Raw genomic sequence first — 57,147 nt, 5'->3', positions numbered from 1 at the left:
TACCACACGCGAAACCCAAAACGCGAACTTGACGCCCGAAAATATGCGAGTAATGTGCTCGACATTTGGCGTTCACTCCAGCGACTGAAGTAAGGTCTTTGAAATGCGAGTTAAGATCAACTCCTCGATGATTCAAATGGGCTTGCGCTGGCTTATCTCAGATTTGCGCGAGTTCAATGCCATTATGTCTGAGCAGAGGCTCACGCAAGGTGACGTGCTGTGGCTGTCGAAGCTGATTTCAAATCCGAAGCATCTCAAGGCGGTCGATGCGCTTCCTGTGTCTTTGTACCGGGTTCACTACGACACCCTGAAGGTCGGACGCGGCTATCTAGATGACGACGAGTTCCGCGAGATCGGGAACAAGATGGTCATGTTCATGGAGTTCTGCCACTTCGCTCGGGTAAATGAGATCGCCCCGATTCTCTCAACTGGTTTCGATGATGTCGGCTACCGGGTCTTCGAGGCTGGATCTTTCGATGCTCGGATGATGCTGGTAAGCCGTGGTGGTTTTTCAATTGGTACGCGGTGCAACCTCCGCCGGCTGCGCACGAACATCAACAGCCCAGAAGACCAGCTCAGCGATGTAACGACTGTTCTTCTGGGCGACCTGAAGCACTTTGATAAGCCTGGCGTGGTTGGCATTGGTCGAATCAAGGACTACCCGTCGACCATGCCTCCTGACGTGATTGCATCCGAGATGCTACATAACAAGATCCAGCCCAAGCTGGTTGCGACCTGGACGGGGCTCGACCCGGAAGAGGTTGTGAGGATGAAACGTTCTCTCATGCGCGACACCCCACTTGTCCAGTCTCAAAGTGGGCGAATCCAGTTACCTAATAAGACGCTGAAAGAAAGTCCGCTGCACAGCCTTCTGTACCTCACCGTCTACCGTCTACTAGCTGATGAACCGCTGAAAAGGACAAATGCACGAGCAATCATTGCGGCCCATAAGGAGTACACGCAGCTTTGTAAGGCCGTTGGTATCACGCAAAACGACATGATCTTGCCCTCGAACGCCTACCAACTCAGCAACAGTCTGAGGTCTGGCGACATCACGCTTACTTCCTGCTCCAAGTGCAAGGAGATTTATGCCCGCTACACGCTGAAGCCGGGGAAATGCTACTGGTGTGGAAAGTGACAACACACTGCCTGAAACAAGCCCTGGCCCCTGGTTGGGGCTTTTTCTTTCAGGTGGATATAGAGCATCCCTGCCAGGAAAAACTGATGGCTGCTGCGGTCGGATTTGAAGGGATTTGGGTTTTCCAAGATGAGTGAGATTATTTAGGTAAGACATGAGTGAGGTGAGTGAGATGGGACGCGATAAGGTTGAGTGCCAGTGCTGCAAGAAGATGATGGTTCCGAAGGTGATCACCAGCGCACCGTTCTACGTTGGCGGGATTCCGGTTGGTGGTCGAGATCCTGAGGGATCTGTATGCCCGTTCTGCCTGTCGCCGAAGTGGATGCTGACTGAGGAGCAGGTTCTGACTGGGGCCAAGGCTAATGCCGAGTTCTACGGAATAATGGTTCTGGTTATGGTGAACATCGTTGTGTTCAGTCGCCTGGGAGCTGTTGCCGGTGGTTTCAGCGTTGGTGCATCTGTTCTGGTGTTCTTGCATCGTGCGGAGATCGGCAAGCTGATCAAGGCGAAGTGGAGTTTGATGCGGGGTAACTGAGCATGCTCACGAGCAAAAAAAGGCCGGGTCTGATGCCCGGCCTTCTTGTTTCTGCTTATCAGACAGTTAGTCTGCGTTAATTCCCGTTGGCCGCTGTGGTTTCATGTCTGGCACTTGAGGAACGTCCTCGCTGGAGCGGGTTGGGCGCGAGGCATATTGGACTTGTGACTTGGAGTCAGCCAGCGCCCCGAGGGTAGCGAATGAACCACTGTCAGGGGCTTTCGCTGCGTCATCGATTGTGGTGATGGCCCCGGCAATATAGCTTTCGTCGCTGATGCCCTGGCTGCGGTAGAAACCTGCAAGCTCTTGGTACGCAGCACCCTGAGCCTCACCGAATTCCCCGGTCGCTTTGGCTGCGAAGTATTTGGCTTCTTCAGGTTGCAACCCTTCTTTCATGCCAATGTCGTAGTACCGGCCTGCGCGTGCGCTGTCATCCCCGCCTCTTAAAGCCGCTTCAATGGTGTTGATGCCGGCGAAGATCGAGTTTGCTCCGACTGCGACCTCGGTACCGAGGTTTGTCCCTTGCCGCGCCGCTGCACCACGATCACGGATCTCGTCGTAGCTAGCTTTGCTCGCGGCTGTGTCAATCTGCGCGTTGTGAGCCGAGCTGTCTTCCATGACAGGGTTCAGGTTAGCCGCATTGCGCTGCTCGATGGCTGCCGGGCCGGATTCCTTGGTGGCGTCGTAACCGCTTTGGTTCATGTCATTCGTACTCGCATAACTCCCACTGTTTGAGCCCCATTTCGAGTTGAACTGACCGGCAAGGTTGCTGACGCCAGCAGTAGCGCTCGCCGCATCACCCTCCAGCTTGGCGTTAGCGTTTGCATCGCCCTGGTTCACGTTGAAATCGAACGGGTTGTACTGGCTCATCAGCAAATCACCGAGCCTGCCATCTTGGTTCATGGTTCGGATTGCGGCCATTGCGCGGCGCTCGGACATATCCTGGGACATATCTTGGACGCTCTGGCTGTTGAAAGCCTGCTTGTAAAGTTCCTTCCCGGACGCCGTTTCCCCCGCCATTCTCTCAAGCGCCAAGCCGCTTTCCTCGCGTCCCATGCCTCGGGTAAGAGCATTGACGCCCGCGTCCCTGAGGTTGAGGGACTGGCCTGCTTTGATTGTGTCCTGCTCAGACGATGCCTTGTTGTAGGTCTGTTGAGCCTGAAGTGCATTGGTTCGGTTCTTCGCAATCTCATCCGTGTTTGAGGCGCTCGATTGAGCCAGGTCGCTGCGCGAGAATGCGTCTCCAGTTGCGTAGGTGAGCTGATTGGAGTCGGTCGCCTGGACGGACTGGGTGAGTTGAGCCAGTGCCTTTTCAGCCTTAGCCCGGCCCTCCTGAGTCATGCTGTCTGCGGACGTGTTATCAGTGCGCTTCAGCCCGCCTAGCGGGGTAGAAACGCCAAGCGAGGCATTGGCTGTTGCTTGATTCAGTGACGAATCGGAGAAGCCCAGGCTGCGGAGCGTTTCCTTGGACTGGTTGTACGAGGAGTTCGAGGTGAGAGCCGAACTTGCCGAAAGGTTCTCACCGATCTGAGCCATGGCCTGTCGCCCGGTAGAGGTAGAGCTGAGCTGTTGCCCTGCCGCCTTCAGGCTTTCCTGGTACTGCGCTGACGCGGTTTGCGAGGCCGTGCTAGCGCTTTGCACCACGGCACTTGCTGCCTGCTCCCCGCTGATTGTTTCGGCGAGTTGCAGTGACCCGGTTTTGGAGACGCCAGCACCTACCTGATCAGAGGTAAATGCCGCATTTGAGGCCAGCACAGGCGCGCTCTGCTGAGTACGGGGAAGTACGTCTTCGGACTTGAATTTATCGCCTGCGGTCATTTGGCCCATGATGCCGTTCGCAACCATGGCTGAGCCGGAGACGATGAACAGGGCTAGCGGCGGTACCGATGCGGCCAGAAGGCCACCAACACCCAAAGCTTTGCCAATGGCGCGGTCGATGTCCTGAAGTTGCAGCATTGCAAAGCCAGCGGATGTAGCGCCGCCATAGGCGTCGAATGCAGCGGTCAACTCAGCCTCGGCGTACCAGAGGGTGAATGCGTTGACGAAGCTCAGCAATGGCATCCAAAGACCAACAGCGAGAGGCAGAACGAGGTATTTGCCAAGCACACTGAGGCCCGGCCCTCCAAGCAGCAGGGCGAATGCCATGAACGGCGTCATGGCATAAAGCAGGCCCTCGAAGAAGGCGATCATCGGGCGCATGTAGTGCTTGAAGCTGTCGCCCTTGCCTGCCCATGCGATTTCTTGCTGATTGATAGACTCTTGCAAGGCCATTGCAGCTCGCTGCTCTTGCCAATGATTGAGCGCGTCGACTCGGGATGTGTTGAAAATCGGCGCAATCAGCGAGGTTAGAACATAGTCTTGGGCGGACTTACCGGAGAGAGCGACGGATTGAATAGACTGATTTAGGGCCGCTTCAACCTGCGTTCCGTTGTTCATCCGGCCTGACTTTACCTCTTCACTGAACCCCTTCTGGAGGATGTCATTAAGCACTGAGGTGTAAGCGTTCTTGATGTGCGCAGTGAGGAAAGTCTTCGCGTCACTACAACTCTTGAGCGAACCTCCAGCGGTTCCATCGTAGACGTAGATGAATTGTCCGGTGCTCGTGTTGGTGACGACGCTCTCCCAACCAGGAGCGCGGTACAGCTCAGCAAGCGTCTTGTCCTCTCGAAGCGCTACCGGACTCAGCGAGCAAAAGGTCATGTACTCGTTGATGGTCTTTGGGAGGTCGTAGCCACTAGCTTTCTGGTAGTTCTGGAAGCCATCCAGTGCCATGGGATTTCTGAGGGCATCCCGGACTTTCGACATCGTGCTCAGGCTTGAGAAAAGCCCGTATTCGGTCATGCCTGGAGAGGAAAACGCCTGCTCAGATGTTTTGGCAATGCTGTACGCGACGGTCGAGATGGTTGAGCCGACGAAGGCTGGCCCGAGCGGCACATTGTCGACTACTCGGACGTTGCTGCTCACTGTGTCCTGAATAAGGACGGTCGAAGTTGGCCCGTAGAACATCATGTAAAGGACGAGCACGAGCCCCGCCTTTTGGAATGTGATGGCCTGGTTATTGAACGCAGCCTGGAACGCCAAGAGAAGAATGCCCAGGAGCGCGCCAACCCTGGCAAGATCCTCGGCAGAACCGCTGCCGGTGATCATTGCGCAAGCGTTCAGCATGATCTCAAGTAGTTCTGCGCTGCCTGTCGTGTAGATAGTAAGAGTCGTCATGAGCGTATCCTTTAATTGCCAGTGCTTTGGCTCGACGAGCTTTGTGGCAGGCTGCCGTTGTCGAACGAAGGTGCCATCTGGAGCATTTTCGCCGCCTGATCGTCAGCATCCTTGCCCTGCATCGCTTCCTGAACGTAGACCGTGTATTCGTTCATGACTTGGCCCTTGGTTTCCCGCAACTCTTCAAGCACTTTGGGGGCGTCGACCATGCTCAGGCTGGTCAATCCCTTCTCTGTGTGGCCGATTAGCTGAAGGATCACGGAGAGCGCGGCATCTGCTGCGATTTTCTTAGCGAACAGGTCGAGATAGTCGTAGCCGGCTTGAGCGCCTGCTTTCTGGGTGATCTTTATGAGGTTGATGCCTACTCGGCTCGAAGCGAGGTAGGCGATACGGTTTCCGTCTACCGGAGAGGCCTGACCCTTTGCGAACTTCTCAAGAACACCATTGGTCTTGAGGTCTTCTATGATTCGCTTTTCAAGGCCTTTGAACGAGCCAAGGTCTCTCGGCTCAGGCTTGAGGCAGTCCGGCTCGCCGGAGCTGTCGCAGTCGTAGACCTGGAAGTCAGCGTCCTCGGAACCCTCGATAAAGACCTTCAGGCCTTTGTCCTTGATGAGGCTGGCAATTGGCGTCGCGCCGAAGGTTTTGCCGCCCTTGTCATCGCTCAGCAGGGAGACCGAGTAGGAACCGACGAGCGACAGGATGTACTCAGCGTTTTCGTCACTACCGAAAAGGATCTGGGACTTCAGGCCGGATTTCTCCATTGCACACCAGAGGACGTTACCCACGTTGTTGCACATTTCGGCCTTGCCTGCGGAAGCAAGCCTATTGGCTGGAGAGTCCTCTTTAGTGGACTTGGCACCGAAGAAGTCGTCGGAGACGTTAGACCCAAAGGAGGTCATTGCGGACTTGAAGTCGCTGGTCTCCTCGAACGCCTTTTTGGCATTGGTCACCAGGCCGCTCGCAAGCTGGCAGGAGTTCGAGAACATCTGATTCAACGACTGGATCTTGTTCGCCAGGTTGCGGATTACGCCTCCTGTTTGCGCATCCATAGCATCGAGGGCGAGCTCAAACGCGAAGCCGGAGACGATACCTGCTGCGTTGGAGGCGACGTTGCGCATCAGCGCCACAAATTCTTCGCCGTTGATAAAGCTAAACGAGCCCGAGTAGAGGTTGATCCCGCCGCAGCCGCCCTTCGCGCTCGGCGGTGTAATGCTGATCATGGTGGTAGTGGTGATCCTGTTTCGCAGAACCACGCCCCCACCCGTGATCACACCCCGCGTTGCCGTCTGGTATGCGCCAGGGCTGGTCACGTTGATCATGCCGGAGAACATCTCGTTCACCTGCTGCGAGATATTTGCCGAAGCCCCGGTCGGGACGGCAAGTAGTGCGACCACAATGGCCAGCAGTTTCAGTTTCATTTGCCACCTCCGTTATCTTTCAGGAATGCACGCCGGGCCTCTTTGCGCATTCTGGCTACGAATTCGTCTGGTTTGCTGGTTGCGTCAGGCGGGGCATCGGAGAGCTTGGTAGCGTCGATAAGCCCCATGGTGTTCAAGCGGGAAGTCGATTGGTATTCCTGGTCAGAGATCAAACCAGCGTCTTTTGCGGCGATCAGAATTCTGCTTGTCGCGGTCTCCATCGAGATCGTGCTGAAGCTCACGATCTGAACGTCATTCGGTGGGATGGCGATGGCCAGGGCCGGTGCGGCGATGATCCCGAGCTGCTTGGCGAGACCAGTGTCGTACTGGGTGTTTGGGTATTTGCCACTAGGCAATGGCGCCCCGTCCATGGAAACGGGCAGCACAGGGAAGCCGTACTTGAACTCAAGGGCTGAGAGGGCAGAGATAGCCTGTTCGCAGAGAATGCAGTCGTTGCCGTTGTAGAAAAACACCAGGGAAGAGTTGCCCGCGATCAGTTTCATGAGGGCTTCTTTCTGCTTTCCTGCTGCTGTCGCCAGTGCATCGGAGGCGGCGTTGGAAGCCGGGTAGCGCATGTCCTCGTCGAGATACGGGTCGTTGCGGATAGCCTCGACGGAGTGGCGGGAGAAGCGCTCGGCCTTGTCCAGCATGATTCGTTGGGCGTAGTAGTAAGCCTCGACGTTTTCTCTGGTTGGGTTGTCCATGGCTTTGTCGCGGAGCTTGGGCAGCATCTCCCTGATCCAGGCCACGCTGCCGGTCGGTGGTAGATCAGGCTCGGCAGGCGCTGGTTCGGGAGATTTGTTCTCCTCGGGAGCCTTGGCCTCCGGCGGCTGTGCTTTCTTTTCAAGCTCCGGCTCGGGTTCCGGCTCTTCGTACCAAAACCAGCCACGTTCCTTGTCTGAATAGAAGGACTTGCCCGCGACCTGGGGAGTGTTCGACTCGGCTTTATCCGTGTCGGCAGCAAGCGCGTGCCCGCTGATAGCGGCAGCGAGCACTAGAGTTGCGAAGTTGGTAGGGGTCATATTTCCGACTGGCCACAGTTTTGGATGCTCGGATTGTGAGCGTTAGCCAGAAGCATTTGGCGCGTTTTCAGGCGCTTTTATGGTCGGAAAAAGAGGGTTTTAGTTGGGGTGGTCAGAGACCTACCGCTGAGCGCGGTAAGTCTCGTGACCGATGAAGCCAATGGAACCACGTTGAAGAAGAACGTCATTCCAATCGACCCCTTTGGAGCCGTCCGGGACAGGCATGTCAGGCAGCATGATTTGCGCCTTGATACCCATTTCCCATAGACGTTTTTTCAATGCCATTGCAGCATTTTGACCACCTTCCTTGCGATCCTTGTCAGCCCAGATACGGACTGCCTTGGTGCAGGCTGGCGGGGTAAAGCACTCCAGCAGATACGAGTTCACTAGGGGCCACACGGGGAAGCCCATAGCTGTCTCTACCGAAAGAGCGGTCTCCAGCCCTTCGCACACGTTGAGGATCTCTCCTGGGCGTGATGTTTGAACCGCACAGCCTGGGAGCTTGCGGTCGCTGGGGATGGGGAACATCTTCTTCGGCTCCGGCAGTTTCGCTTTCTCTCCCTTGGCGGTCAGGTAGTGACGGTTGATGGTCACAGCCTGCCCTTCCGGGTCAGTCAGCAAGCAGACGATTCCTGGATGCCGCGAGCGCTTGCCCTTCTCATCCTTGTAAGTCAGAGATGGGTGGAAGCGAACGTAGCGGCTCAGCTCTTTACGATCCCACGCGAGAATGCCTCGTGAGCGTAGATAGAGCCTTGCGGGCTCAGCGGTTGGATCTGTGAGAGGAACAGAGTTCTTCCACAGCTTGCGCATAGCTTCACGCAACCAGTCATCTGATGCTTTATCAACGACTACCGGCGCTTCACGAACCACTTTGATTGGCTCGATCCGACCGATAGCTGTTCGACCGTAGGGGTCTTTCACCCCAAGCAGCGAACCAACCTCTTGCAAGGCCGTGTGGAAGTCCCAATTGCGAACCCACATGATCAGTGCAAGGCCGTCAGGCTTGATACCGCAGGTCTGGCAGAACCCACCATTGCTGGTGGAGATGGTTTTCTTGAAGATCCGGAAGCCGTCTTTCCCCCCGTGAACGGGGCAAGGACGGGCAGAACCTTTAGCTTGTTGTGCATCGACCAGCTCTGGAGCCAGTTGCTGATAGATGCTCAGCCAGCAGCCTTCAGCGGCTACCAGCACATCTTTTTTCTCGGGGGCGTAACCGCCTTTTGAGGGGTTTGACATGGGGTAACTCCTGTTGGTTGGGGAATGCGCCCGGATGGGCGCACTTTGCTGGCTTATTTCACGACTTTGATCTCCCAGGAATTGCGGTAGGTATCCACCCAATCCTGCTCGATATTGCCGTCGACGGTGATGTCCTTGAGCACTTTCACCGGCTTTTTGCCGAGGAATGTCACGGAGATAACGTCGCCTTTTTCTGCGCCAGAGTTGCGGAGTTGAGACTTAAGCTCGACTCCCCATATCAGGTGCTTGCCAATCCGCAGGTAGAACGATTTCCCGTTCTTCTTGCTGAATCGGTATGGAGCGAAACCCGAACCGGCGTAGGCGCCAGTTACAGACTTGCCCGCAACACCTTGGAAGCTGATCTCTGTTGCTTGCTCAGCGGAATCGTTGTGGTCATTGGCCTCATCGAATGCTGGCATTAGTTCATGGTGATCAGATTCGGCATCTCGGGGGATAAACTCGCCCTTGATTTCATCCAGATCGTTTTCTACGGGTACCACTGCCACTGCGGCTTTGCGAGGGTTGTAGAGTCGGTTGATGACAACTGGCTCTAGCGGTTCGTTGTACTCAACAGGCGCTGTCGGCTCAGGGAGCTTGTGTGCCAGGCGAGATGAAACGATGCAAAGACCTTTTTCCAGGCGGAGGTAACTCGGCACATCGAAATCAACGCGAACCATTACGCTTCCTCCCCACGACGAAGGTAGGTGGGAATGTAGTAATTCTCGTAGTCAATGTGATCGCACCAACTGGTAGTGGGTGCTTCGGGGCGGGCTTTTGACGCTTGAATGCTCAAGCGTTTGGGGCGGTTGCGAAGTTGATCAACGATGGTCTTGAAGATCACATCGGCGTTCATCAGTACAACAGCGAGAGCTACGCAAAACACGAACGGCAGGAGCGCCGTCATGACGTGCGGGACGTACAAAGCTCCCAGTGTTGCCACGAGGAAGCCATACGCAGAGAGCACTTTCACCTTGAGGGTTTCGGATGCCATTTTTTCAGTTCTCCATTTTTTAAAGACGGAGAACCCCCTAACGGGTAGTTCCCGTCAGGGTTTTTTGAGACAAAAAAAGGAAGCCGAGGCTTCCTTTTATGTTCGGCCACACGCTGAGGCGTGGCTAGGTTTATAAGCTGACAAGCTCAGCTTGGCTTTGCTACCAAGGCCAAAGGCGCTTGGGTTACCAGTGTCAGCAGCATGCTGGCACTTAGGTTCATAGCCTCAGTGAGGCAAGTTCATGATCGACTTACGCCGATGGGTGGACGAATTCTCGCTGCGGTATGGATGGCGAGTCAACTGCAAAATGCAACCCTTCTATTTCAGACGCTAAAACGGTTAGAAAGCGAGCCCTGATGTCTCGTGAAGCTGTTGGAATAGCTTTGCCACCAACAGCAATAGGAGACATCTCTATGGCAGCCACTAAACCCGCAGCGGTCAAGTACCAATACTCGAAGCCCTCGCTCAAAGGGGTCATGAACCTCAATACCGAGCAGGCAAAATTCTTTGCGGGCAACCGCTTCGACAGCCTGATGACCGCACTGTTCATCGTCGACGTGACATCCCGTAACCTGGCAAAACGCCTGAAAACCTTCAACCACAAAGCCGTGGTCGATGCCGTGTCGTCGAAGATTGAAGCCATGGAAACCTCGATCAACGACGAGATCGTGCGGCTTGAAACCATGCTCACCAGCCTCGGTGTAACCGAGCGCGCAGGGTACAGCTCCCCGCTCGTCCGTGAGTTCCAGGTCACCAGCCCTGAAATCAAACGTATGAGCAAGGTGCTCCAGTCTTTCGACACCCTCATCACTTTGGTCGATACCGCCTGGTTGGGCGAAAAGATCGAGTCCAGCGAGGCCGAAGAATTCCGCGTCGCAAAGAGCGACAAGATGGCCAAGCTGATCCGTTCCCTGGTTGGGCTTGGTCAGAGCGCCCGCGTCAAGGCCTACTCTAGTAAGTCGGCTGAACTTAAGGCTGAGATCGAGAAGGTCGAAGCGGCTGTTCTGACTGAAAAGGCAGCTCGTGAGGCCTCTGGCTTCATTGAGCAAGAGGTGCCGGCAGACCAACTCGATTCCCTCGAAGAGGCAGCGGCGTAGACAAAAGTCGAAGGCCCCGGAAACGGGGCCTTTTGGTGAAGGGACAGAAGATGCTAGAAGACGACCTCAATTCTTTATTTGACTCTCCGGTACAGTTGACGCGCCGAACTCGGCGGGCTTCCCGTGAGCCAACTCCTCAACGTGAAGTTAGCCAGGTGTGGAACGAGTTGTACTCTGATAAGCCCCTTCCTGCCGAGAAAGATGAACCTTTCTGGGACAAAGAGGCCATTTTTGCTCTGATCATATCGGCCATTATTGGCGCGATGATTGGGATTCCTCTGGGGTTCTATCTGCACGGCTGAGGCCGTCATTCCTTGCGGTTCGTGCCTTGAGCTTTTCAACGTGCCTTCTGGCAGCCCAGTACCCCCCTTTGATGCGCCTCCGCTGTAACGCCCCCTCAATCGAAACAACATGGCCCCGAGTGAAAACAGGGGCCTTATACGAGCGGATCTGCTTGATCACGCCCCAGATTGAATGGACTCGCTCCGGCATATCGTTCTCGAATGTCGCTTGCCCCGCCATTACCGCGTAACTGTGGATTTTCTGCGAATGGATTCCTGTCGCCTTCTGGACAGCTTTAACGTGCGCGTAGTTCTGCATTAACGGGTTCTGCACCCGATATTTTCGCCGGCCAACAATTTGAATCCACTGATCTGGGGCCTGGTGGTCTACAAGGATTCGGCCCTTGAAACACTTGGTTTCGAGCACGAAGATCCCGAAGCGTGACACAACTATGTGGTCTATCTGGGTCGACTCTTCGCGGGTCTGTCCCCGGTATATCGCATTGGCGTAGACCTTGTACTGCCCGCTTAGGCACAGGCGCAGCATAAAGTTGACCTTGTACTCGCCCCACCACCCTCGGTAGGCGGGAGTCTCCAACAAGCGCAGGTGCGCAATGGCGGCGATGACGGCAAGGACAAAAACGGGGGGAAGGTAAAGAATTAGGAAATCAGTCATGCACACAGAGCCGCCCTTTCGGACGGCCTCTCCTATCGGTTCAGAGTTTCGAGCAGCAGTCAGTCCAGCGCCAGTAGAGGTACATGGCATCGTTCCCGGTGCCTGGGACGTGGCGACTTGTCCCGCCGTCCCAGATTTGCGGCGGAGTGCCAAGCCACATTGACTTGGTGTTCTGTGATTTAGGCCAGAACTGCGTTATGCGGTATTGGCTCTTCGGGATGGTCGGGTAGAAGCCAGCCTTGCAAAGGTTTTCATCTCCCATCGTGCGACGTGCAAGCCCACGTCTGTGCTGCTGAGCCATGATACGGGCCGATGCTAGCGCAGTAGTCCTGTTTGCATCTTGTGCAACCGAAACACCAGCCATGGGGTAAATCCCTCCCCACGCTCCTGTACACCACCACAGCGACTCCAGAGGCTCTTTGCCTGCTGACACCAAGGCTGTTTCAGCAGCGCATGCCGCGATAGCGAGAGGATTTGCCACTGCGGCTGACTCGGGATGCTGGAAGAACGCCAAGGTGCCGTTATTCCAGGTCGGGTCAATCTCAGTGAAGGCGATGATGTCCACGTCTAGATAGCCGTCCGGGTTGCACTTGGTCGGCGTGTACAGGTCGAGGATCTGAAGGAGCGGGAAGGCGAAGAGGTGCGCGTGGTAGAACGATCCAGCAGCCTGCCCAGTAATCGACTGGTTGTCCTGCCGCAAGCGGCCATAGCTTCGCTTGTTCCCAAGAGGCAGGGTCGCGCCGCCGAGAGATGGCGAGCATCCCGGCTTGCGGACGACTTCTAGCATCCTCGCCGGCTCCCACATGGCAGTGACGATGCCCGGCTTGAAGATACCCGAGGTACCTTGCTCGCAGACGCAGAAGACCTTCTTCGAGGCCTTCGCAGGGGCTATGCCAGGCGTTATCTGCACCCCAGATACCCGAATCGGGAAAAGGCATGTCCAGCAGATGTCCGTAAAGAGCTTTGGCCCGAACAGCCCTGAGTCTTCACACATCACCTCCCCGTTAGCCGCGTCAGCAGCCTGACCTGGCAGGGCAAACAGCATCAAGCAGAACAGGAGAACCGTACCGGCGGACTTACTGAGCATTGCTGTTGTCTCCCTCGAAGGTTGTACGCGCCACTTCGCGAACGATGAAATTCTTGTCGTCGGCGGTCACGACAGATGGCGCTCGAAGGATCTGGAATCGTTCGGCCATGTCTGGCGGCAGGACGTACAGAGGTGCATCGAGCGCGTCCTGGATTCCGTTGAACAGATCCCAACCAGAGGACGGGGGAATCTGGGTAGCCATGACTGTTACTGTGAGGCTCTTGCTGTGCTCTGCGTACTCGCGCTTGGCCAACTCAACCTGCCATGGCTGCGTGGGGTCGATCACCACCAACTTCTGATCGAAGGGCATGATGTCCAGGGGATTTATTCTCCCGGCCTTCTGTACCACGTTCCCGCTGTTATCCAGGATGTCCTGAGGGATGATCACGGAGGCGTCCACCAGACGGGTCGCACTCTCGATCACAGGCGGAAGTGGATGGCCCTTTTGGTTGTCCCAGAAACTTGTAATGGCTCGCTGCTTCATGGCCTCAGTATCGAGTGCCTCAATACGCTGCTTGGCGACTTCCATCAGGTCGGGCTCAATGACCTCGCTCGTGGTGCCGATGGTGCCTAGATCCCCGGTCTTGCCCTCTTTGATCGCGGACTCGATGTACGTCACAGAGGACGAGCCGGTGGCCATGGCGATGAGCTTGTTCGAGGGCGATTCGACCACGATGGAAGGAACGGCACTGATTCCGTGGCGCTGGAACGCGAGCGGATCGAGGAGGACGCTGACGGTGCTCTGCGTTTCCTGAGTGAGCATGTGCATCTTGCTCACGGCGTCAGCCATGGACATGCCGTCCGGGATGCCACGGAACACGATGCCGACAGCGGGGAATCCGTCGAAGGACGCAAGGATGTCCTTCAGTGCAGCGGCACCCATCGACCAAGAGACGAAGATCAGGGTGCGATTACCCTCTCCGAGAGGATGTTTTTTCTCTCGATCAAGCGCTTCTTGAGGCACTTCGGCGGTCTGTTCCGGTTCAGGCTCATCTAGGCCCTGTGGAACCACCCTGCTCGCCATATCGGAGATCCAGCGCATGTCCTCGCTGTTGCTCTCTGCGGAGCTGTTGGCCTTCGCAGAATTACTGAGCTGCTTGGCCTGATCAACCAAAGCTGGATCGAGGTCTTTGAGGTCGTACTTCTTGATGCCTAGGTCATCGCCAGCGTGAGCCAGGGTGCAACTCATAGCCAGCGCGATGCTTAGCGCAAGATTCATTTTCACCATAGCGGGTAGGCCTTTCCGATGATTTGATCCGCGCCGACAGAGCCCCAGTAGCGGGAGTCGAACGAATCGGAGGTTTTGCCGAAGAACCAATACCGGCCACGGTCGATGCTTCCCTTCCTGACGTACCGTTGAGGGTCAACTCGCTGGTCGATGGCAACCTGTAGGCCTTCGGCAACCTGGCTGCCGTTGATCGTGGTCTGCTCGAGGGTCACTTCCACCTGATCGCCAGGCATGCCCTCGAGGACTTTTACGATGGTTGTTCCATCAGCAAAGATTGGGCTGAGGCCGTTGGATCTGAAGGCGAATATTTCCCCTCGGACTGGCTCTACGCTCGTTTTGTCGATCAACCAGACCCGGTACGGCGGCAGGCAAAGGGATTTCTGGGTAGCAATGGCGATTGAGTAACGGCTGGCCAGCAGCACTACGCTGCCGGCCACCACTGCGGAGAGTACGAGCGCCTTCGCCGCGAAGGTTGCTGTAAGGCGGCTTGCAGCCCTCTCCCGCTCAACTCTTGCGACGGCCCTGCGAACCTTAGAATCCACGCTGAATGGGTTGGTTATGGCCATTACGCGACTTCCGTGATCTCAGGCTCAAAGACGACACCACGATCACGCAGAACGCGGAGAATGGCCTCGTCTTGTGGCATGCCGGTGAGGGTGTAGTTGCGGATCGCCTGCACGTCTTCGGGTGCCGTGGAGTACAGAAGGATCGAGTACGGATCTACGGTGAGACGAGCGATCCCTGCCCCGCGAGGGGTCAGCATGAAGATTTCCGAGTAGTGCCCTTTGTAGGACTTCACTGTCTTCAGGATGCGGTACCCGCCATCGCCCAGCGGCAGGCGTTTATTCTCCTGGATGGCGTCGATGGCCTCAGCCTTCTGGCCCAGCAGCAGGGTGAACGCAGAGTTCTCTGCGATGGCACGACCGACCTTGTTTTGGTACAGGTCGTTGACGCCCTGAGTGATCACGATGGCCGAGCCACCATATTTGCGGAAGCGGCGGTAGCCATGTTCGATAAACTCGCCCACGTTGCCCTGCGATAGCAGCGACCATGCTTCATCGATGATCACGATTTTCGGGCGGTCACGCTCGCCAAGGTACATATCCTGCTGGATCTGGTAGATCAACTGGAGGAGAACAACCTGTTGGAGGTGCTGGCGACCCTTCAGCTCTTCGAGTTCGAGGACGGTGAACGGGTTCTTGAAATTCAGGTTGTTCTTACCGTTGAAGAAGCGTCCGTATTGGCCCTTCGAGGTGAAGGTGAAGAGCTGGTGGCCAATATCCTGGATACGAGCGTCACTGTCGCCCAGAAGTGATTCGGCGATGTTGTCGACGATCATCGCCTTGCCAAGGGTTTCCCAAGCGTTTGTCAGGTGTTTCTTGAGGCCAGCCGTTTGGTAATCACTGAGCGGAACAGTTGGGGCAGCCATAGCGGAAAGCAGCCCAACCAGAACGTCCTCCTCTTCGGAGTAGTCCTCAATCAGCTCAAAGGGATTTAGGCAGATTTGGGACTCCTGGTCGAAGCGCGCAAAGTCGCCTTGGTAGGCGTCGCACAGCTTCAGGTAGGAGAGGCCAACGTCGATAACCCAGACTTTCGCCCCAATGCTCAGGTACGAGGTGATCAAATAGTTCGTTGCAAAGGACTTACCCGAGCCCGACTGTGCGGCAATAGTGGCGTTGTAATTAGTGTCCGAGTCAAACAGGTTGAAACTGATTGGTTGGCCATTCCGGGAAATGAACGGCGCAACTTGGGTACCAGTGCCCTTCCAGTCGCCGTAGATCGGCAACAGGGGCAGCGCCTGAGCCAGGCTCATCGTCTTGAAGCGGAAAAGGTCTTTCATCGCTTCTGGATCGGCGCACATCGGTAGCGAGTTCAGGAATACCGGCAGGACGACAAACTTGTCCTCCATGAACTTGAAGCCTTGGGTGGCAAAGTGGCTCTTGGCATTCGAGGCAGCTTGAATCAGTTCCTCACGATTGCGGCCAAATACGGCAATGGTCATTGTGGTCTGGACGTTGGGAAGTCCCTTGTCCAGGTCGTCGAACAGCGTGTCGTAGGCATCCGCCGTTTTGCGCAGCAGCGGCACGAAATGAACCATCGGCCCGAAGCTCTGGTTGATCGAGAACTGGCGACTTTTGGCCAGCTTGTCTTTCGTCGACAGTTGCGGTGGGAAGTAGATGGTCAAGTTGATGATGCAGTTGCCGCGAATACCGCCCCGCTGGGACAGGATGTCAGCGAGGTATTGCGAGGCATCGCCTTGCCACATCACGTCCGGGAAACGCTTGGCAGAGAGCGTTCTGACAAAACAGTCATCGCCGATCTGTAGGTGATCCTTCTTCACGTCAAGGCTGCGGTTGTAGTCGAGGATCTGCTCATTCAGCGGCTTGTCGGTTTCAGCCTCCATGTGTGGGTCATCGCGCCAGGAAGCCGTTGGCCCCTGGTTGAGAATCGAGCTGAAGAGTTCTCGGTAAGAATGGTTGGTCAACGGTACTGGAGCCAGGTTGCAGCTATCCAGTGAGGTGCGGAGCCCGTCAAACAACTCCTTGGTCATGGCTACCTCGACATCGGTCGGGAGGGCATTCGCAATCGGTACGGTCACGGAGATTACGAGGTTCTGCTCACGAATGCGGACACCCGAAATGGAATCAACAGGCCGCATGGTGCGGTCGCTGAAATACTCCGCTCGCGCATCTGTCACCTTCCTCAGCAGGGCTTGCGTTTCGACGGGGAGATCCGAACGATCGGCCTCACGAAACGACCTCCGCAGGCGCAGGAAGCCCGACTTCATCTTGTTGATGTTCTCGGTGCAGATCAGGCTGAACTGAATGGTGGTTTTTTCTGGCCAGTCAACAGTCAGGCCGGCTTTCAGGCGATCACCCTCGTCGCCATTGGAGCCGGAAAGCGGCGAGCACAGGAAGGCAAAACCGAGACGATTGCCGGTCAGTTGGAACAGGTAGAGGTTCGGCTCGTAAGCTAGGCCGTTGATGAGCTTCGCCAAACGCGGTGTAGTGTGGATGAGCGACTTCAGCATGTGCGGATACCTTATTTCGAGCGATTGGTTTCGATCCAGGCCCGAAGCCCTTCAGCGGGCTTGCCCATGTGAGTAAGCCCGTCATTACGGATCAGGAAGGGGACGTTTCGGACTCCGAGGAATTGCGCGGTAGTACGCCGTTTCATGATGATGTCGATGTTGCAGCCGCCTTCCGGCAGTTGGGCTAGAGGGGTGGTCATGTCGCCAGAAACGCCGGCTTTCCAGGCAGCAACCTTGTCTTCAGCGCAGAGCATTTCTTTCGTGCGAATGGCGCTCTCTTTGCTCAGAACGGGCAGCATGAGAACGTCCAGTCGGTAGCCGTCAGGGAGTGAAGACCGCGCCTCGGCTATGATTTCCTTGCAGTAGCCGCAGGCCGGGTCGGAAAACATGGTCACTGCCTTGTCACCATTCCCGATGGTCATTGGCGCGAGGTCTTTGAAGCCGACATTGGCTCTATCGACGGGGATGTAATTGGCCGCGATGCGAGCGTCTTCCAGGGTCGTCAGTTCTTTCTGAGCCCAGGTGTCATATACCTTGCCCTGAATAATGAATCGCCCGGTGTCGCTGATAATGGCGAACTTGCCGTTCTTCTCGATGGCCAGCATGCCGGCGGCGGGAAGCATCACAACTTTGTCAGCGTTCTTCTGGGCAATGTCTTGAGCGAAGGCATTGCAGGCGAGCGCGAGCAATGAAAGGGAGATGATGGCGCGGGTTGATTTGAGCATCTGAGCGACTCCTGATTTATTACACACAGGGTATGGGGCTCAGAAAAGAAAAGGCCTCTTTTTCAGGACGTTTTAGCGTCGGAAAAAGAGGCCTTTTAGGGAGGGCTACCCAGAGAGTATTAGAAGCCCACGGGCAGTGCTTGCAGCGCGTTGGTAACGGCAGCGGCAGCCGGGATGGTAGCGGTCATGATCGACTCGATAACGTCCGGGGCAGCGTAGAGACCAACACCACCGCCTACGCCGGTCACGAACGGCATCAGGGACTGGCGCAGAACGCCGGCACCGATGCCGGTCAGGATCATCAGGCCGATCAGGATGCGACCCAGGGTGCCTTGCATCCACTCGGTCAGGGTGATCCATACGGTGTCGAAGGTGTCACCACCAGTACCTGCCAGAGCGGTACCAGCAACGAGCATGGCTGCGGCTAGGGCGAAGGTTTGAAGCGTAGCTTTGTTGACTTGCATCGGTTTGCTCCCGGTCGTTTTGATATGCGCAGGGCCTGCGCTCGATGTCTATTTTTGAGCTTTTCAACAGGCTTAGGGATCGTTTTCAGGCGCTTTTATCGTCGGAAATTAAAAAAGGGCCGTTTTTCGGCCCCTTCCCTGCTTACTTGTTGGCTACCGGGGTCGATTCGGCTCCAGAGTCGTCCACGCCGACGAGCGTGATTACAGGCTCACCATCCGGGTAGCGCCACATCGGCACCGAGATGCTGCTTGAGGTAAGCGCCTGCTGAACACCGTTGACGTACCAGAGGTTGCGCGCCATCCGACCGTCTTCGTCGGTGCAAACAGCCTTGGCCAGCCAGGAGGTACGGCCAACGGTTACCTCCATCTCGCAGTTCGGGCTCTTGTTCATCGAAACTGGGATGTCGACCTGGCCAGTAGCAGCCATCCCCATCTCAGTTGCGATGTCCAGTTTGACGGTGTGTATGCCCTCCTCTTCCAGCTCAGCGCGCCCGTAGTCGCCGGAACTCGGCAGAGCCTCCCCGTTGAGGGAGAAGACTTTGCTACTGATCCGGTCTTTCGGGTGGCCGCCTGTGATGCTTGGGCGGATCAGCACGCCAAGAGGTGCGCGGTTTGCGTCATTGTCGCCACTCCAGGACAACTGGATGTTCCATGGGATCGCATTCAAGAACTCAACGTCAGTTTCTGCGTAGCTGTAGTTACCACGGCTATCGCTGATGTGAGCCCCAAAGGTGTAAGTGCCTGGCTCGGTAACGCGCAGAATCCTGCTCGACTGACTTGAATCCTTGACCATCTCAATGCCCTCGTGGGGCGGAATTTCCCACTCTACTTTGAGATCCTCGAACTCACGGAACAGGCCTAGAGAACGCGCCGTCATGGTCAGATCCGCAGGGGCGTAGATTGCGGTCACCTTGCTGTTGATCGCCCATTCCGGCCAGTCGTATGACCAGAAAATCAGACGGTGCTTGGTCATGCCCATGCCGCCACGATCCTCATAGCCATTGATCCAGGCGCGCACGGCAATATGGCTTTCCTCATTGTCCATATCAGCCTGAGTGGGCGTGTACTTAACCTCACGCTCGGTCACTACCTGGCCGTCTGGCATGATGAACTCCCCATCCATGGTCATATCCATTTTCGGGTAGGGCATCATCAGGTTGGCGACCCAAGAGGCTTCCTTGCCAACTTCAGGGCGGCGAGGCCCGATGATCTGCACACGAGGCGGACGAACCGGGCGGAACGCGACACCAGCTCGAAGCTGCTTGTAAACACGCTTGTCCTCTGGGGCGTCGCTGTATTTCATACGAACGGTCAGGTAGACCCGAGAGACCTCACTCCGGGTGACGCTGTAGGAATCGCTACCCTGAATCCAAGTTGCACCACGGTCTTCAGACCACTCGATGATCATCCCGGTCGTGTCGAGCGGGCTCCCCTTGTTGTCTGTGAGCGTGAACTTGCCACTATCGCCAACGAACACGTTGGCCGGGCCTTTAAGTCGTGCTTGCGGCACAACATAGGCAATCACCTCGATAATGGGGGTCATCGACTTCGCGCCGCTATGGCGGTTGGTCATCTCGGCGCGAAGCATGTAGTTGCCACGCTCAAAGACCATCGTTAGGCGTTGTGGGAGGTTTTCATTAGTAACCACGTCCTCCCAACTCGCACCATTGTCCTTACTCATCTCCCAGCGAACGAGGCCAAGGTCGGCGGATTGCATCCGGTCTTGGGTCACTGCATAGAAACTGGAGCGCAGTGGTGCCGGCCCGATGACTCGCAGCGCTTGAATGCTGCCTTCCAGGGGCTCGCCGTTGAGGACTGACAAAACCATTGGTGAGCCGGATTGGCGAACAAGCTCGTACTCAGGAACAGGAGAGCGAACACGAGCTTCTGCGATAATCCGTACCGCCTGGTTGGTCAGGCTTTGCAGATCGATCTCGAACTGCGCCTTCCCTTCCTCATTGATGGGCTCCCAATCAGTCATGGGCTCGTAATCAACCCCCACCGTGGTGGAAAGCAGGCGAATATCCCAGTCACCCATTGTGCTGACGTTGAACGGATCATCCATGAACCGGGTGTCTTTGATTGCTACGTCGATTGGCAGAGATACGTTGTCGAGTGCTGTCCGTTCGTCGTTAAGGATCACGGGCAGGATGTTGTCGTGCGGAACAGCAAGCAAGGATGCTTCTTTGGTTACCTGCATGGCCGGCATCGCAGCGTATGCCACATTGATCGAGTACGGGGTAACGCTCCAAAGCGGAGCCTCGATCCCCTCGAGGTAGTGACTTGCACGTTGCGGTCGCCCGTAGCTCGGGAGAGTGGATTTCTGGAGCTCAGCTCCGTCGCGAATGACGTTGAGATTCAGAGCCGCAGCGATAGAGGTAATCGTCGCGGTACCGATATAGCCGCCAAGCTGGGAAACCGAATACATCCCCTCCTTCACTACGTTTTTCGTCGGCATTTCAATTTCAAGTGCCGGCGGAGTGATTACCTCAACATCGTGCTCGCCAAAGCCTATGGCTACCTCTTGGCCGCTCGGCGTAAACACCGAGGACTTCCAGGAGATATTGTTTTCTCCAGCCAAGTTGAATGCCCCGTCGAGGCCAACGCTGTTGCTACTCGCAAGCGGGTTCATGCCGTCAGGAACCTCCATCCAGCGGATGAGGCACACCGGACGGCTGACCCATTGTTGGGCGCTCTTCTTGGCAAAGGCTTCGTTCGAGGTCGTATCGCAGACCGGGCCTGCGACGTGTAGCAGGGACAGTGATACGGACTGAACAAGCTGGTAGGCCTGTTCAGGTGCCGGCTTGAGGCTGAACTTGATTTGATCGACTACGGCTTGCACGGTCAGGTCGTGAGTGAAGGTGACCATATCGTGCTTCTCCCCTTTCGGATCAAAGACCGAAACCGTCGCTTGCACTTGCTGAGTGCCGACCTGGCTACTGGATGCCTCCATCATCAGAGCGGCGAGCGTGCTGGTGTTTCGCCATTCGTCCGGAGTCTGCGTCCAGGTGATGAAGCAGGCGCGATCCTGAAGCACGTTCTTCAGTTTTGCTGCTTGCTCATTGGTCGCAATGCTGCACACGCTATTGCTGGCGGAAAAGGAGATTTGAGCCTTTCCAGTTGCCTGCGTGATCGTCCAGGTTTGAGCCGTCAGAGCGCCTTCCGGAGACCATGCGTGAACCGGGACGGAGTAAACCGGGCCGGTCATGTCTGCGGCGCTCAAGTAGATCGTTGCTTGACCGTCGACACCTACGTTCAGACCGCCGAGGCGCGCTTCAAGGGCCTCGGCAGTGAGTTTGGTAGGCACTAGGCGCATGCCAACACCTTGAGCAAGCTCGCGGTGCTGGAGTGTCACGCCAACCTTGGAGTCCGGGGTGACGATGGCGATAATTTCGGTACCAAGGGCCTGAATCACGTCCTGGTCAACGAGGACGAGCGCATTGGCACCAGAGCGCGTCGTCATTTGCTTCTTAACAGCCGGCACGCTCGGATTTGCAGTAGTTGCCTTGACTTCCCGATCCTTGAACATCTCCCAGGCTGGCAGGAAGTTCAGAACAACATCTTGCTCTACATAGAGGCCATCTTGATCTGTCGCCCGCAGTTTCACTGAAGTTTGGCTATCACCATCGGTTTTGTAGGTGATGGACATGCCGCTCACGGTTACAGATCCGTGCTCCGGCTGCTGAACGACTTGAAGGGTATGAGTGCCCCAGTCGTTAGGATCGTTGACGCTCAGTTGGGCTGTGCCGCCAATGCCTTCGTACATGCTCAGGAATTTCGGCGTGATCGATGTTGGCCGATAATTGAACTTGCTGACCGTTACTGAGGCGATCCCATCCACGGTTGCACCGGCAGCGTCGGTGGCGCGAATAGTGAAGCTATCTGCCCCGTAATAAGCGGCGTTCGGAGTGTATTCGAGACGATTCTCAAACACTCGTGCGCTACCGTGCGCCGGTTGCTGAAGGATTTCAAAGTTGTGCGTTTCGCCATAGGTAATGTCCACATCCGCTACGGTCGGGGTGAGTTGGTCGCTAACCATTCCCTCGTTGGTGGTGATCACTGCGCTAACGCTTGTTGGGGCGTCATTCACATAGGTCACTTTCACCTCAATAGGTTTGGCGTCAGACCAGACAGAATTTTTATCCTTGGCCCTGTAGCTGAGATTAAGCGTGCCATTCCAGTCCTTAGCGGGCGTTACGACCAGCGTTGAGCCGGTGAGTACAAACGCGCCCTCGGTTGCCGGAAGGGCGCCGACGATCTCAAAGGTGTGGTTATCACCTTCAAAGCTCAGGTCAACGTCACTGACCGTGAGCGCTATCGTTGCGCTGGTGTCTTCGGGAATCGAAGCCGTCTTTTCCTGGACTTCAGGCGTATCGTTTACTGCGGTGACGGTGATACTCACGGTGGCTGCTGCGGAGTAAGCCCCCGCGCTGTCCTTGGCGCGATAGGTCAGGCTAGTAGAACCGTTCCAGTTGGCGTCCGGGGTGAAGGTCAGAGTCGAGCCGCTGATAGTGGCTGTACCGTTCGCCGGGGCGTTCACGATTTCGTAGGTGTGCGAATCCCCCCAATAGGTCAAATCCGGGTCAGTGAGGGTTAAGGTCGCAGTACCGGCGGTATCCTCGTTGGTGGCGATGCTTTTGGCCGCCACTACAGGAACATCGTTCACTGGGTTGACGGTGATGCTCACGGTGACCGGCGCCGACCACGCCCCCGCCGAGTCCTGCGCCCGGTAGGTCAGGCTGGTGGAACCGTTCCAGTTAGCGTTCGGGGTGAAGGTCAGGGTAGAGCCGCTGATGCTCTCTGTGCCACTGGGCGAGCCCGCAACAATCGCGAACACAGTCGGTACCGGCGAGTCGATATCGGTTGCACTGAGGGTCACGGTGCCGCTGGTGTCTTCGTTGACCGTCAGCGTCTTGGCCTGGGCCACCGGGGCATCGTTCACTGCGGTGACAGTGATGCTCACGGTGACCGGCGCCGACCACGCCCCCGCCGAGTCCTGCGCCCGGTAGGTCAGGCTGGTGGAGCCGTTCCAGTTAGCGTTCGGGGTGAAGGTCAAGGTCGAGCCGCTGATGCTCTCCACGCCACTGGGCGAGCCCGCGACGATCTCGAACACAGTCGGTATCGGCGAGTCGATGTCGGTTGCACTGAGGGTCACGGTGCCGCTGGTGTCTTCGTTGACCGTCAGCGTCTTGGCCTGGGCCACCGGGGCATCGTTCACCGGGTTGACCGTGATGCTCACGGTGACAGGCGCCGACCACGCGCCCGCCGAGTCCTGCGCCCGGTAGGTCAGGCTGGTGGAACCGTTCCAGTTAGCGCTCGGGGTGAAGGTCAGGGACGAACCGCTGATGCTCTCCGCGCCATTGGCCGAGCCCGCGACGATCTCGAACACAGTCGGTACCGGCGAGTCGATGTCGGTTGCACTGAGGGTCACGGTGCCACTGGCGTCTTCATTGACCGTAAGCGTCTTAGCTTGGGCCACCGGGGCATCGTTCACCGGGTTAACCGTGATGGTGATGGTCGAAGTGTTGGAGATAGCCGCCTTGGAGTCGGTTACCCGGTAGGTCAGCGTGGTCGTGCCGTTCCAGTTCGCCGCTGGAGTGAAGGTCAGTGTAGAGCCGCTGATTGAGGCAGTGCCGTGGGCAACGTTCGGTGCTGTGACGATACTCCATGTATGACTGTCGCCCTCAAAGCTCAGATCCACGTCCGTGGCGGTGAGCGTGAGGGTTCCGGTAGCCTCCTCGTCAATGTTTAGGCTTCGATTGGTCACAGAGGGGGTATCGTTCACCGGGTTGACCGTGATGCTCACGGTGACCGGCGCCGACCATGCCCCCGCCGAGTCCTGCGCCCGGTAAGTCAGGCTGGTCGAACCGTTCCAGTTAGCGCTCGGGGTGAAGGTCAGGGTCGAGCCGCTGATGCTCTCCACGCCACTGGCCGAGCCCGCGACGATCTCGAACACAGTCGGTACCGGCGAGTCGATATCGGTTGCACTGAGGGTCACGGTGCCGCTGGTGTCTTCGTTGACCGTCAGCGTCTTGGCCAGGGCCACCGGAGCATCGTTCACCGGGTTGACGGTGATGCTCACGGTGACCGGCGCCGACCACGCCCCCGCCGAGTCCTGCGCCCGGTAGGTCAAGCTGGTGGAGCCGTTCCAGTTAGCGTTCGGGGTGAAGGTCAGGGTAGAGCCGCTGATGCTCTGTGTGCCACTGGCAGAGCCCGCAACAATCGCGAACACACTCGGAACAGGTGAATCGATGTCGCCGGCACTGAGGGTCACGGTACCGCTGGTGTCTTCGTTGATCGTCAGCGATTTGGCCAGGGCCACCGGAGCATCGTTCACCGGGTTGACGGTGATGCTCACGGTGACCGGCGCCGACCACGCCCCCGCCGAGTCCTGCGCCCGGTAGGTCAGGCTGGTGGAGCCGTTCCAGTTAGCGTTCGGGGTAAAGGTCAGGGTCGAGCCGCTGATGCTCTCCGCGCCATTGGCCGAGCCCGCGACGAGCTCGAACACAGTCGGTACCGGCGAGTCGATGTCGATTGCACTGAGGGTCACGGTGCCGCTGGTGTCTTCGTTGACCGTCAGCGTCTTGGCCTGGGCCACCGGAGCATCGTTCACCGGGTTGACGGTGATGCTAACGGTGACCGGCGCCGACCACGCCCCCGCCGAGTCCTGCGCCCGGTAAGTCAGGCTGGTGGAACCGTTCCAGTTAGCGTTCGGGGTAAAGGTCAAAGTAGATCCGCTGATACTGGCCGAACCGTTGGCCGGCGCCGAGACAATCCCGAATACGCTTGGAGCCGGCGAGTCGATGTCGGTCGCGCTCAAAGTCACAGAGCCCGAAGTGTCTTCGTTGACAGTCAGGGTAGTGGCTTGGGCAACCGGGGGGTCATTGACAGGATTTACGGTTATCCAAACCGTAGCTGTATTTGACCACGCGCCCTTTGAGTCCACAGCAGCGTAGCTAAGGGATGTCGTTCCGCTCCAGTTAGCTGGGGGTGTGAAGTAAAGCTGATTACCACTAATTGATGCCCAGCCAATTGCTGGATTTGTAACAATGCCAAATGCGTGGTAATCGCCAGAGTCAGGATCGCTGGCGGTCAAGGTGGCACTATTGTTAGTGTTTTCCCAACCTGAAAGCGAGATATCACTTACAGTGGGGGATGTGTTAGGCAACCTCTTGCAATATTCATATCGCCGAATCTCCTGCTTTTTATCGGTCGCCGGCACAAGTTCCATTAGCCTGCCAATTCTATAAATGTAACCATTATAGAGAACTTCGCCGTCAATGCTTGTAACCTGAAGACCAGTGCCGCCGCCCACAAAAAGACTATAGTTAGCAGAGCCAGTCTTATCCCATAGATGGGAATTCGCATAATAGCCAGCCCCAGCTCCAACATAATAACAGGTTTCATCGGCATGCGTTAATTGCGCCTGCACCAACAAATATGCAGCAAACAACAGATGGAAAAAACAAAACTTCCGTATTGCAACAATTGCGCTGAATATCTGAATACTTTTAAATGCGGACGGCTTCAAAACAGATCGCATAACAACATCCTTTTAGTAGTTGCAGGCGTAGACCTTCTCCAACAAAAAAGCAGTGCTGTTAGCACTGCTCCAGGGGAAGTCAAAGATTTAGAACCTATGAAAGTCCGCATCCTGATGGCCTGCTTTTGTTATTGTTTACCGTCTGCTTCAGCTTTAGTGGCGGTTAATGGCCTCAAGGTTGGTGAGGCATTTGGCTGCCTAGCACCAATTTCCCAGCGGCGATGCTCAACTTCCGTGTAGATGAAACCAGGAACGTAGAGATCGCCTTTTTCATCTTCCCAAGGGTCAATAGCAATACGCATCACAACTGCTTGCGAGCGAATAGGAAGAGGGTTTCGAGCACGCATTGGAATCGGCGCATTATCGGCACCCTCAGCAATCAGAACTCGGGTTTTAGCTTCACCCTCTTTCTTATTTTCCACGGCACCTTCTTGTTCTTGTTTCAACTTGGTCTTGTAATCATCCCCCTCAGTTGCAGAGTAAACATCTTTTGCAGACATACATGTCGCGCCATTAGGCATACCCTTACAGGTATATTCGCTAGCGCCGATATTCAGAACGCTACAGCCCGTAACAAGAGAGCTGAAAATGGCAAGTGCTATTAATTTCTTCAGCATGGCTGCATCCTTATTTGTTTACGTCTGCGACTTTGAGGGTGGAAGAGTTGAACTTGACGGTCATGCCTTTGTTGACGATGAAGTCCACATCTCGCATAGCGTCGATTTCGATTACAGGGAAAATGCTCTCGGCCATTTCCAAGTAGAAGTCAGCAATTCGCTCAAGCGCTGAGCCTGCCCCGGCGAAACCGGCGGATTGCAGCGCGTTGGAATCCATTGCTTGCTCGTAGACGGGAGAAACTTCCGAGTTGTCGTCGCCGTTTGAGCGAGTGACATTGATGGTCGGTACTTTCTGCACGGTAAAGGCAGAGGCTACCCCCTGCATGAAGCCAGCCATCAGGCTGCGGGCGAGGATCTGGCCTTGTTTGCTGACCAGACGGCCACGGATGCCAGCCTTACCGTCTTCGCCAGTCGCATAGGCCTCCAGCGAGGCCTCCAGAACGGAGCCGTCATTGCGGACGCAGGAAAGACGTTCAGAGCGCAGATAGGCGCGCTCGGAGCTCAGGTCTCCCCAACCGCCCGCAATCAAAAAGCACTCGCGGAAATCAGCGCGAAAGCGGTTTGGCAGGATTGCTTCGTTCTTGATACGTACCAGGCTTGGGAACGGGTCACGCTGGGCTTGCTTGCCTGTCGGAGCGTCCATGCCCGTCACCAGGACGCCAGAAAGGATCGAGCCGGCTGGAAGGGTGACGGAGATTTCCTCAGGCTTGTCGTCCTTAGCCTCGTCCTGTTTCTGTTTAATAACCCGGATCTTCGGGGTCTCTTTCTTCTCGCTGCTGCGATCCTTCGGGTCTTCTGGGGGGGGCGGAGGCAGGTTGGTGTAGACGTTGGACAGATCCGTAGACGAGCTGGTCGCCTTGCTGATGTGCGTCGGTTCACGAACAGGAATGGGTGATGATGGCTTGCTCGAAGCTGCGGAACTTGCAGGCTTGCCACTTTCAGCGCCCTCCTCATCGGAGTCCTTATTGCGACCAGACTCCCGCCCAACGCGGGCCAACTCCTGCTGCACGAGCTTGAGTTGCTCCTGAAGGCCTGTTACCTGCTCCTGAGTTTCCTTTAGTTGCACGTCCTTCTCTTTCTGCCCCAGCATCCGCTCAATGCGCGCCTGCTGGGATTGCAGTTGGCGCAATTGGCTGGCCACAGCGTCGAGACCGAGGGCACGAGGATCTTCGTCGGTGAGCACCGCCTCGATCTGCGGCTTAGCCGCCATACGCGCCTTGCGCTCAGGGGTGGCGGCATTCATGGTCACGCCGATAACCGTGCCGGCAATCAGTACGGTGCTACCGATGGCCAGCATCATCTTGCCTTTTGGGGAGAGCTTTTCGAGGAACTTGTGGATTGCGCTCAAAGGTCGAACTCCTTACTGCAACAGGCTTGGGCGAGTTGCGCTTTGCGGTACTTCAGTCGGCACGCGGGTGACAACAAAGACCTCTGTTTTCTGGCCGGGCTCCAATACTTCGTCCGGCCACGCGCTTGCCGCAGCGCGATGCGGGTGCGTGCATGCTCCGTGGTCAAATTCAACTGTGCGGGAGGAGATGTTTTCCGCCGTGGCGACAAACACGCGGAAGTCGTGGCCTTCGATCAACTGCGACTTGCTGAAATCGAAGCTGATCGAAGGCTGCGCGCAGGCCGGGATCTTCGCGCCGCTAGTCAGCTCACCGAAGCTGTAACCGCGTGGCAGGTTACCCATGGCCATGTCACGCATCAGCGAGCGCAAGGTGTCCATATAGGGCTGCGAGCGCTCCCACTTGCGAGCTTGGCCGCTGTAGTTCGCGGTCTGGGTGATAGGCATGCCGCCGGAAAGGCCTTGCACGTTCTTCGCCAGCACCAGATTCGCCTGGATGGGAGGAACGCTTTGCGGCAGAAGAGTCAGGGACAGTGCCACGGACTCATCGTCCTCCGGGGTAACGAACATGGTCACCGGCTGATCGGTTTCAGTGGTGACGTAGATGACGTTACCGCTGGTTGAGATTTCGGCCTTGCTCACGGTTTGAATGTGAGGGTTGTCGAAGGGTGTAACGATCCGGTTTATCTGCCCGCGACTGATCGGGATGAGGGTGTTCGTGCCATTGGTGACAACAACATCCTGACGGGTTTCAGTTGGCTGAGCCGGGGCTTGCCTGCTCACAACGCTACCAGGCACGGCAGGGTTCTCTACCTCGCTAGGAGTGATAGCAACCTTTCGTGGGGCGCGCTCAGCAGACTCAACGGATTCAGCAGCTTGAGTCGGCTCAGGGGACTCAAAGCCTCTGCTCGGGGCAGCCTGGGAACTGGCAGCTACCGGCATTTGCAGCCCTGGAATTTGGATCTGCTCTTGTGCGGACGCTTGGGCAGCAACGGCCATAGCCAAAACCAGCACTGCTGGCTGGAAAAGGGTTCGGGTGCGAGAAAGGGGCATTGAAACGACCTCGGTTCTTAGTTGAGGTCAATTCTGTCGCCCTTTTCAGCTCGCAGGTTTCGTTTTCAGGCGCATTTAGCGACTGAAAACGATCATCTCGATTGCCGCCGGAAAGCCCCGCCGTTGCAAATGGCCGGGCATAAAAAAACCCATGCCAAACGCAGTTCGGCATGGGCTCTCGGGGCGAGGGGTGTTACCTAGCCTTTCGGGCTTCTCGCTCTGCCTGATTTCGCTCTTTAGCTGCCTCGCGGTCAATGATGTCCTGAGTCCTGGCGTCGCCTGTATTGGTGCCCACCCAGGTCAAGTTTGGCCTGTAGTCTTGGATGGTCAGCTCAATCTCATAGGTACGGTTAGAGCGTTTCTTGTCGCCTGCCGGGCCTTCGGAGATAGAGCGTCCCGTGACGTAAAACTTGTTCGGGTTGACGTTATCGCGGAGGACTTTTTGAGGCTCGAAGTTAAGGCTCACCCGATCTTGGCGGATCTGGTGGATCTGTTTATCCAAGACCGTCATGGTCTCTTGATAGATCGCCTTATCCAGGATGGGGCCAATGGCATCCTTGACGACCGTTGCATTATGCGGATTCACGTTGCCAATCATCATTGCGATGTACAGCGCCCATGCCTCCGTGTATTCGCCGGCAGCTTGGGTCTTACTTAGCCAGGTCTTTTCAGTGAGCGTAGGAGGAACAAGGGTCACAACCTCGTCGCGATTCATGGCGGAGCACGACACGACGAGGTTGCTCACCAGTAATGCCGCAGCAGCAATCCGCAGGAATTGATTTTCGCCACGCATCCCGTCGAAGGAATTAGTCAGTGTCTTCAGCAGCATCAGATAAATTCTCTCTCGTATGAGTTGGGCATGGTGCGGGCCTTTTTGCCGCCAATAGCACCCCAGTACCAGTAGATAGCGTGCAGCAGATAGCCGTCTGGGCGGTTGTCGCAGAAGCGGCGGTAGAAACGGGCGAGGATCAGTCCGAGGCCAGTGCAGAGGATTAGCTGGGCCAGCAGCACCCCTGCCACCAGCCCGATGCCAATAGGCATTACCTCATCGAGCCGCCAGAACATGACGTGAGGCGGCTCGTCGATGTGCGCGGGAATCTTTACGGGTTCGGCGCTCACTTTGAGGCTCCTTGTTGTTTGCCAAGGCTTGCGATGGCCTTGAGGATGCCGTCCTGACTAGCGTTGGCACCCTGGAGCACCATCGACAGGCCGGTGGTGTTGTCCAGCACGAGCGTTGACGGGGTTTGTTGAATGCCGATCTTGAGAGCCTGATCGAGGTCACCAGCTACACGATCAATCGCTGCCTTGGAGTCGGTGCAGGCTGCAAATCGCTTCCCATCCAGGCCGAGGCTGCTGGCGAGAGAGACGAGTGATTCGCTGACACCTTTGCCGTGGCCTCCGGTCTTGTCGAACACGACTTCGGTGAACTTCCAGGCAGCGTCAGAGCCGCCCTGCTCGCCCGCGCACTCGATGGCGACGGACTGACGACGCGAGGCCTCACTCAAGGCTGGAACGTGAAGGATTGCGGCGTTGATCTGGCCGGCGGATGACTCGATGAGCCCCTTAACCTGCGGGAAGTGGTCGCGGCAGTATGGACATTCGGTGTCGGTCATCTCGATGAGGGTGTACCGAGCCGCTTGGTTTCCATAGACCCAGTTGTCTGGAGACGCCGGGATATCCTTGCCTTCGGCTGGATTGATCTTGCTTACCAACTCTTCGATTGTGCCGGTGTCGAGCCCTTGCGCCTGTGCGATGACCAACTCTTTCTGGATTGCGTTTAACTCGGCCTCCAGATCCGGCACAACCGTGAAGTATTTGTACGAAACAACGCCAAGGGCGGTCGCGAGCGCCGCAATGGCCACGGCACCCTTGATGGAGAAAGTGGATTCATTCATGGAAAAGCCAACCAGTCAGGATTTCAGGACATTCTGCGGACAAAAAACGCCTGAAGGTTTCGATTTCAGGCGCTTTTTTGGTCAGATTACGAATCAGATTTTCTTGGGCAGGTTGCTGATCAGCAGTGTCATAACGACAGGTAGCGTGATGATGATGAACGTCGCGATGAGTAACGGTGGAAGCGGTAGCGGCAGTAACACACTCAGCACGATCAACACACCACCCCACGAAAGGACGTTGTGCGCGTTGTTGTTGAGGAACGGGGATGAGTAGCTAAACCCCGTCCGCTTGGCGTTCCAGCGCATAAAGCCGGCATAGATCGCAGGTATCAGCACAGCAGCGAGCAATGGAATCCAGTACATCGTAAGCACCGCCCGATAGATCATCTGGTAGAGGATCTTTTGGATGGCCACGCCGCGAGTCTCCAAGTAGTCGAACCACCAATTCACGTTTTTCTCGAAGGCATCGACTGTCCCGCCTCGTGGCATGAACATATCCGAGACGGTCTTTTTCGCTCCAGAGTCGATCACCATGGTGGTGTAGTAGCCATCGGTCTTTTCCAGAATGCTGGCCAAGTCGTCCTGGCCAAACAGTTCGCTTCCCCACTTCCGCTCTTTGAGCATCACCGTGTCGATCAAGGTGTTGGGCGTGACCGTTGCCAGCATGAGTATCAGGACAAAGAGGAAGGCAATGGAGGCGAAAACCCCTTTGGGCCATTTTTCCTCTACCGAAGAATCAGCCATTGATGAGGTGCTCCCGAAGTAATTGAGGGACGTTTGTGCTCTCGCACCAAGCCTCGATGTTGTCTGTAGATGGGGCATCCCCCGAGGTAGTGAGGATCTTAACGACATGACCAAGCACGAGCCGAAGGCGGATGAAGTCATTAACCCCATCGCGGCACATGCGCTGATAGGAGGCCAGTGCGTCATTCAGAGCAGCAGCAATCAGCTCTGGCTTGTGGCCAGCCAGGAGCATCAGATAAATGAAATGGGTACCGCAGCGCCACTCAAGGTCGAACTTGCGCAGGCACGTCATCGCGGGGGCCTCGAGGCCGGTCATACGCTGGATTTGCAGCGGAATCGAAATAGACAATTTTTGCTCCGGATTACTGAGGCGTCGGGCCGGTAAGAATTGGTAAGCGGCCTTTGCGGATGTCACCACCTGCAAATACCGCCAGATATTCAAGGTCTGGCAGTTCACCAAGCAGGGCTGTTGGGAACCGTTCACCCTCCTCTTGCATGAGGCGCTCACCGACGTTGCCGCCCTGTAAAACCCCGCCTTCGCTGGCGGAGTTGCCCTGAGTCCGCATGACGTACTGGTATCGAGACATAGGCATTTTCTTGGCCACGAACTCTTGCGTGTCGGTGTCCAGGATGCGCAGGGCGATGATGTTGTTCGCGTTACCCAGAACCTGCATTGCCTTGGCCTCATCACCCATCCGTGCTACGAAGTCGGCGATGGTCTGCGTCGCAATGTAGAGGTTGATACCAGCGCCACGGCCTTTGTTGAGGAGCTGGATGAGTTGGTCGTTGATAACCTCCGCCGCCTCATCGACAAAGATGTTCACGGGTTTAGGAACGCGGTGGTTGTAGATTTCACCGGCTGTTGACGCGAGATCCGCCAGAGCAAGCGAGCCGATGGTCGAGCCCACCATCGAGTCGGCCAGCGAGTCGAGGCCGAGGTAGAGCACCTGATTACCGTTGATGACCGAATTCAGGTCGGTGATGTATCGAAGGTCATCCTCATCGTTATCTGTCGGTGACAACAGAGGGGCCATTGCTCCAGAAGTTAGCATCATCAAGATTGGCAGGAGGCCGGCGATCATCTTGCTGAAGTGCGTGCGCTCGTGCTCCAGCATCGTAAGCAGACCTTCAAGATCGGAGTTGGGCTGAACCGGGGCAATTTCACTGTAGTAGACCTTGCGCAGCACCTTGGCCTTCGCTTCGGTGTCCCTCACCTTGGCCGACAAAATTGCGGACTCGGCGATGCGAGAGAATTGCTCTACCCCAAAGACCTTGCTGCCAAATGCCGTGATTGCTTTGATGGTAAGGCCCGGCACATCACCCTCAAGAGTGCGCCGCAATCCCAGCAGAGTTGGCAGAATGCCGCATACCAGCATGGCTTGGATGACGTTGTTCAGGGCCATCTGAGCGAACGCCTGGAAGGGGTCGCCGGCCTCAGTTTTCATAAGCACAGCTACTCGGGACGCAATTTCAGTAGCGCGCCCGAAGTTTTTGGTGAGATGCAAGCGCACTGACTTGTCTGGATGACCAGGGTGGAAATAGTGGAAGTCCCGCCCTACACCCATTGCCTCGCATGTACGCCGGCATGTTTCGGCCAATCCTTTATCGCCCTTGGGGTCAATTACGATTACCGGCTCCCCACGGGCGATACACTGGGATATGGCCAGGTCGAACCACCGGGTCTTGCCCGCGCCTGTGGTGCCTAGCACGAGATGGTGGATAGAGCGCTGATCCTGAGGACGCCAGCAGGCCTCCTCCTCGTCCAAGCCGATACCGTGAAGCCACTTGGTTCCCTTGATCTCAGCCTTGCGCTTGCCCTTCTTGCCGATGATGGCCTCGATGTCCAGAGATTGAAGCTCAAAGGCGTACTGCCCGTGTTTCTGCCTCCACGGGAACGCCTCGCCGAAATAAAATTCGTGTGGGTGCTTCTTCACCAACTCAATGACTTCTTCGAGCGTAATGAACGTCAGGTTCGCGCCGACCAGGCAGGCTTTAGCCTTGCTCACTCGCATCGCTTTGGGTATTGCGGAAAGGGCAAAACCGGCTTGTACAGCAAGCGTTATCAGGTAGGGAGTTGTGGGCATGTCGGCCATGATATGAACTGCCGAGCTGGCCACCATGGACGCGCCCCAGGCCGCAGCCTCTCGAGCCTCGAAGTTCTTGCGCCAATAGTTCGTGTAATCCCATTCACTCATTTGGTTGAAACCTCCACAGGTAGCGGGCGCACATAGATCTTGCGGCGGCTGGCGATCTTCACTGCGTCGCGTAAAGCAAGCAGCGCTGTTTCGAGAGATGCACTGGTAATGGAAAATTGATCTGCGGCAGCGTTTAGCTGGCTCAGGGTTACCCTGAGCGTCGGCGAGCCGCTGATCTCTTCAATTGCGGCATTCGCCATGAGGGCCTTGACCGCTGCTGTCAGGTTGTCCAGTTGATCCACTGGCAGCAGCGAGACGTGCGGGATGTGCCAGTTGAGCCCGGCCAGCTTGCAGAACATGAAGCTGTAGTCCTGAGCCAGCAAAAAGCCTTCCCTTAACTGGAGGACACGAGTGAGCGCGGGGCCTTCGGAGGTGATGTCCTGCCATAGCCACCCAGCCTCGACGAGAGCTGGAAGGTCGGCGGTCTCGAAAATGCCCTTATCGAGGCACAGAAACACCTTTCCCTTGGCCTGTGCCGCCAAGTCAACGTCCTTGCTCGCGGCGATCAGCTTCGTTGCAAATGCCGGCTGTTGCTCTAGGAGGTAGATTTCATGTTGGGCCAGCTTGCTGGAGACCTCCTCACCGAAGGCTGAAGGCTTGGGCTTTGCAGCTTTCCGGTTCTCGGTTTGCGCAGCCTCAAGTTTTGGTGCTGGCTGCTTCTTTTTCGGAGCGCCCTTGCTCAACAGTTCATTGAGGGAGATTTTTCCCTCTCGGATTGGTATGGCCTGTGCGGGCTCCGCAGCATCTGACGACACGGCGGATGCTTCAGCTTCAGTAACAGCCTCGACTACCGGATCTGGCTCAACGGCAGCAGGGCTCGCGCTGAGGAACAGAAGCATGTCCTCAAGGCTTTCGGCGGCCTCTGGCTGGTAATGTTCGCCAGCGTCCGCCACCACTACCGGATCAGCCTTCCTTGGTTGGGGTGCGTCCTCAATGGCCGGCGCAGCCGGTTTGAGTGTGACCCCGCTTGTGGGTGCCGCCGGTACAGGAGCGGACTGTCGCGGGGTTTTCTTGGTTCCCTTTTGTTCCTTGGCAGGCCTACTCGTACTGCTGTTTGGCTCGTCTGTGGCAGCCTCATCGGAGGCCGCGGATCGTACATCTCCTGGATTCTCACCATTCAGATCCGGCCCAAACATATCAACCTGATTCTGGCTGGCAAGGGTAGCCGCCGCTCCTGCTGCATCATTCGGAGCAATAACATCCGTCTGCTTGCCTTCCTTCCCAAGGCTGATGGACACAGGCGGCGGTACCGGGGAAGCCGGGAACAGAGTGTCCGGAGTCTTCAGTTTCATGCAGCGAAGAGCCGGGCCTTTGCCGTTCTTGCGAAGCAGATGAGGCGTAACGTGCCACAGGAACTCACCGTCAGAAGGCGGTTCCGCTATACCGTGATCGACCAGAATGCCGATTAGCGTCTCAGGTGACCGTGGGATCGCAATGATTCCGTCCTTGAGTACCATCTCGATGATTTCCTGGGCTCCCTGCTGCCAAGCGATATAAACGCCATCAGTAGAAGTCCAGACTCTCCCGCCAGGAGTGTTGACCTCCCAAACCCCATCACTCACAAGGCGGTGCATCGCATCGATCGCTAGGCGCGGCACAGGAACACCAGTACCGCCACCATCTGTAGGGCCACGCAGGAGGTCGCGCTTTGTCGATGTGGTATCGGCCCGGCGCACAATCTCCGCAAGCGGAGAGTTACCGTACCCGGTAATGGCGTCGCACATATCCGAGAAGATGTCGTCGCAGTTGTCGTCCGTGAGCCACGCTCTCACCTCAAGCGGGATGATGATGCCAATGAGTGTCGGCGTGGCTCGCACATGTGCGTCGTGCCGATTAGGCCTCCAGTGCAGAAAGTAGCGGGTCAGCTTGTGGCGCTGAGACCACTTAAAGATGCTTTCGGAACTGAAGTTCCAGTTATGCACCCCATCCATACTCGCGACACGAATGTCACTAATCGGCTTGCCGGCGTCATGAAGAAGACCAGCCGTGACGGCAGCTACATACCATCGGCGTTTTCGCATACTCCGCCGGGCGGGGGTTAGTTCGTTGTCCCATTCACGAGTGAGAGCCGCATCCAGGGCGAGTGATGCTACCTCAAGGCTGTGACGCAGCAGGCCAGCCGGGCCACAGTGGTGATGGTTTTGTGAGGCTGGGAGCAGATGAGCCAGCTCAGCAAAGTTCTCCAGAACGGGTTCGAGATATAAGTCCCGGTCAGACTTCGGCATGCCCACGGAGACAGAGATCCGGTCATACAAATCTTTCTGAAAGGTACGCATGAGCCAAGCGCCGTTGACTTGCGCGGGGTAGCCCTGCTGATAGGGCGGGTAACACAAAATACGCCAGTCGTGGTTCTCAAGGTATGGCCTGATCTCAGGCGTAATCAAATCTTCGGCTGGGTGCCGAAACTGTTTGTCCAGTTTGCGTGTAGCACTGGCTCTGCTGGGCCATAAGGTTTTGAGGAAGGACAGGATAGGGGGCATACGATTCTCGGGCAGATGTTTCCAAGAATGATGCTGGAAAGAAACAGGGAGAGGAGTCGATTTCAGACCGTTTTATGGTCAGAAAAAAGCCCGGCACAAGGCCGGGCGTAGGGGGGGTTACAGCGAGAACGTGCCGAAGAACTGCGAGAGTTCCACCGGCTCATCCAGTTTTTGCTCAGCCTTGACTCGCACTATGGGTGCGGGCTCGGGCTGGGCGGTTGCTTCATCGAAAGAAGCATTGACCGTGAATCGGGTTGCTACTGTCGAATCGGAGCGATGACGCTGAATCACTTCGGCAGGTATTTCCGCCATCAGTTCTTCAGCCACACCCTGCCAGTCAACAGAACCACTCACCTCATAGGAGGTGATTCTCACTCCAAGGGCATCGACCTTTTTGAACTCACCCAGAAGCGGCATGAGTTGAGAATCAATGTCCTTGGTTTCCTTGGTCAGCACCTTCAACTGAGTTTTTAGCTCGGCCAATTTTGCTTCCTTCTCGCGCCTGGCCTGTGCCAGAGGTCGCCATGCCTGCAAATCGAGAACGTCCGTAGGGATCAGATCACGCTTTGGATCAGGCTCAGGGCGAACCCCAGTTTCCACAAGTTTCCAGAAGGCTTCTTCTGCCTGGATGATGCGCTTAACCAGGATGTCATCCCGATCAACGATCAAGCAGCAGGGCTCATGCTTCGGAGACCAGCACCACAGGTAACCGCGCTTTGCACCACTGACAATCATTTGGTGCAAGAGCTGCCAACGGTAGAGCTGGAAAGCAGGGCTTTTGTCCCGCAACACGAGCACTTCCAGATGGTTGTCCTCGGAGAGGTTTTTAATCTCGACCGGCGAGCCATCGTCCAGAACGCCGTCAAACGATGCCCGAATGATCGGACGCTCGCTCGACTCAGCGCAGAACGGCAAGGCTAGCTTGCCGTACTTGTCTTCAAAGCCTTGCAGAGCTAGAGGCTCGAACTTGACGCCCCTCCTAACCTGCGGAATAACCGACAGATCCTGCGGAGCGACAATCCCAACCAGTTCTTTCCATAGCTCAAGGGGCGTTTTATCCGGGTTTTGGCCCATGATCACCGCGCAACTGGTTGCGCTGATGCCGTCCTTTCGCCATGCGTGCCACTCAGGTGTCCGCTGTGCAATGTCAACGATCTTCATTGCATACCTCCTCAGCGAACCCCAGCTTGGCCATCACCTCGTCACTATGCCGGGTACCATTATTGCGGTACTCAGCGCAGAGCTTCAGGTTGTGGAATAGCTCGGTTTTCTTCAGTGCCGTAGCGCCGTAGAAGCCCTTCGCGAAGTTTGTTTCCGGGTCGATCAAGTCCACATAGCCGATGCCATCGAGCATCGTCTTGCGCAACCGATCCGCCTTGCACAGTGCATCTGCGAAGCGTTGATCCAGAGGGCCGCACAGTTCCAAGAACTCGCAGCCAATTTCTTTGCCAAGAGACCGTAGTGCGCTGCAAAGCGCATTGTGTCGCTCAGTGCGCAGCTCTTCGGCCTTCCTGTGGAAGTCCTGGAGCCGCGTGCTGTAGTCAGCACCCCACACACGCAGATCCTGCTCATCCTCTTTCGTCAGGCCCCGAAGGTCAGGACTTTCCGGCCAGTTATCCAGATCCAGGAACATGCTGAGTTTCTTCAGCATGGTTTTTCCCTGAACCTCGATCCCCAGCTCAGAACAACGGTGAGCGACGATAGCTGCTTCTGCGGCGTGAAACGCCTTACTGCATGACTCGAAGGTCTTCATCTCGTTTCTCCTTTTCTCAAGTTCACCACCCAGGCCAGAAAACCCAAGCGGCAGCCCCTCGAAAGGCGAACGAACCCCAGAGGGCTGTTCGCCCCCTGAGGGAATGTTTTTTCGCTGAAATGATCAGTGATGCACCCGAACCTGGATATCCGCTTGAATTAAGCAGCCACCGAGTAACGGGCGTAGATTTCTTCTCGCTTGCGCATGGCGTCCTCGAAGCTCAGCAGGCCCGTATTGCAGGCCTGAATCACCGCGACTACCTCCATACCGCGCTGCCATTCGACAGTCGTCGCCAGACGATCAAGCGCACCCAGATCAACCATGGTGTACCCGTCATCAAGCATGTCGCCGACGCACAGCTCGGGCGTGTCATGCGTGCAGTGGCCAGTGAAGCCATCACGCTGAAACGCTTGCCAGCGATAACGACCCGCTTGGGAGGCGTCCGGTAGGACGATCCCCCAAGCATCGCGCTTGCTGTCTTTGAGAGTGAGGCCTGTGCCGTGGATGGCGAGCTGACCGAGCAGGTATTCCAAGGAGGAAATTTTCCCCTGGATCTCCTCGATTATCTCGTCAGCCATGAAGGCCAACCCCTCCCCCGTCTCCTTCATCTCCTGCCACATGGCCAGAGACTCATGAAGGCTTTCAATGGTTGAGGGCCGCATGGCTCTGCCCTCCATTGTTGCCAGAGGACAGACCAGGAAAGCCGCTGATGGCTTTCTGAGCTTTAGTAACCGCCTCGCTGAAGGTGTTGGCCTGGCAGCGGTAGGTGGTTTGTTTCTTGGTACGCAGATCGCACATCGAGAGGATGTAGGTACGCATGGTGATTCTCCTTTTCAGATTTTTAGCCCTGAAAAAAAGGCACCTTCCCTGTAGGGGACGTGCCCCTCAGGGAATTGCGTAAGTCAGCAGACGCGCTGGAAGTTTCCAGACTCGACTAGCTGTTTTGCCTGGCTCGATAGGTGGTCAAGAATGCCGTTGGAGAGCGGATCGCTGCCGTAAAACCCCCAGCATGAATCCGTCTCCTCATCATCCTCAGTCACCCGGAAGCCCCACACGTCGCCGGTTAGATATTGGTCATAGACCGTCACCTCACCGACAAGCATCGCGTGAACTCTTTCGATGCGCTCAGCAGTGAGCCGTTTCCAGCTCATCTCACTGCGCACCTTCGCCTTGGAGACGAAGATGAAACCTACCTGCCCGCTATCCCAGCGGCAGGCGAACTGCGTGGTTTTCATCGTGATGCCGCTGTGATCGTAGAGATACAGCGGCAGGATGATCGCCTTGCCCGTTAGTTGGAGAGCCTTCTCAATGTCAGGGACATGAGAGGCGTCGAAATCAATTTGATCGAGCTGCTCGTCGGTCAGGTTCTCGTAGATCAGATCCAACGCTTCCCGTGTGCCGCTTTCGTCGCCCAGATCGTACCGTCGATGCGCGCAGACCATTGTTGCCAGGTTGTCCCACTTGCGCGGGTTCTCAGCATCGCTGTCTTGCACGATTTCTACGGAGATTTTTTGTTGTGCAGTTGCCATATCGTTTTCCTTTCTCAAGAACGACGAAGGCAATGCACCCTGAGGGGCAGATGCCCCGTCAGGGTTGGTTTTTGGTACTACAGCCTTACGGCAGCAGCAGGGTCAGGATGAGCGCGATGATGTCAGCCATCTGAGTTTCCTTTTTATCTAACGCGGCACCCCATGCGGGAATGCCCCGCAGGGGTTGGTTAGACCGGTTGCCCATCTGGGCAACCGAGGTTCTTGCAGGATTACTCGCCTTGCGACGATGCAATGTACTGAGCGCTTTTCAGCTCCCTGACTGCGTATTCACGAGCTTCCACCGGCCACGTCGAAACGTGCTCGAAGGCGGCTTCCCAAGCCCCGGCCTCGCGTGCGCGGCGCAGGATTTCAGCGACCTTGCGGACTACCTTTTCAGGAAGATCCACTTGGCCCTGGTTGGGTTGCTTTTGCTCTGGCTCTACTACCTCACCTTCAATCACTTCCCCCGCAATAGCAGGTTCGGCGGCTTCAGGTTCGGCAGTTTGGGACGCTTCAGCAGGGTCTGCGGCTGCCTGCACAACCTCATTCGAGGTCGGCAACGGCTCAGTCTCCACAACTTCAGCATTACCCATGAATCGCTCAACGACACCCACGGGAACATCATTCGAGGAGAATCCCTCGCCCGCATTAGTGTTGAGGTACTGGATCACTGCGTCGAGTTTTTCGCCGCAGAAAGGCCAGTATTTTCTTGCAATCTTGATGGCTGACTTCTTGCGCATGGAATCTTCAAAGTCGACCCAAGGGCCTTTCTTCTTACGTTTCCACAAGTCAGAAGCCTCGCGAGCAGCATTGATGTCGGCGGCAGTGACCGCCTCCACATGCACTCGCCCATCAGGCAGCAGGGCTTCAACGTAACAACCCAGGAACTCACCCCGATCTTCCTTCTTGGCGAAGGGATCGAAGGCATGCTCTGGAGTGGTGCGTTTGCCTTTGTAGAGGAAGTGATCGGTTGAATAGACCAGCTCCACAATACAGTCACGGATTGCACCGTCGTTTACAGCGACCTTGATCATGCCTCGCCAGGAAACATCTAAGACCACCTGCCCATCACGGGGCACCAGATAGGCAAGCTGACGGGACTGATTAAGGGTCAGACCGCACGCCGCTACCTGGCTAAACGCATTTCTGAGACTGATTGGATTACGCAGTGCCGACTGGCACAGGTAATCGTTGTTCATCATCGCCTGAGACGCATAAAGCAGCTCATTCTTGAATAGAACTTCAGTCTTCGAGGACTCCGCCAACGCCATGAACTTTTCTTCGTTCTTCGCGATAATGGCTACAGCGTTTTGGAAGTTGCTCATATCTATTTTCCTTTCTAGAAAAGAAAACGCACCCTGTTGGGTGCGTTTTATATTTCGATGACTTCTGTTCTGTTAGATGATCAATGCCAGCCGATCACTTATACGGAAGAAGGGGATGTCATCATCAAAGCTGTCATAGTGCGGCGCGCCCTGTTGAGGGGCAGGCTGACTATTCGGGCTTTGCGGGCGCTGTTGTTGCGGGGCGCGCTGTTCACGGCCTTGCGGTTGGGAACTGTCGCCTTGGTTCTCTTTACGACCACCCAGGAGCTGCATAGTGCCCTGCATGTCGACGACGATCTCAGTGGTGTAACGCTTGATACCGTCTTTTTCCCACTCTCGTGTTTGCAACTTGCCTTCGATATAAACCTGCGAACCTTTCCGCAGATACTCTCCAGCAATTTCAGCAACTTTCCCAAACAATGAAACTCGATGCCATTCAGTCTTTTCGACTTTCTGGCCAGATTGTTTGTCAGTCCACTGCTCGCTTGTTGCAAGGCTGAGATTGGTCACTGCATTACCGTTAGGTAAGTAGCGAGTTTCTGGATCTTGTCCGCATGTACCGACCAAGATAACTTTATTTATGCCGCGAGCCATAGTAATTCTCCAATATATAGAACTACGAGGCGGCATTAACCCCAATACGGGGCAATAGCAGCCCCGTTGGGGTTTGGTTTCTTTAAGGTTTCGAGTTGTACTTGTGAGACGGCCAACAAGCCGACCATGTGCCGAAGCACATGAATAAATCAGTTCGCACATGCGAGCTGACTTAATCTCTGAATTCTGGGAGGCTGCTGTTGCAACCACGAGGCGCTAGGCCTACGAGATGGGGCGCACGAGCGTGCTGCCTAGTTCATAACGCCAAAATCAACGGCGTGAGCGAAGTCTGCAACAACAGAATAGCGAAGGCAAGCAGGTTTTTGAAAGGCGTTTTTTCCGTCGCTTTTTTGGTCTGAAATCGATCCATGGCTTTCTCGGAAGGCAGGAGAATAAACCAACTCCGTATCCGAGGAACCACCATGCAGCATCTGAAAGCCTTCCTTCCATTGGGCTTGGCCGTTGGCCTGGCCCTCGTCTCTGGCTGCGCAAGCAAGCCAGAACCCGTCGCCCCCGTAATCGAGGGCACTGACTTCAATGTGACCAGCTACGAGCCCGACATGCGCGAGCACCATACGAGCTGGGGGCATACAGGTCGCGGCGGAGCAGCCCTGCGTAAGCCTGCTTATCAGCCAGTGCTCGGCAGCCTCGAAACTCTTGAAACCCGTGGTGGCAAGCTCCATCCGGAGCTTCAGCCCAAGCAGCCAGTTCCTGATGTCGCCGTGCCTGCGTCAATCGTCTCGGCCAATTGTGCAGACCGCAACACAGTTGCCCAGACATTCGCCCTCGGCCAGCAAGTCTCTGGCGAGCGGATCGTTACCTTGGCCAATAGCCGGGCCTCAGTGGACGATTACATCAACGTCCGCAACAAGCTCTGCAAAGGCGCACAGCGTCTCACCTATGAAGAGTGGGAGATCCTGGTCAGCGGCACGCCTAAAGATGTTCCCCTACGGCTTCAACCTTCCTTTCTCCAGAACCTCAAGTGAGCGCTATGACCAACATGAAATCGGTGCTCGCTAGCACCATCGGCATCTCCGTAGTCAGCTCTGCAATTGCGGTTGGCGTCTCCAGTTACATGGCCATGGGTTATACGGACATGGCCGTCTCCAAAGCGGTATCCGAGCAACTGCCTCAGGCTGTAGCGAAAACCCTTCAGGATCGCGAAGACCAAGCCGTCAGTGCAGCGAAGGCAAAGATCCTATCCAACTGGAAGGCTGCGGCTGACAAGAGCATCAAGGGCCGGCACATCTACGGCAGCCTCGACGCAGAGTTCACCCTGGTCGAATTCAGCGACCTGGAGTGCCCTTTCTGCAAGCGCTTCCATGACACTCCAAAGCAGCTCGTTGATCAGTCCCAAGGCCGGATCAACTGGGAATGGCAGCACTACCCCCTCCAGTTCCACAACCCAACAGCAGATGTTGCCGCTCACGCCTCCGAGTGCGTTGGCGAAGTGGCGGGTAATCAGAGCTTCTGGGCGTTCACGGGCGAATGGTTTTCCCGCTCGCAACTCAATGGCCAAGGCGTAGAAGACATCGAGCGCCTGGCGCGTGAGGTCGGTGCCCCGCTCGACGCCTACAAGACCTGCATGGAAAGTGGCAAGTACAAAGAGTTGATCCAGGCTCAGACAGAGAAAGGCTCCATCATGGGCGTGACAGGTACCCCGGCGACCGTGGTGGTCGACAACGTGTCAGGGAACACCCTGCTGGTCAAAGGTGCTCAGAGCCCGAAGGTCATCATCGAGACCATGACGCAGCTCATCAGCCTTCGCGAGAAAGCACCCAGCCAGGAAGCGCAGCCTGCTCAAGCGGAACCTGCGGCAGACCCGGTGATGAAAAATGGCTAGTAAATGCAGGGTTTCATTCTGGGCCAGCTTCGCCCGGCGATTTCTTACAGAAAAGCCCGATAACCTGAAAACGATCATCGGCGAGCGTAATGCCCTGTTCCAGAATCTGCGCAGCGCGAAGACCTGGAATGCCGTCTACGAGACCCTCAGTGACGACGGCTATTACATCGTGCCAGCCGAGGGGGAACTTATCGCCGTGAACGTGGATACAGGGGTAATGTTTTCTCTCTGGGATTGTGGGCACAACTTGCAGGTGTTCGAGGAGCGGCTTGGCCCATGGCCAGGAGCTTGTTCGGCAGCCTGATGCCCCTCACCGACCCTGCCACTGGCGGGGTTTTTCATGCCTTGGGTTTCCCCAGGCCGCTGTTCTACTGATTTCACCCAAAGCAACCGTATCAGGGAGATACGTCATGACCGAAGCAATCCGCATGTTCTCTTTCTCCCATCATGCTGAATCCCAACAAAACGCCAGCGCCTGAAAACTAAGGAATGCACATGCTCCAGATCGAGCGAAAATCGGGTGAGTCCATCCGGATTGGTGATGACATTGAGATAGTTGTCCTGCGCTCAAGCAATGGCCAAGTCAAACTGGGGTTTTCAGCCCCAAGGGATGTCAAGGTGTACCGCGACGAAATCTACCAGCGCATCCAGGCTGAGGCCTCCACCGCAAATGCCGAGGCCACTGGCTTGGGTAATTCGGGCCGAGCGATAATCTAGTCACGTCAACAAGGAGTTCACGATGAAGTTCTCACACGCTGTACGAGTTGCCATCCTTGGCGTTTCTGTGTCTGTTCTGGCCGGCTGCGCTACCGGGCCGCAATCGAGTGGAATCCATCTTCCTGATCCTTCCACCGTGCCGAAGGATAAGTGGTCGGATGCGATGGTGGTTTTCAATGAAATGGGCCTAGCCGGTCGCCGCGACATCCCTCGTGCGATTGCTGAGCAGCATGGTCTGCTCAATGGAAGTGGCGATGTAGCCCACTTTGCGGTTGACCAAATGGAGGGCAGCACTTCTGTCGGCACAACTGTGCTTATGGTCGGTGGTTCCACCTCGCTGTCGAACCTGCCACAAGTCGCAGCATGGGTTCCTAGTGAGTTAGCAGGTTCCCCCCAAGAGGCGGCCGACCTGTTATCAACGGCTTGGCAGGAAGCCCGTACCCAGGCATTCCCCAAGACTGCATCGGGAAACCAGCTCAAGGCCAGTATGTTCATGAACGGGCAGCTCCAGATCCAAGGCGAGCCGTTGGAGCGGTTGCAAACGTTGCGCTCGAGCAAACCTGCACCAAGTTTCATTTCAGCCAAGACGGTCGTAGGCCCGGTATTTATCCCGCTGGGTGTACAACTGACGGCAGATGCCCGAGGTAACGGCATGACCAAACAGGAGGCCGCCATTCGCATGTCTGCGCACTTGCCATCGTGGGTCTATATCTACCAGGGCGGCAGCAAGATGACACGGCCAATGTCACCACCAGCGATGTACAACAAGGGGAATGAGCTTTTCTTCATCGGTAAATAACAAAAACCCGCCAGATGGCGGGTTTTTTATTGACTCGAAATTAACGTAACTCTTCCTCTGCCTGTTTCTTGATTTTGTCGATATCAACATCTTGCAGACGCTCGATGTTCCGATCAAGGGTATTTGCCCTGTCAGTCCCTTCGTTGAAGATCTCGCCCAGTTGACTGCCCGTTCCAGTGAGGTTATCAATTCCTACTGTTGTAGGTGTAGGTAGCCTTCCCGCCAAATTAAGCATCCCGATCCACTCCGACAGGTCAACCTTGTCCCAGTCTACTTGTTGCAGTTCGTCAGGAGTCAAACCCTCGCAAGACGGTGACTTAACATCTCCGTAGCTGATACCCAACTGCTCCCTTGCAGACTCCTGAACAATTCGTCCAACGACCGAGCCATAGCAGCAGTAGGACTCGCGCATTTCAACGCAGCCAAAAGCGGACTCAGAAGCGCAGTAGGTTCCCACGAGGGAGCACTGTCGAGTTGCATTCTTCGCCCCCAGCTCAAACTCCTTTTCCTCGCACTCCCAAATGATGTTAATCAGCAAGTCCACAATGACATAGACCATGTACACCCAGCCGATAATGTTCACAACCATCGCTACTTGGGAGCCTAAACCGGAAACTGCACCATCAGCACCCACCGCAAATACCGTGTTTGCGGCCCCGGTGGCCCCCGCCTCAACCATCGCATCGTATGCCCACTGCATTAGCTGCTGTTGAAGCTGACTGACGAACTCACCAGCCAGTGTGTCGGTAAATGCGCCCGAAGCGTTGCCATAGACGTTTGACCACTCCCCTTTGATTAGAGTGCTAGCACCTGTAGTCACGGCGTTAGACGCTGCCTCCCAATACCCAGGCCCAAAGAGACTGCCTGTTCTATTCAGTGCCTCTATCGAACTGGTCATCTTCAGCGTGTTCATCGTGAGGTTCACATAGTCGAGGATACTGACGCCCTCTGGTGCTTCGCAGCAGTCAACGTAACCGCCGAGTGCCTTCTTGCACTCCATGGCCTCGCCTTTGAAGACCTTGCAGGAGTTGGACACTTCGATACTGCTGCCATCACCACCGCAGGCCAGATCGTGCTCGGCAAACTGCGCCACCTGGAGCATCGCTGCGGCGTAGGCGAAGTCGCCACTCTTCACGTTGGATGTGTCAAAGCACTCGCTGCCCATGCACCTCGCGCCACCGGGACAATCAATGTCCGCGCCAGTATTTACGATGGTTTCGTAGGAGGTGTCGTAGCCGCAATCCCATACCTCGGAGAAGGCATAACAGCTACCGGAATCGCCCTCAGCACCCTTGATACAGGCCTGGGAGATGAAGCCGCAGTTCGGGTCTGCCTCTTTCTCTTTGCAAGAGTCCAGAACCCCGCCATTGTTGGTTGGGCAGTGCTCTTTGCCCGTGGGGTCTTTGTAGCACTTCAGGTCGCCCTTGTAGAAAGAGCACTCGGCAGTGACGTTGGCCTTTTTGCAGAACGGATCGATGCTTGGGGTAGGTGAAGGCTTCATGTCCGAGCGGCAAACTCTCACCCCGTTTTCGGATGTACAGCCGTTCGCGTCGACCACAGGCATCTCGGTACAGGACATGCTCACGTTTTTGCAGAAGCCATCGTTCACCATGTCGAACATGGGTAGACGCTCGCTTGGCCCCCAGCCGTTGTCGACGATGGCCTTGGCCGGGTCGTAGAGGATCTTGATCCGAGCGTAGATTTCTCCTCTGTTACCTACCGAAACTCTCATCTTTAATGTTTGTACATCTCCCTCTCCTTTGAATTGGCTCGTTATATCAACGCCACCACCTTGCAAAGTACCTGTACCACCAAGGTTACCAACGTATTCACATGAGAAACCGGCGGGGAGCTGTGACTGGTTTTCCGGGAAAAAGCCTACTGGGTTCAGCCAAACTCGGGTGTCATTTAGATAAATCTCTGCAAAGTCATCCCACTGAATAAAATCAATTTTTGCACTGGTAATGGCTTCCTTGTTGATAACGCGGTATCTCACATATTTTTCATAAACATTGCACCAACCGCCAAGGTTGTTATCTACGACATCGCCAATCCATAAATACATGCAGCCGACGCCGCAAGACTGGAAATTGGGCTCCCCGGACAGATACTCAACCACACCAATCTTGTAGTCATGGTTGAAGTTCACGTTGCCGCCCTGGTCAGTGACTCGCTCACAGGTCTCGTACTTAGCAACGTGTGCATCGCGCTTAATGGTCTCGAAGACCTCGGTTCGCGTGCAGTCGGCAAAATTCTCTTTGAAGCCATCCATGAAGGTTGGCTCGCGAACCTTGTCGGCCTGGTTGAGCATGGGGTCTTTGGACAGGTCTACCGATGTCCGCTTGTTGCTTTCGACGAGCGTGCGATAGGCATCGCCTTCACGGGACTCCTCAGCCTGGAGCCGTGTGTTGGCGTTGATGCCGATGTCGATGGTCTTGTTGTCGTCCCCATAGACTTCCTCGAGCGAGGTTGTGCCTTCGGTAGCCGGGAAGAGGTCTTGCAAGGTTGTAGAGCCAGCCTCGCCGTTGAAGACAGAGACCCCATAACTGCCTACCTCCTGGCCCGCTGCTGACCCAGTGCTGACTGCATCAGCCCAGGCATTGAAGGTCATGCTATTGAGATAGAAAGCAATCATGGCTGCTGTAGCCACGCGCTTTAGGGCTGTTTTCGTTGAGTGCCGCATGATTGCCCATCCAGGGAAAAGGATAGGTCGATGCTATGGGAAGGGAGGATTGAAATGGATCGTTTTCAGGCGGTTATATCGTCTGAAAAAGCAAAGCCCCGGATGGGGTTACCATGCCGGGGCTTGCGGTGTTTCTGATCATGCCGAAGGCATCACGAAGACGTTTCCGTCACTCGGAATCAACCGATGAATGACTGCCCAGGACTTCACGAAACGAGTATCCGGATCGTTGCCGCCGACAGTCTTTGCGATCTGCTCGGGTACTTTGAACACCCGGCCAGACTCGATCATCAGTTCATTCAGCTCTTGGCAGAACAGTGCGTTTGCAGCGGCCATATCATTTCTCCAGGTGGGTGATCCCCAGAACTCTCCTTTCAAGAAGAGCTCTGGTGGATCACCCACAAGGGATGACCACTGAAACGTGTCTAGCTCACGCTAGACAGAGTTCTTTCACTAAACCGGAATCCCGAAGGACGCGGATCAGCGGACCTTACGGGATTTCCCCGTCAGGGTTTAATTATTTCCAACTCCGAGCCATTAGGCTGAATTAGAAGAGTCACAACAAAGCCACTTGCCTGCGAATAAATCGCATGAGCAAGATTCGTGTTTTCTGCCAACGATGAAGCGCTGCGAACAGCGTCAATTGCGTCTACATAGAACATCGCGGATACCTCTTACATGGCAAGACACCTCCAATTAGTTTGAAGGTGCCATGCCAAGAGCTTTATTGAATCAACTGCTCTGACGAGCTTTGATCAGTTCTGCGGTATGCGACTGTTGAACAGAAGCGACGCCGGAATCAAATGCCGCGCAGCCAAGTTGAATGCCACCAACAACCAGTGCGGACAGGATGATCAGAGTTTTCATGGTAATTCTCCGTAAGCAAAAAGGTGCAGACGGAGAGCTACCCTGGCGGGGAGTTATCTCCCCGCTGCGGGTTTTTTATGCACACAGAAACGCCAATATCCAGTTACCTGGATGCTGATGTCTTGAGTGCGATTTTTAAGCCTGTTTGAAAGCGCGGCTCTGCTTTGGTGTGACCATCACATACATGATGAATCACTTGCTTGATCGCATACGCGATTCAAGCGCTTGGTGAACATTGCACATGCAATGACACTAAGATCTAAGCGCGAAGGGATCGCGCCGGAGGAGTTCTTGAGAGTGAACCGTGAGGAAAACTCTAATGGTGTGGATGATACCAAAACCAATGACCCAGGCAAGGTACAGACGAAAAAAAAGGGTGACCCGATGGGCGAAAACACCCGATGGCCCCTTTTATCACGGAAGCGATTGACCACCACTTCCATCGGCTCTTCCAACTTTATCGGATGGTCGAAGCCTTGTCCCTTTGAGTGCTTCAGGAGGATTACCCCCCCTGAAGACAGCTCCCAAAGGTGAACCTTGGTTGCTCCCCTGGATACCCAGGCCTTACGACTGATCGAGGCCTGGCCTTGCAGTTGTGCCGCTTCAAGGATCGCGTTCATCTTCTCTCTCCGTTTATGACACGGAGAGAGCCCCATGCGGGGATTTCTCCCCGCATGGGCTAGTTTTTTATCGTTCGAGAACGATTGCCTTCCTGGTAGGGAGGCTTTTTAAGCGACCAGTCGGTAGACGCCGGGCTCCAGTCGGACGAAGAATTTTTCGTCCTGTAGAACCTGTCGCACCTTGGCGGCCCAGTGGTTGTTGCTGCGAGTCTTGGCGTAGGGCTCAAGGGCTGCGTTGATCTCCTTCAGGTGAAGGGTCTTGCCGCCTTGAAGCACTCGCCGTACCGCCGCCCGCCAGGTAATACCCGTCATGGCTTCAGCACGGCGCTCCATCGTTCCCAGGAGGAACAGGGAAGCCTGCAACTTGCGAAACACCAGTAGCTTTGTGCTATTCGGATCAGGTTGCCCTTGTACGTCCGCGAGTCGCTGACGCAGTTGTGCTGCACCTTGATGACCTCATCAATGAGCTTGCCCGGCGCAACCCGCTCCACGAGGGAACTGAGGTTGTAATACTCGCCAGCCTTGCGCATGTTGCCCATCAGAATCCCATACACGCCGCCACGTTCAACCGCGTCATGAATGTTCATCACTGCCAACTCCAGAGCTTCTGTGAAGTCTGGGAGGTTCATGCGGGACATATCCCACTTGTTCGCCTCGCCCCACTCCACGCCGCTGTATTGCAGCATCCCCGCGTAGGGTGGATGCCACCAGGCGACATGGGCTTCTTCTCCCAGGAACGATGCAAGATCGTCGGTCAGGAGGTTGAAACCCTGGTGTAGGTCGGTGCCGATAAAGCGAATGCCCATCTCACGAGCAACATCGACGCTGGTACCGCCGCCGATGCTTGGATCTACCACTAGACCATCCTTGCGCTTCATGTAAGTCGAAATGAAATCGCGGACGATATGGCCCGTGCAGTTTCCACGGTATCGAGAGTTTCCCCAGCTACCGCGATCCGGATAGGACACAACAGAACTTTTCAGCATGATTTTTCATCTCCATTTCTCATACCGCAGAAAGGGAGAAAGCCCGCTGGGGGCTTTCCCCCATGCGGGCTTCTTATCGTGTGTGCTTAGCAATGATCGCCAGGGTGCTAGACCGAACATCTTCATGGTCGGCTTCCCAGGCGTTGCAGCAGGTCTTGAAGCTGAACGAGTGGATATCGTCTGACATCATCCAGTCCATTGCCTCGGCTCTAGTCGCCTCACTCACCTGTGGGTGAATGATTTGTCGGAGCGTCAGTTTCAGCAGGTAACCACGCAGCCACTCAACGTAATCATCAGTGATCTCGTCTCGTGCCCGCAGGGCTTCAAGCTCAGCATCCGACATCTCCAGGAGGTCGAGGAACCCCAACTGGAAGGCGCGCACAATGCGCGCTTTAGGCCGGGGTCTACGCTCAAACGAGCGACGCTGAATAATCACTTGCTCCCCGAACAGATCCAGCAGGGGCAAGGCAGTAGCAGTATTTTCCATTTCAGACCTCCTCAAACCGACAGAGGCCTCCCGCTAGGGGAAAGCCCCTAGTGGGTTGAATGGTTAGTTGTCAGGCGACCAGTGCTTCGCGAACCAGCTCGAAGAGCGCGTTCTTGAGTCTGGAAACCTCGCCTACAGCGCGGTACTGGCTGAACAGGTTTTTGAGGATGTAGTCATTGGCAGAGCCAAATCCCAGAGCGATAACTTCAATACCGCTCGCCTCACACCGTTCAATCATTTCCTTCGCCGGGGCAGTTCCGCCGCTTGGTTCGCCGTCCGTGATGACGAAAAGAATTTTCTTCTCGCCCTTCGCTCGCAGCACCTCCACAGCAGCAGGCCAAAGCGCTTGTGCCAAAGGCGTTCCGCCTTCAGCCATAGAGCCAAAGCCCCCTGTATTAACCGCACGACTCAAGCGCTCGTTAGGGCTCTTGATTAGCGAACACTGCTGTTCGCCGGCACCCTTCCTTTCCGGGAATGACATCGCGCCACTTGTTACCAGCGAGATCCCTTCCAGGGCATGCAGTACGGCATAGACAGCGGCCTCGGCCTGATCCATGGAATCCTTCATGCTCCCCGACTTATCGAGAAGAATCTGGATTGCCGCAGACTGGCGCTCAGCGCGTGCCTTGCTCCTAAACACTCGGGTTTCGCCGCCTTTCAGCATTGCAATACGCCCTGTGTCGATCCGCTTGCCTGAACGCTTCAGCCGAACACGGCAATCAACCTGCGCCTGTAGCAGACCGTTGAGGCTCTGCCGGAGACCGGAGGATTGCTCGATGCCAAGCTGGGCGCGGCGCGCTGAAGCCGTGTCCGAACGATTGGACGAGCGCCCTCCCAGTACAAACGGAGGCCGTTCAATTCGCTCGCGGGACGCCTTACGGCCCAACATCTCGCCTGCTGCATCGCCCACTTCCGAGATCAACCCTTTCAGGTCTTCCTCGGTCGCTTCATTGGCCTGCTTGCGCAGGTTGCTGGCTTTGCTGGACGGCTTGCCGTCGGCTTGCTGATCAGCTTCTCCAGGCTGGCCAGCATCGCTGCCTTGGCCTGGTTGGGACTGGGATTGCTCACTGGAGTCAGACTGACCTCCAGCGGAAGATTTCTGCTCGGAGTCCGGTTGCCCGTTCTCGTCGCCTTCACCTTCAGCAGATCCAGCGCTGGAGTCAGAATTACCCGAGTCATCGGCTTCATCCTGGCCATCACCTTCACCACCTTCATCGCCGTCCTGTTTCTCATCCTGCTGCTGGTCACCACCCTCCGAGCTGTCTTGCTCTTCAGGCGCACCCTCCGAGCCCTCATCGGGCTGCGGTTGGTCATCCTCCTGCTGTTCCTCTTCCGAGGGCAGCATGCCGATGATGGCGTCAGCCAGTTCCAGCGCCTCGTGAGTGCTTGCGCACTTCAGGACTCCAGAGACCTTCTGCATGATTTCCTCACTCAGCGTTTTGCCGAGGAGTTTTTCTTGTGCCGCAAGCATGACTTGAGCGGGTTGGGCCAGATCCTGCTTGAGCACCATCCAACGGCCTGCCAGAAGCAGAGTGTCGTGAACGATGCTGAGAGGAGCCTTAGCTTCTACCGCCGCCGGGTCGAGCGTTTTACCTAGTACCTTTTTGACGAGGTAGTTCAGATCCGACTCAGTGCCTGGGTATTGCTCGATGCTCAAGTTCTCGATGCGAATATCTTCAAGGATATTCAACACCGACCGCCGGAACGGCTTGGGCGCAGCGATCTCGAAGCACTCCATGACGGTGTTGCGTACATGGGAGCACTCGTGAGCGATGTAGCCGAAGGTCAGGGGCAGATCGTCCTCAGTGAAGGGGACGTTCACGTTTTTGCCATCTGTGAAAGCCTGGTTGCCCTCTACGCGCACTTTGACGCCAGTAAGCTCGGCAAGGTGCTGTGCGTAAATCGGCAGGGAGCCGATCAGGGATTTTGCGTTCATAAACTTCTCCTTTCTCGCCACCGCGAAAAGGAGTAACCCCGCGAGGAGGGTTACTCCCACGCGGGGTTTAGTTTTGGTTCAGATGCTGAAGGTGCCGAAAGGCATGTCCAGGCTGACCTGATTGATTACGAGGCTTTGATCTGCGAGTTCCGCCGGAGCGGCTTCTTCGATCTCGATGGCCTCGACTACAAGAGCTTCCTGCTTGGCTTCTTCCGCTGGCTGCGGAGCTTGGCTGGTTTGCACCAACAGCTCTTCATCCAGGGTTTCCGCACCAACAGGTACTTCTGCGACTTCTACAGCGGGGGCAGCAGCTTCAACTTCGGCGGGAGCCTCAATTTCAACTGGTGCAGGAGCTGGAGCAACGACCAACGAACCGTCTTCACGACCGTTGGCGATGTTGAGGTTCTTGATCAGACGCTTGATCGAATCCTCGTCAGAGAGAGCCGATACAAGCGTTACCACACTGTTGTACTGCGTACCATTCACCACGCCAGACAACGGCAAAGCCGCGAGGACTTCTTCGATGTGCTGGGTTAGGGCTTGGACTTCGCTGGAGAGGAACATCAGGCCGTGAAGTTTCGCGTTGATCTTCCGCACCGTATTCAGCGTCGTTTGAGTGACATGGCCACGAGTGGCCAGTCCAGTTTCAAGCAGGCGTTCTGCCGTTTCTGCCGTTTCAGCGTAGAGCTGATCAGACAAGCCACGAACCTGAGTGCCGAGCGTGTTGGACAGGTGTTTGTCGCCATCTGGGGAAACACGGCAAGCCGCGTAGCCAAAGTGCATACCTGCATCTACCTGCGCCTTCGGGGTTACCGAGGTGCGGATAGCGTTACGCCATTCCTGCTTTTCCCAACCCTTGTCGATCCACTCATTGATCCAGCGGTCGTAGTTCGGGAGGAAGTTGCCTTTCAGGTCGTAGAACTGAGATTTCAGTGCTTCCAGGCGATCTACAACCTCCTGGATTTTGTCCTGGGAAACGGCATAGCCGCCCAGAAACCTCACACCGCACTCCTCTACCACCTTGGTTGCCTGCCGCTTGATCTTCTCGAACGGCTTCAGCTTCTCCGGGTCGATAACACGCATCGAGCCCAACGAAGCCAAAATTGCAGGAGGAATTTTCCCCTCCAGCATTTCAGGCTTGAGCTTTTTCCGAGCAGTCCACAGGTGGATACCGGAAAGATCAACCAACAGAAGTTGGTCGAGGATTTTGATTTCATTCTGTTGAATGGTCATTGCGATTTTCCTTTCTCTCAAACGAAAAAAAGGGGGAATCGCGCCCGTTTGGGGGTTGATTCCCCCTTAGGGTTTTTAGACAGCCTTCATCCAGTCACCACCAAAAACGCTTTCGGCGATCTTGCTGATGGCGGTTCTCTGTACGCGGTCGCAGCGGTTAAGCAGAGACTCTTGCAGAGCTTGTTGCATTGGATTTGCAGCTCCGACATGGGTGTACCCACACGAAATACGACCCCAGCGCAGCAACGTCCGGGTGGACATCGTGACGCTCAGGTAGTTGCCGCCAATCCCTTGATGCTGGGAGCGAATTGAGGTCGCTACCTTCACCATCTTTTGTGCCAGTTCTTCCGGGAGCATCGGCAAAGCAGCAACCAAGGTTGCGACTTCGTTATCAGCATCGAGGTAGGGCACCTCGAACACACGGAAGCGGTCTAGCGACGCCAGGTTCTGCTGCATGGTTGCAGCGTAACCGCCGGTCTCGTCACCCTGCCCCGCCGTGTTGCCGCAAGCGACAAAACGGAAGTTCGGATGAGCGTGGATGACCTCGCCATTGTTCTCAGCAATCACCAAGGGGCGACCCTCCATGACTGCGTGCAACCCAACAGTTACCGCCGGATCGAGCGTGTCGTACTCATCGAGCACGAACACAAACCCGTTGCGCATAGCTAGGGTTAGCGGCCCATCCACGAACTTCGTGTTCAGGTCGCCGCTCACCGGATCGGTGACAGGCAGGTTGTAGCCAGTAAGCTCCGGCATCTCCATTCGGCTGTGTGCCGAAACGGTGAGGCAGGGCCAGTTGAGCTGGGCGGTAATTTGCTCTACGAGCGAGGACTTACCAGAACCAGTTGGGCCAAGCAGCATGCAGCTATCGCCAAACGGAGCGTACAGCCAGTTCATGAACGGCTGCACCAAACCGATGCGGAAGAAATACTTCTTCGTCGGCGCAACGTACTGCATCCACTTGTGTCCAGCAGCAAAAGCAGGCGCTTGCGCGGTGCTGTTGAAGCCGAACTCTTTCATCTCAACTTTTGTATTGAATTGCATTTTATATTCTCCATTCTCAAGAGCAGGTGCCCGAAAAAGGAGAATTCCCATAGGGGAATAACTCCCCCAGTGGGCGGTTTTGTTGGTTGCTGTTATTAGGCAGCGGTTACCAGATCGATGACAGACATGCTGTCTTCGTTAGTTTTTTTGGTGAAGCTAACGACAGGCGTGAGGTTGTGATAAATCAGCTCAGCGCACAGCGAGTGCATCATCCATGGTGGGCAGCTAACCAGAACGGTAGTTGCGCCAGTCTTCTTTGCCTCAGCAAGGGCAATTTCGCTAAGACGCTCAACGCGCTTCGCTACGCTTTCCTTGTTAGGCAGAACCGGGAAGAACAGAAGATTACGAATCTCCTGAAACTCCTTCCAGCTACTGAGATCACGAACGCCGAAGCCTTCGAGCTCACCAGTGGTTTTGAACTTGGTCAGGTTAATGACTGGTTTGTTATCCATTTCTCTACTCCAGATATTTAGAGCGGAGAAAGCCCATACGGGTTTTCCCCGCATGGGTGGTTTCTAAGCTGATAGAGTCGCAGCTAACGACCCGTGCAAGGCACGGACAAACATCTACGCTCAAGCGTGGATGAATGATTCTTGGGGGTAACATAAGCCAGACGGACTTATGTTTACTTGAAACAGCCCCGAGTGGGACTGTGAGGGTTCTTGAGCTGCAATAGCGCGCAGCTTACGCACCTTTCGGCAGAGCCATGATGCCTACTTACAAGATGACCTGCAACCCTTCGGGAGCACGCAAATTTGCGAGCAATGAACCCATCCGGCGCTCAGTTCGAGCTCGACTTCGAGGCCGTCAGCGAAGTCGCGCAAAGGGACGCAGCACGCGCCAGAGCCACGGCCATCCTGGGCAAGCAGAAGCTGCTGGTCAGTCGCTGGTGGCCTTGGGCGCAGCTCGCCCTGGCAAAGGACGCAGATCCGGTAGCAACCCTCTGCGCCTTATCATTTTCGCGCCGGGAGACCCTATAGATCAGGCCAGCCCTAGCCCCAGTAGGGGGCATGCCGAGATAAGGCAAAAATTAGGACATTCGTTCTGTAAGACAATGAATTACAAGGGAGTTTATTTGGCTCTTGTGTGCTGGTCATGTCGCATGCAAGTGGTTGCAATTACGCACTAACTTGAGTTTGCCTTCGGCAAGAAACGTGAGAGTAGCGAAGCAAGTACCCACCAAATTCCAAGCCAGACGAGAACAACTATCGCCCAGCCTAGCAACGATGGAGTAGGCCACCCACCAGATTCTGCTGCGGCAAATACGGGAATCCCGACCGATTTGAACAGCATGAGTGGCACATACACAGAGCCTGCGATGGCAGGAGCCAATACCTCTGGTGCGATTAAAACTGCGGTTGAATGGCCAACCAACAGGACGGCGAACAGCAGCCAACGAACGAGCATGAGTCTGACTTCCTACTGGTCGCACTGCATTGAGCCAACAAGCCAGCCGAAGGGCGCATGAACACCTTCCGGCGCCAGGGCCATTTCCATAATGCAAACGTGCCCGCCTGCGACTTCGGCCTTCGCCTTCGCCTGGCGTGCGGTTTGTTCGGTCAACGTGACGCTCACGGAGTCAGCTGGTACGTCATAGAACTGCACCATGAAATTTGCGGCCAAGGCCTCGGGCCTGGTGTCGGCTTGTGCGTTGGCCAGAGCGGGTAGCAGCACGAGGGTGGCAATGCTTACGGAAAGTGCGTTGATGATGCTCACGTTATTTTCTTACCTTCTTCCAAAGCGCTGCGACCTGTATGGTCGGCCAGCTCCGTTCGGAGTTTCCATTCTTGATCCGGGGGCGGTTCATTGGTGCCTCAGTCGTCGACCGATCAAGTCAGGTGAGGAATACCGATGGCGTCCCAATCGTGGGGTTGCGGAGCAAAGCCAGGCACCCAAGGCCACGGAACGTCAAACTCATGATCTTCCGAGGCAAATACAGCCGTTTCCGTGTTGAGGTAATCGAGAACCCACAGATATGCGCGCTTCCCCTCGACCGTGACGGGGCCAAGGATAGCCACTAGATGCTTAAACCCTTCTGGCGGCACAACAGGAGGAACCCAGCCGGCAATCAGCCTCTCATGCTGCGGCGGATACGTCCTATCCACCCCCTTGTAAATCTCGGCTTCACCCTTCGTCATTTCGCTAGTGTCCATTCCAACCATCCTCATTGTGTTGACCGCCTTCGATGATGCAGTCAATTAGCAGAATCCCAAGCCCTACCCAATGGAGCTGCCAATTGTGCGCAGCAGATCATCGAGCATGTCAGCTCCGTACCTGTCCCAGTAATAGAGCACCGTGCGCGGCTGGACGTACCCGGTGAAGAACACCAGCCAGTAACCGATAGAGCACAGCGTCACGATCTTGATGAACAGCGTCCGGGCGATCCGCCCGTTGAACAGAATGCTTGCGACGACACCGCCGGCAATGCCGCCGCCTACGGCGAATACCAGAAACCAAATGATGTGCTCGATGTAGTCAGACAGGTATAGAGAGAACATTCGCGGCCCCCTTCACTTCGTTAAACATTGCCGCGAGCTCCATCCCAGTAGGATTTGAGGTAGAAAATTCCTGCTGGGATCAGGATGAGCAGGATGTTGGCCACCACGGAAAGGGCCACCACCGTGACCGCGCCATTGAGCGCATGCCACATGCCTCGCTCGAGGTAATACGCCACTTCATCCGCGCTATTCGTCACGAACTCCATGACGGCGCCC

55 protein-coding genes (1 of these 55 only partly in view) are annotated in these 57,147 nt (G+C 56.0%); 9 read left to right on the top strand and 46 right to left on the bottom strand.

Annotated elements, in window-relative coordinates:
* From FFS12_RS20250 to FFS12_RS14220, 3 genes are all read left to right on the top strand, one after another.
* A protein-coding gene (locus FFS12_RS20250) for a transglycosylase SLT domain-containing protein (RefSeq protein WP_256657395.1) crosses the window boundary here: on the top strand, positions 1-93 show its 3' portion. The gene continues 195 nt to the left of window position 1, outside the view; the window shows 93 of its 288 coding nt (coding positions 196-288); the start codon falls outside the window, past its left edge; its stop codon occupies positions 91-93.
* Positions 94-103: 10 nt separating this feature from the next.
* Positions 104-1,138, top strand: a complete 1,035-nt coding sequence (locus FFS12_RS14225; protein ID WP_137887535.1) for a FlhC family transcriptional regulator — start codon at positions 104-106, stop codon at positions 1,136-1,138.
* Between the two features lie 172 nt (positions 1,139-1,310).
* A complete protein-coding gene (locus tag FFS12_RS14220) occupies positions 1,311-1,673 on the top strand; it encodes a hypothetical protein (protein WP_171011882.1) in 363 nt (120 codons plus the stop codon).
* A gap of 66 nt (positions 1,674-1,739) precedes the next feature.
* Here the strand turns inward: FFS12_RS14220 and FFS12_RS14215 are convergent, their stop codons facing one another.
* The 6 genes from FFS12_RS14215 to FFS12_RS14190 all read right to left on the bottom strand — a co-directional run bounded on the left by FFS12_RS14215 (position 1,740) and on the right by FFS12_RS14190 (position 9,556).
* Positions 1,740-4,889: a conjugal transfer protein TraG N-terminal domain-containing protein gene (locus tag FFS12_RS14215; protein WP_137887531.1), complete on the bottom strand. Its 3,150-nt coding sequence runs from the start codon at positions 4,887-4,889 to the stop codon at positions 1,740-1,742.
* 11 nt (positions 4,890-4,900) lie between these two features.
* Positions 4,901-6,307: a conjugal transfer protein TraH gene (locus FFS12_RS14210; protein WP_137887528.1), complete on the bottom strand. Its 1,407-nt coding sequence runs from the start codon at positions 6,305-6,307 to the stop codon at positions 4,901-4,903.
* Positions 6,304-7,329: a conjugal transfer protein TraF gene (gene traF, locus FFS12_RS14205; RefSeq protein ID WP_137887526.1), complete on the bottom strand. Its 1,026-nt coding sequence runs from the start codon at positions 7,327-7,329 to the stop codon at positions 6,304-6,306. The genes FFS12_RS14210 and traF overlap by 4 nt, the downstream gene beginning before the upstream one ends.
* A gap of 120 nt (positions 7,330-7,449) precedes the next feature.
* The gene (locus FFS12_RS14200) at positions 7,450-8,565 is read right to left on the bottom strand and encodes a toprim domain-containing protein (RefSeq protein WP_137887523.1); all 1,116 of its coding nucleotides are present in this window, start codon (positions 8,563-8,565) and stop codon (positions 7,450-7,452) included.
* Positions 8,566-8,618: 53 nt separating this feature from the next.
* A complete protein-coding gene (locus FFS12_RS14195; protein WP_137887520.1) occupies positions 8,619-9,242 on the bottom strand; it encodes a DNA primase in 624 nt (207 codons plus the stop codon).
* On the bottom strand, positions 9,242-9,556 hold the full coding sequence (locus FFS12_RS14190) for a hypothetical protein (RefSeq protein WP_137887517.1): 315 nt from the start codon (positions 9,554-9,556) through the stop codon (positions 9,242-9,244). The genes FFS12_RS14195 and FFS12_RS14190 overlap by 1 nt, the downstream gene beginning before the upstream one ends.
* Before the next feature lie 413 nt (positions 9,557-9,969).
* On the opposite strand from FFS12_RS14190, the gene FFS12_RS14185 reads away from it, so the two are divergent.
* A complete protein-coding gene (locus tag FFS12_RS14185) occupies positions 9,970-10,653 on the top strand; it encodes a hypothetical protein (protein WP_137887515.1) in 684 nt (227 codons plus the stop codon).
* 252 nt (positions 10,654-10,905) lie between these two features.
* Here the strand turns inward: FFS12_RS14185 and FFS12_RS14180 are convergent, their stop codons facing one another.
* From FFS12_RS14180 to FFS12_RS14065, 25 genes are all read right to left on the bottom strand, one after another.
* A complete protein-coding gene (locus FFS12_RS14180) occupies positions 10,906-11,610 on the bottom strand; it encodes a nuclease-related domain-containing protein (protein ID WP_137887512.1) in 705 nt (234 codons plus the stop codon).
* Positions 11,611-11,650: 40 nt separating this feature from the next.
* Complete coding sequence (locus FFS12_RS14175) at positions 11,651-12,697, bottom strand: TraU family protein (RefSeq protein ID WP_137887509.1); 1,047 nt, start codon at positions 12,695-12,697, stop codon at positions 11,651-11,653.
* Positions 12,687-13,925 (bottom strand): TrbC family F-type conjugative pilus assembly protein, encoded by a 1,239-nt coding sequence (locus FFS12_RS14170; protein ID WP_137887507.1) that lies wholly within the window; start codon positions 13,923-13,925, stop codon positions 12,687-12,689. Before FFS12_RS14170 ends, FFS12_RS14175 begins: the two co-directional genes overlap by 11 nt.
* Complete coding sequence (locus FFS12_RS14165) at positions 13,919-14,491, bottom strand: S26 family signal peptidase (protein WP_137887505.1); 573 nt, start codon at positions 14,489-14,491, stop codon at positions 13,919-13,921. Before FFS12_RS14165 ends, FFS12_RS14170 begins: the two co-directional genes overlap by 7 nt.
* On the bottom strand, positions 14,491-16,956 hold the full coding sequence (traC, locus tag FFS12_RS14160) for a type IV secretion system protein TraC (protein ID WP_137887504.1): 2,466 nt from the start codon (positions 16,954-16,956) through the stop codon (positions 14,491-14,493). Before traC ends, FFS12_RS14165 begins: the two co-directional genes overlap by 1 nt.
* An 11-nt stretch (positions 16,957-16,967) precedes the next feature.
* Positions 16,968-17,681 carry a DsbC family protein gene (locus FFS12_RS14155; RefSeq protein ID WP_137887502.1) on the bottom strand — a complete coding sequence of 238 codons (714 nt, stop codon included), beginning with the start codon at positions 17,679-17,681 and terminating at the stop codon, positions 16,968-16,970.
* Positions 17,682-17,800: 119 nt separating this feature from the next.
* Positions 17,801-18,145 (bottom strand): TraA family conjugative transfer protein, encoded by a 345-nt coding sequence (gene traA, locus FFS12_RS14150; protein WP_137887499.1) that lies wholly within the window; start codon positions 18,143-18,145, stop codon positions 17,801-17,803.
* Between the two features lie 142 nt (positions 18,146-18,287).
* Positions 18,288-25,688 carry a tandem-95 repeat protein gene (locus FFS12_RS14145; protein ID WP_137887497.1) on the bottom strand — a complete coding sequence of 2,467 codons (7,401 nt, stop codon included), beginning with the start codon at positions 25,686-25,688 and terminating at the stop codon, positions 18,288-18,290.
* Between the two features lie 128 nt (positions 25,689-25,816).
* The gene (gene traV / locus FFS12_RS14140; protein ID WP_137887495.1) at positions 25,817-26,305 is read right to left on the bottom strand and encodes a type IV conjugative transfer system lipoprotein TraV; all 489 of its coding nucleotides are present in this window, start codon (positions 26,303-26,305) and stop codon (positions 25,817-25,819) included.
* 10 nt (positions 26,306-26,315) lie between these two features.
* Complete coding sequence (locus FFS12_RS14135; protein ID WP_137887493.1) at positions 26,316-27,653, bottom strand: TraB/VirB10 family protein; 1,338 nt, start codon at positions 27,651-27,653, stop codon at positions 26,316-26,318.
* Positions 27,654-27,665: 12 nt separating this feature from the next.
* On the bottom strand, positions 27,666-28,703 hold the full coding sequence (locus FFS12_RS14130; protein WP_256657394.1) for a type-F conjugative transfer system secretin TraK: 1,038 nt from the start codon (positions 28,701-28,703) through the stop codon (positions 27,666-27,668).
* A 193-nt stretch (positions 28,704-28,896) separates the two neighbouring features.
* Positions 28,897-29,532, bottom strand: coding sequence for a TraE/TraK family type IV conjugative transfer system protein (locus FFS12_RS14125; protein ID WP_137887491.1), 636 nt, complete (start codon positions 29,530-29,532; stop codon positions 28,897-28,899).
* On the bottom strand, positions 29,532-29,822 hold the full coding sequence (gene traL / locus FFS12_RS14120) for a type IV conjugative transfer system protein TraL (RefSeq protein WP_137887489.1): 291 nt from the start codon (positions 29,820-29,822) through the stop codon (positions 29,532-29,534). The genes FFS12_RS14125 and traL overlap by 1 nt, the downstream gene beginning before the upstream one ends.
* The gene (locus FFS12_RS14115) at positions 29,819-30,598 is read right to left on the bottom strand and encodes a thioredoxin domain-containing protein (RefSeq protein ID WP_137887487.1); all 780 of its coding nucleotides are present in this window, start codon (positions 30,596-30,598) and stop codon (positions 29,819-29,821) included. Before FFS12_RS14115 ends, traL begins: the two co-directional genes overlap by 4 nt.
* A 93-nt stretch (positions 30,599-30,691) precedes the next feature.
* A complete protein-coding gene (locus FFS12_RS14110; RefSeq protein WP_137887486.1) occupies positions 30,692-31,342 on the bottom strand; it encodes a DUF4400 domain-containing protein in 651 nt (216 codons plus the stop codon).
* On the bottom strand, positions 31,335-31,691 hold the full coding sequence (locus FFS12_RS14105) for a hypothetical protein (RefSeq protein WP_137887484.1): 357 nt from the start codon (positions 31,689-31,691) through the stop codon (positions 31,335-31,337). Before FFS12_RS14105 ends, FFS12_RS14110 begins: the two co-directional genes overlap by 8 nt.
* A 13-nt stretch (positions 31,692-31,704) precedes the next feature.
* The gene (gene traD, locus FFS12_RS14100) at positions 31,705-33,537 is read right to left on the bottom strand and encodes a conjugative transfer system coupling protein TraD (protein ID WP_137887482.1); all 1,833 of its coding nucleotides are present in this window, start codon (positions 33,535-33,537) and stop codon (positions 31,705-31,707) included.
* Positions 33,534-36,017: a MobH family relaxase gene (mobH, locus tag FFS12_RS14095; protein ID WP_171011881.1), complete on the bottom strand. Its 2,484-nt coding sequence runs from the start codon at positions 36,015-36,017 to the stop codon at positions 33,534-33,536. Before mobH ends, traD begins: the two co-directional genes overlap by 4 nt.
* Before the next feature lie 117 nt (positions 36,018-36,134).
* Positions 36,135-37,178 (bottom strand): YqaJ viral recombinase family protein, encoded by a 1,044-nt coding sequence (locus FFS12_RS14090; RefSeq protein ID WP_256657393.1) that lies wholly within the window; start codon positions 37,176-37,178, stop codon positions 36,135-36,137.
* A complete protein-coding gene (locus FFS12_RS14085) occupies positions 37,165-37,770 on the bottom strand; it encodes a hypothetical protein (protein WP_137887476.1) in 606 nt (201 codons plus the stop codon). The genes FFS12_RS14090 and FFS12_RS14085 overlap by 14 nt, the downstream gene beginning before the upstream one ends.
* A 158-nt stretch (positions 37,771-37,928) precedes the next feature.
* Positions 37,929-38,432: a hypothetical protein gene (locus FFS12_RS14080; protein ID WP_137887474.1), complete on the bottom strand. Its 504-nt coding sequence runs from the start codon at positions 38,430-38,432 to the stop codon at positions 37,929-37,931.
* Positions 38,413-38,589 (bottom strand): hypothetical protein, encoded by a 177-nt coding sequence (locus FFS12_RS19945; protein WP_171011880.1) that lies wholly within the window; start codon positions 38,587-38,589, stop codon positions 38,413-38,415. Before FFS12_RS19945 ends, FFS12_RS14080 begins: the two co-directional genes overlap by 20 nt.
* Before the next feature lie 83 nt (positions 38,590-38,672).
* Positions 38,673-39,299: a hypothetical protein gene (locus tag FFS12_RS14075; RefSeq protein ID WP_137887472.1), complete on the bottom strand. Its 627-nt coding sequence runs from the start codon at positions 39,297-39,299 to the stop codon at positions 38,673-38,675.
* A 230-nt stretch (positions 39,300-39,529) separates the two neighbouring features.
* The gene (locus FFS12_RS14070) at positions 39,530-40,624 is read right to left on the bottom strand and encodes a recombinase RecT (protein ID WP_137887470.1); all 1,095 of its coding nucleotides are present in this window, start codon (positions 40,622-40,624) and stop codon (positions 39,530-39,532) included.
* 72 nt (positions 40,625-40,696) lie between these two features.
* Positions 40,697-41,218, bottom strand: coding sequence for a single-stranded DNA-binding protein (locus tag FFS12_RS14065; RefSeq protein ID WP_137887468.1), 522 nt, complete (start codon positions 41,216-41,218; stop codon positions 40,697-40,699).
* A gap of 422 nt (positions 41,219-41,640) precedes the next feature.
* Between FFS12_RS14065 and FFS12_RS14060 the strand changes: the two genes are divergently transcribed.
* The 5 genes from FFS12_RS14060 (at position 41,641) to FFS12_RS14040 (ending at position 44,577) form a co-directional block, all read left to right on the top strand.
* Entirely contained in the window at positions 41,641-42,204 is a 564-nt protein-coding gene (locus FFS12_RS14060) for a hypothetical protein (protein WP_137887466.1), read from the top strand.
* 5 nt (positions 42,205-42,209) lie between these two features.
* Entirely contained in the window at positions 42,210-43,061 is an 852-nt protein-coding gene (locus FFS12_RS14055) for a DsbA family protein (protein ID WP_256657392.1), read from the top strand.
* Positions 43,054-43,365, top strand: a complete 312-nt coding sequence (locus FFS12_RS14050) for a hypothetical protein (RefSeq protein WP_137887464.1) — start codon at positions 43,054-43,056, stop codon at positions 43,363-43,365. The genes FFS12_RS14055 and FFS12_RS14050 overlap by 8 nt, the downstream gene beginning before the upstream one ends.
* Before the next feature lie 191 nt (positions 43,366-43,556).
* On the top strand, positions 43,557-43,778 hold the full coding sequence (gene csrA / locus FFS12_RS14045; RefSeq protein ID WP_137887462.1) for a carbon storage regulator CsrA: 222 nt from the start codon (positions 43,557-43,559) through the stop codon (positions 43,776-43,778).
* Positions 43,779-43,800: 22 nt separating this feature from the next.
* Complete coding sequence (locus tag FFS12_RS14040) at positions 43,801-44,577, top strand: hypothetical protein (RefSeq protein ID WP_137887459.1); 777 nt, start codon at positions 43,801-43,803, stop codon at positions 44,575-44,577.
* A 40-nt stretch (positions 44,578-44,617) separates the two neighbouring features.
* Here FFS12_RS14040 and traN read toward each other — a convergent pair whose 3' ends face one another.
* The 15 genes from traN to FFS12_RS13975 all read right to left on the bottom strand — a co-directional run.
* Positions 44,618-47,260, bottom strand: a complete 2,643-nt coding sequence (traN, locus tag FFS12_RS14035; RefSeq protein WP_137887457.1) for a conjugal transfer mating pair stabilization protein TraN — start codon at positions 47,258-47,260, stop codon at positions 44,618-44,620.
* A 138-nt stretch (positions 47,261-47,398) separates the two neighbouring features.
* Positions 47,399-47,596 carry a hypothetical protein gene (locus tag FFS12_RS14030; protein WP_137887455.1) on the bottom strand — a complete coding sequence of 66 codons (198 nt, stop codon included), beginning with the start codon at positions 47,594-47,596 and terminating at the stop codon, positions 47,399-47,401.
* 396 nt (positions 47,597-47,992) lie between these two features.
* Positions 47,993-48,127, bottom strand: a complete 135-nt coding sequence (locus FFS12_RS20245) for a hypothetical protein (RefSeq protein ID WP_256657391.1) — start codon at positions 48,125-48,127, stop codon at positions 47,993-47,995.
* A 176-nt stretch (positions 48,128-48,303) separates the two neighbouring features.
* A complete protein-coding gene (locus tag FFS12_RS19940) occupies positions 48,304-48,747 on the bottom strand; it encodes a hypothetical protein (RefSeq protein WP_171011879.1) in 444 nt (147 codons plus the stop codon).
* A gap of 108 nt (positions 48,748-48,855) precedes the next feature.
* Entirely contained in the window at positions 48,856-49,059 is a 204-nt protein-coding gene (locus FFS12_RS20240) for a hypothetical protein (RefSeq protein WP_256657390.1), read from the bottom strand.
* Positions 49,056-49,733: a site-specific DNA-methyltransferase gene (locus tag FFS12_RS14020; RefSeq protein ID WP_256657389.1), complete on the bottom strand. Its 678-nt coding sequence runs from the start codon at positions 49,731-49,733 to the stop codon at positions 49,056-49,058. The genes FFS12_RS20240 and FFS12_RS14020 overlap by 4 nt, the downstream gene beginning before the upstream one ends.
* Before the next feature lie 73 nt (positions 49,734-49,806).
* On the bottom strand, positions 49,807-50,220 hold the full coding sequence (locus tag FFS12_RS14015) for a hypothetical protein (RefSeq protein WP_137887453.1): 414 nt from the start codon (positions 50,218-50,220) through the stop codon (positions 49,807-49,809).
* Positions 50,221-50,290: 70 nt separating this feature from the next.
* On the bottom strand, positions 50,291-52,156 hold the full coding sequence (locus tag FFS12_RS14010; RefSeq protein ID WP_137887451.1) for a VWA domain-containing protein: 1,866 nt from the start codon (positions 52,154-52,156) through the stop codon (positions 50,291-50,293).
* A 78-nt stretch (positions 52,157-52,234) separates the two neighbouring features.
* On the bottom strand, positions 52,235-53,389 hold the full coding sequence (locus FFS12_RS14005) for a DUF3150 domain-containing protein (RefSeq protein ID WP_137887449.1): 1,155 nt from the start codon (positions 53,387-53,389) through the stop codon (positions 52,235-52,237).
* A 75-nt stretch (positions 53,390-53,464) separates the two neighbouring features.
* The gene (locus tag FFS12_RS14000) at positions 53,465-54,433 is read right to left on the bottom strand and encodes an AAA family ATPase (protein ID WP_137887447.1); all 969 of its coding nucleotides are present in this window, start codon (positions 54,431-54,433) and stop codon (positions 53,465-53,467) included.
* A 95-nt stretch (positions 54,434-54,528) separates the two neighbouring features.
* Entirely contained in the window at positions 54,529-54,885 is a 357-nt protein-coding gene (locus FFS12_RS13995; protein WP_137887445.1) for a hypothetical protein, read from the bottom strand.
* Between the two features lie 967 nt (positions 54,886-55,852).
* Positions 55,853-56,149, bottom strand: coding sequence for a hypothetical protein (locus FFS12_RS13990; protein ID WP_137887443.1), 297 nt, complete (start codon positions 56,147-56,149; stop codon positions 55,853-55,855).
* Between the two features lie 113 nt (positions 56,150-56,262).
* Positions 56,263-56,586, bottom strand: coding sequence for a hypothetical protein (locus FFS12_RS13985; protein ID WP_256657388.1), 324 nt, complete (start codon positions 56,584-56,586; stop codon positions 56,263-56,265).
* A 63-nt stretch (positions 56,587-56,649) separates the two neighbouring features.
* The gene (locus FFS12_RS13980) at positions 56,650-56,931 is read right to left on the bottom strand and encodes a hypothetical protein (RefSeq protein WP_137887441.1); all 282 of its coding nucleotides are present in this window, start codon (positions 56,929-56,931) and stop codon (positions 56,650-56,652) included.
* 20 nt (positions 56,932-56,951) lie between these two features.
* A partial coding sequence (locus FFS12_RS13975) for a hypothetical protein (RefSeq protein ID WP_171011878.1) occupies positions 56,952-57,147 on the bottom strand: 196 nt, incomplete at its 5' end.

The organism is Pseudomonas sp. 2FE, from assembly GCF_005503735.1.
Lineage (GTDB): Bacteria > Pseudomonadota > Gammaproteobacteria > Pseudomonadales > Pseudomonadaceae > Aquipseudomonas.
Note: the sequence above shows the minus strand (reverse complement) of the source record. Positions and strands in the feature narration are given on the sequence as shown.

What these genes read in the sequence shown, in the direction of transcription:
- traV (WP_137887495.1), bottom strand. Translation starts at nt 26,305, where the DNA reads ATGCTGAAGAAATTAATAGCACTTGCCATTTTCAGCTCTCTTGTTACG.
- FFS12_RS14210 (WP_137887528.1), bottom strand. Translation starts at nt 6,307, where the DNA reads ATGAAACTGAAACTGCTGGCCATTGTGGTCGCACTACTTGCCGTCCCG.
- traN (WP_137887457.1), bottom strand. Translation starts at nt 47,260, where the DNA reads ATGCGGCACTCAACGAAAACAGCCCTAAAGCGCGTGGCTACAGCAGCC.
- FFS12_RS14005 (WP_137887449.1), bottom strand. Translation starts at nt 53,389, where the DNA reads ATGACCATTCAACAGAATGAAATCAAAATCCTCGACCAACTTCTGTTG.
- FFS12_RS20240 (WP_256657390.1), bottom strand. Translation starts at nt 49,059, where the DNA reads ATGACGGGTATTACCTGGCGGGCGGCGGTACGGCGAGTGCTTCAAGGC.
- FFS12_RS14015 (WP_137887453.1), bottom strand. Translation starts at nt 50,220, where the DNA reads ATGGAAAATACTGCTACTGCCTTGCCCCTGCTGGATCTGTTCGGGGAG.
- FFS12_RS14075 (WP_137887472.1), bottom strand. Translation starts at nt 39,299, where the DNA reads ATGGCAACTGCACAACAAAAAATCTCCGTAGAAATCGTGCAAGACAGC.
- FFS12_RS19945 (WP_171011880.1), bottom strand. Translation starts at nt 38,589, where the DNA reads ATGCGTACCTACATCCTCTCGATGTGCGATCTGCGTACCAAGAAACAA.
- FFS12_RS14070 (WP_137887470.1), bottom strand. Translation starts at nt 40,624, where the DNA reads ATGAGCAACTTCCAAAACGCTGTAGCCATTATCGCGAAGAACGAAGAA.
- FFS12_RS14055 (WP_256657392.1), top strand. Translation starts at nt 42,210, where the DNA reads ATGACCAACATGAAATCGGTGCTCGCTAGCACCATCGGCATCTCCGTA.
- FFS12_RS14155 (WP_137887502.1), bottom strand. Translation starts at nt 17,681, where the DNA reads ATGCTCAAATCAACCCGCGCCATCATCTCCCTTTCATTGCTCGCGCTC.
- FFS12_RS14180 (WP_137887512.1), bottom strand. Translation starts at nt 11,610, where the DNA reads ATGACTGATTTCCTAATTCTTTACCTTCCCCCCGTTTTTGTCCTTGCC.
- FFS12_RS14220 (WP_171011882.1), top strand. Translation starts at nt 1,311, where the DNA reads ATGGGACGCGATAAGGTTGAGTGCCAGTGCTGCAAGAAGATGATGGTT.
- FFS12_RS13995 (WP_137887445.1), bottom strand. Translation starts at nt 54,885, where the DNA reads ATGGATAACAAACCAGTCATTAACCTGACCAAGTTCAAAACCACTGGT.
- FFS12_RS14190 (WP_137887517.1), bottom strand. Translation starts at nt 9,556, where the DNA reads ATGGCATCCGAAACCCTCAAGGTGAAAGTGCTCTCTGCGTATGGCTTC.
- FFS12_RS14200 (WP_137887523.1), bottom strand. Translation starts at nt 8,565, where the DNA reads ATGTCAAACCCCTCAAAAGGCGGTTACGCCCCCGAGAAAAAAGATGTG.
- mobH (WP_171011881.1), bottom strand. Translation starts at nt 36,017, where the DNA reads ATGCCCCCTATCCTGTCCTTCCTCAAAACCTTATGGCCCAGCAGAGCC.
- FFS12_RS14065 (WP_137887468.1), bottom strand. Translation starts at nt 41,218, where the DNA reads ATGGCTCGCGGCATAAATAAAGTTATCTTGGTCGGTACATGCGGACAA.
- FFS12_RS14040 (WP_137887459.1), top strand. Translation starts at nt 43,801, where the DNA reads ATGAAGTTCTCACACGCTGTACGAGTTGCCATCCTTGGCGTTTCTGTG.
- FFS12_RS14145 (WP_137887497.1), bottom strand. Translation starts at nt 25,688, where the DNA reads ATGCGATCTGTTTTGAAGCCGTCCGCATTTAAAAGTATTCAGATATTC.
- traF (WP_137887526.1), bottom strand. Translation starts at nt 7,329, where the DNA reads ATGACCCCTACCAACTTCGCAACTCTAGTGCTCGCTGCCGCTATCAGC.
- FFS12_RS14195 (WP_137887520.1), bottom strand. Translation starts at nt 9,242, where the DNA reads ATGGTTCGCGTTGATTTCGATGTGCCGAGTTACCTCCGCCTGGAAAAA.
- FFS12_RS14225 (WP_137887535.1), top strand. Translation starts at nt 104, where the DNA reads ATGCGAGTTAAGATCAACTCCTCGATGATTCAAATGGGCTTGCGCTGG.
- FFS12_RS20245 (WP_256657391.1), bottom strand. Translation starts at nt 48,127, where the DNA reads ATGAAAACTCTGATCATCCTGTCCGCACTGGTTGTTGGTGGCATTCAA.
- csrA (WP_137887462.1), top strand. Translation starts at nt 43,557, where the DNA reads ATGCTCCAGATCGAGCGAAAATCGGGTGAGTCCATCCGGATTGGTGAT.
- traA (WP_137887499.1), bottom strand. Translation starts at nt 18,145, where the DNA reads ATGCAAGTCAACAAAGCTACGCTTCAAACCTTCGCCCTAGCCGCAGCC.
- FFS12_RS14185 (WP_137887515.1), top strand. Translation starts at nt 9,970, where the DNA reads ATGGCAGCCACTAAACCCGCAGCGGTCAAGTACCAATACTCGAAGCCC.
- FFS12_RS14050 (WP_137887464.1), top strand. Translation starts at nt 43,054, where the DNA reads ATGGCTAGTAAATGCAGGGTTTCATTCTGGGCCAGCTTCGCCCGGCGA.
- traD (WP_137887482.1), bottom strand. Translation starts at nt 33,537, where the DNA reads ATGAGTGAATGGGATTACACGAACTATTGGCGCAAGAACTTCGAGGCT.
- FFS12_RS19940 (WP_171011879.1), bottom strand. Translation starts at nt 48,747, where the DNA reads ATGAACGCGATCCTTGAAGCGGCACAACTGCAAGGCCAGGCCTCGATC.
- FFS12_RS14130 (WP_256657394.1), bottom strand. Translation starts at nt 28,703, where the DNA reads ATGCCCCTTTCTCGCACCCGAACCCTTTTCCAGCCAGCAGTGCTGGTT.
- FFS12_RS13985 (WP_256657388.1), bottom strand. Translation starts at nt 56,586, where the DNA reads ATGGACACTAGCGAAATGACGAAGGGTGAAGCCGAGATTTACAAGGGG.
- FFS12_RS14165 (WP_137887505.1), bottom strand. Translation starts at nt 14,491, where the DNA reads ATGGCCATAACCAACCCATTCAGCGTGGATTCTAAGGTTCGCAGGGCC.
- FFS12_RS14090 (WP_256657393.1), bottom strand. Translation starts at nt 37,178, where the DNA reads ATGAAGATCGTTGACATTGCACAGCGGACACCTGAGTGGCACGCATGG.
- FFS12_RS14125 (WP_137887491.1), bottom strand. Translation starts at nt 29,532, where the DNA reads ATGCTGCTGAAGACACTGACTAATTCCTTCGACGGGATGCGTGGCGAA.
- FFS12_RS14020 (WP_256657389.1), bottom strand. Translation starts at nt 49,733, where the DNA reads ATGCTGAAAAGTTCTGTTGTGTCCTATCCGGATCGCGGTAGCTGGGGA.
- FFS12_RS14110 (WP_137887486.1), bottom strand. Translation starts at nt 31,342, where the DNA reads ATGGCTGATTCTTCGGTAGAGGAAAAATGGCCCAAAGGGGTTTTCGCC.
- FFS12_RS14170 (WP_137887507.1), bottom strand. Translation starts at nt 13,925, where the DNA reads ATGGTGAAAATGAATCTTGCGCTAAGCATCGCGCTGGCTATGAGTTGC.
- FFS12_RS14080 (WP_137887474.1), bottom strand. Translation starts at nt 38,432, where the DNA reads ATGCGGCCCTCAACCATTGAAAGCCTTCATGAGTCTCTGGCCATGTGG.
- FFS12_RS14030 (WP_137887455.1), bottom strand. Translation starts at nt 47,596, where the DNA reads ATGGCCGCTGCAAACGCACTGTTCTGCCAAGAGCTGAATGAACTGATG.
- FFS12_RS14175 (WP_137887509.1), bottom strand. Translation starts at nt 12,697, where the DNA reads ATGCTCAGTAAGTCCGCCGGTACGGTTCTCCTGTTCTGCTTGATGCTG.
- FFS12_RS14115 (WP_137887487.1), bottom strand. Translation starts at nt 30,598, where the DNA reads ATGAATGAATCCACTTTCTCCATCAAGGGTGCCGTGGCCATTGCGGCG.
- FFS12_RS14085 (WP_137887476.1), bottom strand. Translation starts at nt 37,770, where the DNA reads ATGAAGACCTTCGAGTCATGCAGTAAGGCGTTTCACGCCGCAGAAGCA.
- FFS12_RS14000 (WP_137887447.1), bottom strand. Translation starts at nt 54,433, where the DNA reads ATGCAATTCAATACAAAAGTTGAGATGAAAGAGTTCGGCTTCAACAGC.
- FFS12_RS13980 (WP_137887441.1), bottom strand. Translation starts at nt 56,931, where the DNA reads ATGTTCTCTCTATACCTGTCTGACTACATCGAGCACATCATTTGGTTT.
- FFS12_RS14060 (WP_137887466.1), top strand. Translation starts at nt 41,641, where the DNA reads ATGCAGCATCTGAAAGCCTTCCTTCCATTGGGCTTGGCCGTTGGCCTG.
- traC (WP_137887504.1), bottom strand. Translation starts at nt 16,956, where the DNA reads ATGCTGAAGTCGCTCATCCACACTACACCGCGTTTGGCGAAGCTCATC.
- FFS12_RS14215 (WP_137887531.1), bottom strand. Translation starts at nt 4,889, where the DNA reads ATGACGACTCTTACTATCTACACGACAGGCAGCGCAGAACTACTTGAG.
- FFS12_RS14010 (WP_137887451.1), bottom strand. Translation starts at nt 52,156, where the DNA reads ATGAACGCAAAATCCCTGATCGGCTCCCTGCCGATTTACGCACAGCAC.